At 72.8% G+C, this 57,671-nt stretch carries 53 protein-coding genes (2 of these 53 cut by a window edge); 44 read left to right on the top strand and 9 right to left on the bottom strand.

Annotated elements, in window-relative coordinates; all coding sequences use genetic code 11:
• The 5 genes from VNG13_05435 to VNG13_05415 form a co-directional block, all read left to right on the top strand.
• Window positions 1-301, top strand: partial view of an SAV_6107 family HEPN domain-containing protein gene (locus tag VNG13_05435; protein HVA59963.1) — the 3' portion only. The gene continues 116 nt to the left of window position 1, outside the view; 301 of the gene's 417 nt are visible here — the last part of the coding sequence; the start codon falls outside the window, past its left edge; it ends in the stop codon at window positions 299-301.
• 14 nt (window positions 302-315) lie between these two features.
• Window positions 316-3,957, top strand: coding sequence for a DNA polymerase III subunit alpha (locus VNG13_05430; GenBank protein HVA59962.1), 3,642 nt, complete (start codon window positions 316-318; stop codon window positions 3,955-3,957).
• A gap of 36 nt (window positions 3,958-3,993) precedes the next feature.
• A complete protein-coding gene (locus VNG13_05425) occupies window positions 3,994-4,746 on the top strand; it encodes a methyltransferase (protein ID HVA59961.1) in 753 nt (250 codons plus the stop codon).
• A complete protein-coding gene (dinB, locus tag VNG13_05420) occupies window positions 4,743-5,966 on the top strand; it encodes a DNA polymerase IV (GenBank protein HVA59960.1) in 1,224 nt (407 codons plus the stop codon). The genes VNG13_05425 and dinB overlap by 4 nt, the downstream gene beginning before the upstream one ends.
• A gap of 113 nt (window positions 5,967-6,079) precedes the next feature.
• Window positions 6,080-6,448 carry a DUF3040 domain-containing protein gene (locus tag VNG13_05415; GenBank protein HVA59959.1) on the top strand — a complete coding sequence of 123 codons (369 nt, stop codon included), beginning with the start codon at window positions 6,080-6,082 and terminating at the stop codon, window positions 6,446-6,448.
• Here VNG13_05415 and VNG13_05410 read toward each other — a convergent pair.
• Genes VNG13_05410 through VNG13_05400 form a run of 3 tightly spaced genes read right to left on the bottom strand, consistent with a single transcriptional unit; the run spans window position 6,445 to window position 11,071 of the window.
• Window positions 6,445-8,808 carry a DUF3488 and transglutaminase-like domain-containing protein gene (locus VNG13_05410; GenBank protein ID HVA59958.1) on the bottom strand — a complete coding sequence of 788 codons (2,364 nt, stop codon included), beginning with the start codon at window positions 8,806-8,808 and terminating at the stop codon, window positions 6,445-6,447. The genes VNG13_05415 and VNG13_05410 overlap by 4 nt on opposite strands.
• Entirely contained in the window at window positions 8,805-10,064 is a 1,260-nt protein-coding gene (locus VNG13_05405) for a DUF58 domain-containing protein (GenBank protein ID HVA59957.1), read from the bottom strand. The genes VNG13_05410 and VNG13_05405 overlap by 4 nt, the downstream gene beginning before the upstream one ends.
• The gene (locus VNG13_05400; GenBank protein ID HVA59956.1) at window positions 10,064-11,071 is read right to left on the bottom strand and encodes a MoxR family ATPase; all 1,008 of its coding nucleotides are present in this window, start codon (window positions 11,069-11,071) and stop codon (window positions 10,064-10,066) included. The genes VNG13_05405 and VNG13_05400 overlap by 1 nt, the downstream gene beginning before the upstream one ends.
• Before the next feature lie 113 nt (window positions 11,072-11,184).
• On the opposite strand from VNG13_05400, the gene VNG13_05395 reads away from it, so the two are divergent.
• The 20 genes from VNG13_05395 to VNG13_05300 all read left to right on the top strand — a co-directional run bounded on the left by VNG13_05395 (window position 11,185) and on the right by VNG13_05300 (window position 31,095).
• The gene (locus VNG13_05395; GenBank protein ID HVA59955.1) at window positions 11,185-11,406 is read left to right on the top strand and encodes a hypothetical protein; all 222 of its coding nucleotides are present in this window, start codon (window positions 11,185-11,187) and stop codon (window positions 11,404-11,406) included.
• Between the two features lie 143 nt (window positions 11,407-11,549).
• The gene (gene mraZ / locus VNG13_05390; protein ID HVA59954.1) at window positions 11,550-11,981 is read left to right on the top strand and encodes a division/cell wall cluster transcriptional repressor MraZ; all 432 of its coding nucleotides are present in this window, start codon (window positions 11,550-11,552) and stop codon (window positions 11,979-11,981) included.
• A gap of 177 nt (window positions 11,982-12,158) precedes the next feature.
• Complete coding sequence (gene rsmH / locus VNG13_05385; GenBank protein ID HVA59953.1) at window positions 12,159-13,121, top strand: 16S rRNA (cytosine(1402)-N(4))-methyltransferase RsmH; 963 nt, start codon at window positions 12,159-12,161, stop codon at window positions 13,119-13,121.
• On the top strand, window positions 13,118-13,630 hold the full coding sequence (locus VNG13_05380; GenBank protein HVA59952.1) for a hypothetical protein: 513 nt from the start codon (window positions 13,118-13,120) through the stop codon (window positions 13,628-13,630). The genes rsmH and VNG13_05380 overlap by 4 nt, the downstream gene beginning before the upstream one ends.
• Window positions 13,627-15,432 (top strand): penicillin-binding protein 2, encoded by a 1,806-nt coding sequence (locus VNG13_05375; protein ID HVA59951.1) that lies wholly within the window; start codon window positions 13,627-13,629, stop codon window positions 15,430-15,432. Before VNG13_05380 ends, VNG13_05375 begins: the two co-directional genes overlap by 4 nt.
• A gap of 48 nt (window positions 15,433-15,480) precedes the next feature.
• Window positions 15,481-17,058, top strand: a complete 1,578-nt coding sequence (locus VNG13_05370; GenBank protein ID HVA59950.1) for a UDP-N-acetylmuramoyl-L-alanyl-D-glutamate--2,6-diaminopimelate ligase — start codon at window positions 15,481-15,483, stop codon at window positions 17,056-17,058.
• Window positions 17,055-18,443 (top strand): UDP-N-acetylmuramoyl-tripeptide--D-alanyl-D-alanine ligase, encoded by a 1,389-nt coding sequence (gene murF / locus VNG13_05365; protein ID HVA59949.1) that lies wholly within the window; start codon window positions 17,055-17,057, stop codon window positions 18,441-18,443. The genes VNG13_05370 and murF overlap by 4 nt, the downstream gene beginning before the upstream one ends.
• Complete coding sequence (gene mraY, locus VNG13_05360; protein ID HVA59948.1) at window positions 18,440-19,516, top strand: phospho-N-acetylmuramoyl-pentapeptide-transferase; 1,077 nt, start codon at window positions 18,440-18,442, stop codon at window positions 19,514-19,516. The genes murF and mraY overlap by 4 nt, the downstream gene beginning before the upstream one ends.
• Window positions 19,513-20,895 carry a UDP-N-acetylmuramoyl-L-alanine--D-glutamate ligase gene (gene murD, locus VNG13_05355; GenBank protein ID HVA59947.1) on the top strand — a complete coding sequence of 461 codons (1,383 nt, stop codon included), beginning with the start codon at window positions 19,513-19,515 and terminating at the stop codon, window positions 20,893-20,895. The genes mraY and murD overlap by 4 nt, the downstream gene beginning before the upstream one ends.
• Window positions 20,892-22,082: a putative lipid II flippase FtsW gene (gene ftsW, locus VNG13_05350; protein ID HVA59946.1), complete on the top strand. Its 1,191-nt coding sequence runs from the start codon at window positions 20,892-20,894 to the stop codon at window positions 22,080-22,082. Before murD ends, ftsW begins: the two co-directional genes overlap by 4 nt.
• 29 nt (window positions 22,083-22,111) lie before the next feature.
• Window positions 22,112-23,206, top strand: a complete 1,095-nt coding sequence (gene murG / locus VNG13_05345) for an undecaprenyldiphospho-muramoylpentapeptide beta-N-acetylglucosaminyltransferase (protein HVA59945.1) — start codon at window positions 22,112-22,114, stop codon at window positions 23,204-23,206.
• A complete protein-coding gene (murC, locus tag VNG13_05340; GenBank protein ID HVA59944.1) occupies window positions 23,203-24,606 on the top strand; it encodes a UDP-N-acetylmuramate--L-alanine ligase in 1,404 nt (467 codons plus the stop codon). Before murG ends, murC begins: the two co-directional genes overlap by 4 nt.
• Complete coding sequence (murB, locus tag VNG13_05335) at window positions 24,603-25,571, top strand: UDP-N-acetylmuramate dehydrogenase (GenBank protein HVA59943.1); 969 nt, start codon at window positions 24,603-24,605, stop codon at window positions 25,569-25,571. The genes murC and murB overlap by 4 nt, the downstream gene beginning before the upstream one ends.
• A 314-nt stretch (window positions 25,572-25,885) precedes the next feature.
• On the top strand, window positions 25,886-27,070 hold the full coding sequence (ftsZ, locus tag VNG13_05330) for a cell division protein FtsZ (GenBank protein ID HVA59942.1): 1,185 nt from the start codon (window positions 25,886-25,888) through the stop codon (window positions 27,068-27,070).
• Between the two features lie 5 nt (window positions 27,071-27,075).
• A complete protein-coding gene (pgeF, locus tag VNG13_05325; protein HVA59941.1) occupies window positions 27,076-27,783 on the top strand; it encodes a peptidoglycan editing factor PgeF in 708 nt (235 codons plus the stop codon).
• Window positions 27,780-28,475 carry a YggS family pyridoxal phosphate-dependent enzyme gene (locus VNG13_05320; GenBank protein ID HVA59940.1) on the top strand — a complete coding sequence of 232 codons (696 nt, stop codon included), beginning with the start codon at window positions 27,780-27,782 and terminating at the stop codon, window positions 28,473-28,475. Before pgeF ends, VNG13_05320 begins: the two co-directional genes overlap by 4 nt.
• 57 nt (window positions 28,476-28,532) lie before the next feature.
• A complete protein-coding gene (gene sepF, locus VNG13_05315; protein ID HVA59939.1) occupies window positions 28,533-29,024 on the top strand; it encodes a cell division protein SepF in 492 nt (163 codons plus the stop codon).
• Window positions 29,025-29,057: 33 nt separating this feature from the next.
• Window positions 29,058-29,342, top strand: coding sequence for a YggT family protein (locus VNG13_05310; GenBank protein HVA59938.1), 285 nt, complete (start codon window positions 29,058-29,060; stop codon window positions 29,340-29,342).
• Between the two features lie 37 nt (window positions 29,343-29,379).
• Window positions 29,380-30,183 (top strand): DivIVA domain-containing protein, encoded by an 804-nt coding sequence (locus VNG13_05305; GenBank protein ID HVA59937.1) that lies wholly within the window; start codon window positions 29,380-29,382, stop codon window positions 30,181-30,183.
• A gap of 81 nt (window positions 30,184-30,264) precedes the next feature.
• Entirely contained in the window at window positions 30,265-31,095 is an 831-nt protein-coding gene (locus tag VNG13_05300) for a hypothetical protein (GenBank protein ID HVA59936.1), read from the top strand.
• Window positions 31,096-31,101: 6 nt separating this feature from the next.
• On the opposite strand, the gene VNG13_05295 is transcribed toward VNG13_05300, so the two are convergent.
• Together VNG13_05295 and ileS are read right to left on the bottom strand one after the other, a co-directional pair.
• Window positions 31,102-31,566, bottom strand: a complete 465-nt coding sequence (locus tag VNG13_05295) for a hypothetical protein (GenBank protein HVA59935.1) — start codon at window positions 31,564-31,566, stop codon at window positions 31,102-31,104.
• Window positions 31,567-31,682: 116 nt separating this feature from the next.
• Window positions 31,683-34,850, bottom strand: a complete 3,168-nt coding sequence (gene ileS / locus VNG13_05290) for an isoleucine--tRNA ligase (protein HVA59934.1) — start codon at window positions 34,848-34,850, stop codon at window positions 31,683-31,685.
• A gap of 378 nt (window positions 34,851-35,228) precedes the next feature.
• Here ileS and VNG13_05285 point away from each other — a divergent pair, with 378 nt between their 5' ends.
• The 8 genes from VNG13_05285 to VNG13_05250 all read left to right on the top strand — a co-directional run bounded on the left by VNG13_05285 (window position 35,229) and on the right by VNG13_05250 (window position 44,459).
• Window positions 35,229-35,903, top strand: coding sequence for a TraR/DksA C4-type zinc finger protein (locus VNG13_05285; GenBank protein HVA59933.1), 675 nt, complete (start codon window positions 35,229-35,231; stop codon window positions 35,901-35,903).
• On the top strand, window positions 35,876-36,472 hold the full coding sequence (gene lspA, locus VNG13_05280) for a signal peptidase II (GenBank protein ID HVA59932.1): 597 nt from the start codon (window positions 35,876-35,878) through the stop codon (window positions 36,470-36,472). Before VNG13_05285 ends, lspA begins: the two co-directional genes overlap by 28 nt.
• Before the next feature lie 11 nt (window positions 36,473-36,483).
• Window positions 36,484-37,389, top strand: a complete 906-nt coding sequence (locus VNG13_05275) for an RluA family pseudouridine synthase (protein ID HVA59931.1) — start codon at window positions 36,484-36,486, stop codon at window positions 37,387-37,389.
• Window positions 37,386-38,195 (top strand): hypothetical protein, encoded by an 810-nt coding sequence (locus tag VNG13_05270; protein ID HVA59930.1) that lies wholly within the window; start codon window positions 37,386-37,388, stop codon window positions 38,193-38,195. The genes VNG13_05275 and VNG13_05270 overlap by 4 nt, the downstream gene beginning before the upstream one ends.
• 135 nt (window positions 38,196-38,330) lie before the next feature.
• A complete protein-coding gene (dnaE, locus tag VNG13_05265; protein HVA59929.1) occupies window positions 38,331-41,834 on the top strand; it encodes a DNA polymerase III subunit alpha in 3,504 nt (1,167 codons plus the stop codon).
• Between the two features lie 20 nt (window positions 41,835-41,854).
• Window positions 41,855-42,583, top strand: a complete 729-nt coding sequence (locus VNG13_05260) for a polysaccharide deacetylase family protein (protein ID HVA59928.1) — start codon at window positions 41,855-41,857, stop codon at window positions 42,581-42,583.
• A 110-nt stretch (window positions 42,584-42,693) separates the two neighbouring features.
• Entirely contained in the window at window positions 42,694-43,653 is a 960-nt protein-coding gene (locus VNG13_05255; GenBank protein ID HVA59927.1) for an ABC transporter ATP-binding protein, read from the top strand.
• Entirely contained in the window at window positions 43,650-44,459 is an 810-nt protein-coding gene (locus VNG13_05250; GenBank protein ID HVA59926.1) for an ABC transporter permease, read from the top strand. The genes VNG13_05255 and VNG13_05250 overlap by 4 nt, the downstream gene beginning before the upstream one ends.
• Here VNG13_05250 and VNG13_05245 read toward each other — a convergent pair.
• On the bottom strand, window positions 44,416-44,946 hold the full coding sequence (locus tag VNG13_05245; GenBank protein HVA59925.1) for a hypothetical protein: 531 nt from the start codon (window positions 44,944-44,946) through the stop codon (window positions 44,416-44,418). The genes VNG13_05250 and VNG13_05245 overlap by 44 nt on opposite strands.
• A gap of 80 nt (window positions 44,947-45,026) precedes the next feature.
• Between VNG13_05245 and hisD the strand changes: the two genes are divergently transcribed.
• From hisD to hisF, 6 genes are read left to right on the top strand one after another with little or no spacing between them, the layout of a single operon-like run.
• A complete protein-coding gene (gene hisD, locus VNG13_05240) occupies window positions 45,027-46,334 on the top strand; it encodes a histidinol dehydrogenase (protein HVA59924.1) in 1,308 nt (435 codons plus the stop codon).
• On the top strand, window positions 46,331-47,398 hold the full coding sequence (locus VNG13_05235) for a histidinol-phosphate transaminase (protein ID HVA59923.1): 1,068 nt from the start codon (window positions 46,331-46,333) through the stop codon (window positions 47,396-47,398). Before hisD ends, VNG13_05235 begins: the two co-directional genes overlap by 4 nt.
• A complete protein-coding gene (gene hisB / locus VNG13_05230) occupies window positions 47,395-47,982 on the top strand; it encodes an imidazoleglycerol-phosphate dehydratase HisB (GenBank protein ID HVA59922.1) in 588 nt (195 codons plus the stop codon). Before VNG13_05235 ends, hisB begins: the two co-directional genes overlap by 4 nt.
• A gap of 10 nt (window positions 47,983-47,992) precedes the next feature.
• Window positions 47,993-48,604: an imidazole glycerol phosphate synthase subunit HisH gene (gene hisH / locus VNG13_05225; protein ID HVA59921.1), complete on the top strand. Its 612-nt coding sequence runs from the start codon at window positions 47,993-47,995 to the stop codon at window positions 48,602-48,604.
• Window positions 48,601-49,317, top strand: a complete 717-nt coding sequence (gene priA, locus VNG13_05220; GenBank protein ID HVA59920.1) for a bifunctional 1-(5-phosphoribosyl)-5-((5-phosphoribosylamino)methylideneamino)imidazole-4-carboxamide isomerase/phosphoribosylanthranilate isomerase PriA — start codon at window positions 48,601-48,603, stop codon at window positions 49,315-49,317. Before hisH ends, priA begins: the two co-directional genes overlap by 4 nt.
• Window positions 49,314-50,075, top strand: coding sequence for an imidazole glycerol phosphate synthase subunit HisF (gene hisF, locus VNG13_05215; protein ID HVA59919.1), 762 nt, complete (start codon window positions 49,314-49,316; stop codon window positions 50,073-50,075). The genes priA and hisF overlap by 4 nt, the downstream gene beginning before the upstream one ends.
• A gap of 10 nt (window positions 50,076-50,085) precedes the next feature.
• On the opposite strand, the gene VNG13_05210 is transcribed toward hisF, so the two are convergent.
• A complete protein-coding gene (locus tag VNG13_05210; protein ID HVA59918.1) occupies window positions 50,086-51,714 on the bottom strand; it encodes a hypothetical protein in 1,629 nt (542 codons plus the stop codon).
• An 89-nt stretch (window positions 51,715-51,803) separates the two neighbouring features.
• On the opposite strand from VNG13_05210, the gene hisI reads away from it, so the two are divergent.
• The 5 genes from hisI to VNG13_05185 are packed head-to-tail and all read left to right on the top strand — an operon-like array spanning window position 51,804 to window position 56,367.
• Window positions 51,804-52,193, top strand: coding sequence for a phosphoribosyl-AMP cyclohydrolase (hisI, locus tag VNG13_05205; GenBank protein HVA59917.1), 390 nt, complete (start codon window positions 51,804-51,806; stop codon window positions 52,191-52,193).
• A gap of 8 nt (window positions 52,194-52,201) precedes the next feature.
• Window positions 52,202-53,698, top strand: coding sequence for an anthranilate synthase component I (locus VNG13_05200; protein HVA59916.1), 1,497 nt, complete (start codon window positions 52,202-52,204; stop codon window positions 53,696-53,698).
• Window positions 53,695-54,198, top strand: coding sequence for a Trp biosynthesis-associated membrane protein (locus VNG13_05195; GenBank protein ID HVA59915.1), 504 nt, complete (start codon window positions 53,695-53,697; stop codon window positions 54,196-54,198). Before VNG13_05200 ends, VNG13_05195 begins: the two co-directional genes overlap by 4 nt.
• A 29-nt stretch (window positions 54,199-54,227) precedes the next feature.
• Window positions 54,228-54,947 carry a response regulator transcription factor gene (locus tag VNG13_05190; GenBank protein ID HVA59914.1) on the top strand — a complete coding sequence of 240 codons (720 nt, stop codon included), beginning with the start codon at window positions 54,228-54,230 and terminating at the stop codon, window positions 54,945-54,947.
• A complete protein-coding gene (locus tag VNG13_05185) occupies window positions 54,940-56,367 on the top strand; it encodes a HAMP domain-containing sensor histidine kinase (GenBank protein ID HVA59913.1) in 1,428 nt (475 codons plus the stop codon). Before VNG13_05190 ends, VNG13_05185 begins: the two co-directional genes overlap by 8 nt.
• A 4-nt stretch (window positions 56,368-56,371) precedes the next feature.
• On the opposite strand, the gene trpA is transcribed toward VNG13_05185, so the two are convergent.
• On the bottom strand, window positions 56,372-57,160 hold the full coding sequence (trpA, locus tag VNG13_05180; protein ID HVA59912.1) for a tryptophan synthase subunit alpha: 789 nt from the start codon (window positions 57,158-57,160) through the stop codon (window positions 56,372-56,374).
• Window positions 57,157-57,671, bottom strand: partial view of a tryptophan synthase subunit beta gene (gene trpB / locus VNG13_05175; GenBank protein ID HVA59911.1) — the end only. 694 nt of this gene lie beyond the right edge of the window; only the last 515 of its 1,209 coding nucleotides appear in the window; its start codon lies off the right edge, out of view; it ends in the stop codon at window positions 57,157-57,159. The genes trpA and trpB overlap by 4 nt, the downstream gene beginning before the upstream one ends.

Here is a 57,671-nt window from a genome sequence, read left to right as displayed (position 1 = left end):
GCATCTGGCTGCGCTGCGCGCCGCCGCGGCCGTGCTCGCGGCCCGGGCCCGGCCGGCCGGGACGCATCGCCGACCGACGAGCGCGTGGGTGCTGCTGACCGCGGTCGCCCCCGAACTGGCGGAGTGGGCCGCGTTCTTCGCCGCCGGCGCGGACAAACGATCCGCCGCGGAGGCCGGCCTGTGCGGGGCGGCCACCGGACGGGAGGCCGACGACCTCGTCCGCGACGCGGAGACCTTCCTCGGCGTCGTCGAGGCGAGCCTCGGGCTGGCCGGCGCCGAGCCGTTGTTCCGCGCCGGCTGACGCTCGCTCCGGCCGTGGTCAGCGATCCTTTCGTTCACCTTCACGTGGCCTCCGGCTACTCGATGCGCTACGGGACCACCCATCCGCGCCCGCTGGCGGAACGGGCCGCCGACCACGGCATGGACGCGCTCGCGTTGACCGATCGCGACGGGGTGTACGGCATGGTGCGTTTCGTCACTGCCTGCCGGGAGGTGGGCATCCGGCCGATCCTCGGGGTGGACCTCGCGGTCGAGGCGGAAGCTCACCGGGTGGGCCGTCGGCCGCGGCACCCGGCCCGCGGCGGCGCGTTCGTCGAGGAGCACCTGCCGCGGGTCACCGTCCTGGCCCAGGGCGGGCGGGGCTGGGCGTCGTTATGCCGACTGATCAGTGCGACGCACCTGCGCGGTGAGCGTGGCCGACCGGTGTCGAGCATCGACCTCGTCGCGGCACACGCGGCCGGCCTGTACCTGCTCCTCGGCCCGGAATCCGATGTCGGGCGGGCCCTCGCCGCCGGGCGCCCCGACCTCGCGCGGCACCGGATCGACCGGTGGCGGGGCGCGGTGGACGATCTCGCCCTCGAGGTGGTGCACCACGACGGGTCCGGGGATGCCGGGCGCGCCGCGCGCGTGCTGAGGTTCGCCACCGCCGTCGACCTGCCCGCCGTCCTCACCAATGCGGTCCGGTACGCCGACCGGGCGGACGCGCCGACCGCCGACGTGCTCGACGCCGCCCGCCGGCTCGTCGTCCTCGCCCCCCGCCACGTCGACCGGCGCACCGCCGAGGGGTATCTCAAGAGCGGCAAGGAGATGGCCGAGGTCGCCGAGGCGGTCGCCACCGCGGCGGGCGGGCGCAGCGCCGACGCCCGCGCCCTGCTCACCCGCACCAGGCTCGTCGCGGACCGCTGCGTGCTCGACTCCCGGGCCCTCGGCATCGGGGAGGTCCATTTCCCTGAGCTGGTCGGCGCGGACCCGCTCGCCCTGCTGCGGGCCCGGTGCGCGGCCGGGTTCGATCGTCGAGGGCTGCGCCGCACCCGGGCCGCCGGCGACCGGCTCGACGCCGAGCTGGGCATCATCGCCGGGCTCGGCTATCCGGCGTATTTCCTCACCGTCGCCGATGTCGTCGACCTGATCAAGGCGATGGGCGTTCGCTGCGCCGCCCGAGGCTCCGCGGCCGGCAGCCTGGTCACCTACCTGCTGGGGATCTCCGACGTGGACCCCCTCGCGCACGACCTCGTCATGGAGCGATTCCTCTCCCCGCTGCGAACCCAGCTGCCCGACGTCGACATCGACGTCGAGTCGGCTCGGCGGACCGCGGTCTACCAGGCCATCCTTGATCGGTACGGCGCCGATCGGGTGGCCTGCGTCGCGATGTTCGATACCTATCGGGCCCGACACGCGATCCGGGACGTGGGAGCGGCGCTCGGGCTGCCGCCCACCGAGATCGACGTGGCGGCCAAGGCCTTCCCGCACATCCGGGCCGGTCAGATCCGCGCCGCCCTGCGCGACCTGCCGGAGCTGCGGGCGAGCAACCTCACCGCGGATCCCCGTTTCGGGACGCTCTTCCGGCTCGCCGAACGGCTCGACGGGCTGCCTCGCCACGTTGCGCTGCACCCGTGCGGAGTCCTGCTCTCCGACGCCACCCTGCTCGACCGCACCCCGGTGGAGGCGAGCTGGCTCGGTTTTCCGATGAGTCAGTTCGACAAGGACGACGTCGAGCAGCTCGGGCTGCTCAAGCTCGACGTCCTCGGGGTGCGGATGCAGTCGGCGATCGCGCACGCCCTCGCCGAGGTCCGCCGGGTGGAGGGGCACGCCGTCGACATCGACCACGTTCCCCGCGACGACCCGGCGACGTTCGCGCTCATCCAGAGCACCCACACCCTCGGCTGCTTTCAGATCGAGTCGCCCGGGCAACGTGAGCTGATCGGCAAGTTCGCCCCGGAGACCTTCGAGGACCTCATCATCGACATCTCGCTGTTCCGCCCCGGGCCGGTGAAAAGTGACATGGTCGTGCCCTTCCTCGAGGCCAGGCAGGGTTGGCGGGCCCCGCACTATCTGCACGACGACCTGCGAGGTGCGCTCGAGCAGACCTGCGGCGTCGTCGTCTTCCACGAGCAGGTCATCAAACTGATCGCGATCATGACCGGCTGCGGCCTCGCCCAGGCCGACGAGGTCCGCCGGGCGCTCGGTGACCCGGAAGGTCAGCCGGAGGCCAAGACCTGGTTCCTCCCCACCGCACTCGGTCGTGGTTACCCCCTCGCCGTCGTCGAACAGGCGTGGGAGGTGCTCGCGGCGTTCGCCTCGTTCGGCTTCTGCAAGGCGCACGCTGCCGCGTTCGCGGTGCCCACCTACCAGTCGGCGTGGCTCAAGGCGCACCATCCCGCGGCGTTTCTCGCCGGGGTGCTCACCCACGACCCGGGCATGTATCCGAAGCGGCTCATCCTCGACGACGCACGCCAGTTCGGGATCGCCATCCTGTCCCTCGACGTCAACGAGTCCGCGGCCCACTACCAGGTCGAGCGGATCGCCGAGACCGATGAGCCGCCGCCCGCGATCCTCGGGGGAGCGCCGCGCGGGGTGCCGGAGCAGGGACTGCCGGACGGTCGCCGGTACGGCATCCGGCTCGCCCTCGCCGACGTGCGCGGCATCACCGCGGCGGAGATCGACCGGCTCGTCGCCGGCCGACCGTACGGATCGCTGTCGGACTTCTGGCACCGGACCGCGGTCTCCCGACCGATCGTCGAGCGACTCGTCGTAGCCGGCGGGTTCGACTCGATCTACGGGATCGGCGCGACCTCGCCGGTCCGCCGCCGGGATCGGATCACCCGCCGTGATCTGCTGCTCCAGATCGGGGAACTCGACGCCTGGACCCGCGCCCCCCGCCGGGGACGCCGGGTTCGCTCCGTGCCCCCGGAAGGCGCGAGCGTGCGGGAACGGGCGGCGCGGCAGTCGCAAGCCCCGATCGAGGTAAGTCCCGCGGCCGCCCAGCTCCCACTCTTCCTCTATAACGACACTCCCCCCCTCTCCGGCCTCCCCGACATGACCCGGGCCGAACGGGTCCGCGCGGAGCTCGATGTGCTCGGCCTCGACGCCAGCCAACACGTGCTCGCCGGCTACGAGCCGTTCCTCGCCAGCCTCGACGTCACCCGCTCCTGGGTGCTGCTGGCCGCCCGGAGCCACGCGGACATCCTGGTGGCGGGGGTCAAGGTGGCGACCCAGACGCCGCCGATCCGGTCCGGGCGCCGGGTGGTCTTCCTCACCCTCGATGACGCGACCGGACCGGTGGACGTCACGTTCTTCGAAGATGCCCAGGCCGGCTATGCCGCGACGGTGTTCCATTCCTGGCTGCTCGTCGTCCGCGGGGTGGTGCGCCGCACCGGCCCGCGCGGGGTGTCCGTGCGGGGAACCGGGGCGTGGGAGCTGCCGGAGCTGCACGCGGCATGGCTGGCCGGTGGCCGGCCCGCGGTACGGGCCGTCATGCGCCGGACCGGTCGGATCACCGAAGCGGCGGTCCGCGGCGCGGCGGCAAGCCGCTCGACCCGGCCGGTCATGGCTCCGCCGCAGAGCTATGCCAGCGGGTTCGAGCTGTCTCCGTACGCCGATGTCCGGCCGGCCGGGGGCAGCCCGAAGGAGGCACCGCGGAAGCTCTGGCATTCCAGCCCGGGCAGTTCGGGTGGCTAGCCCGGTTCCGGCGCCCGGGTCAATAGGCTGGCCGCCATGTCGGACCGGCTGGCCCCGCGCGCGTCGGTGCGGACCGCGGTCGTGTGGCAGGTCCTGCGGGCGCTCCTCGACGAGCGGGCCGGCGGCGGCCAGCTCGCGGTGCTCGACGCGGGCGGTGGGACCGGGGGCTTCGCCGTCCCGCTGGCCGGCCTCGGCCACGCGGTCACCGTCGTGGACCCGAGCCCGGACTCGCTGGCCGCACTGGAACGGCGGGCCGCCGAGGCGGGGGTCTCCGACCGGATCACCGCCCGGCAGGGCGATGCCGCGGGGCTGCTCGACCTCGTCGGGCCGGGCGGCCAGGACGTGGTGCTCTGCCACAGCGTCCTCGAGGTCGTCGACGACCCGGCCGCGGCGATGGCCGCGGTCGCCGCGGTGCTGCGCCCCGGCGGCGTGGTCAGCGTGCTCGCCGCGACCCGGAGCGCCGCGGTGCTTGCCCGGGTGCTCGCCGGCCGGCTCGCCGACGCCATGGCGATGCTCGCCGACCCGGGCGGTCGGGGCGGGCCGGCCGACCCGCTGGCTCGCCGCTTCGACCTCGACGGCCTGCGCTCGCTGGTCACCGGTGCCGGTCTCGTGCCCGGCCCGGTGCACGCCATCCAGGTGTTCTCCGACCTTGTTCCGAGCGGGTTGCTGGATGCCGAGCCGGAGGCGCTCGTCGCGCTCGAGGAGCGGGTGGGCGGCGATCCGGCGTTCCAGCCGTTGGCCAGCCAGCTCCACCTGGTCGCCGAACGGGTCGACCGACCGGCGCCGTGAGCCGTAACCAGCTGCGCCGCGGCGCGGTCCGGGTCGGGGACGGGGACGACACCGGATGCCCGGTCCTGCACGTGGACATGGACGCGTTCTACGCCAGCGTGGAGCTGCGCCGGCGCCCCGACCTGGCCGGCCAGCCGGTCATCGTCGGCGGTCTCGGTAGCCGTGCGGTCGTGCTCTCCGCCAGCTACCCGGCCCGCGAGTACGGCGTGCACAGCGCCATGCCGATGCTGCGGGCCCGACGGCTGTGCCCGCAGGCCGTAGTGCTCGAGCCGGATCACGCGGCCTACGCCGAGGCGTCGGCGGGGGTGCTCGCGGTGTTCCGCACCCTCACCCCGCTGGTCGAGCCGATCGCCCTGGACGAGGCGTTCCTGGACGTGGCCGGGGCGGAGCGCCGACTGGGCCGACCGGCCCGGATCGGCGAGCTGATCCGGGCCCGGGTCTACGACGAGCAGGGCATCACCTGCTCGGTCGGGGTGGCGGCGACGAAGTTCGTCGCGAAGCTCGCCTCGGCGCACGCCAAGCCGGATGGCCTGCTCGTCGTCCCCCGCGATCAGGTCGTGAACTACCTGCATCCGCTCCCGGTGTCGGCCCTTTGGGGGGTGGGGGACAAGACCGAGGAGGCGCTCGTCCGGCTCGGCTTGCGGACCATCGGCGACCTGGCCCACGTGCCGGTCGCCACCCTGAAACGCGCCCTCGGTGTCGCCGCCGGGACCCACCTGGCGGAGCTCGCCTGGGGCCGCGATCCGCGCCGCGTGGTCGCCGAGGAACCGGACAGGAGCATCGGCGCGGAGGAGACGTTCCCGTCCGACGTCGACGACCCGCGGCTGCTGCATCGCGAGCTGCTCCGGCTGTCCGAGCGCACCGCGGCCCGGCTCCGGGCGGCCGGCCAGGTCGGTCGGACCGTGAGCATCAAGGTTCGTTTCGCCGACTTCACCACCCTGACCAGGTCGCGGACGTTACCCGACCCCACCGACGTCGCCCAGGAGATCTACCGGATCGCCCGGATCCTGTTCGACGGACTCGGGCTCCAGCGGGCTCGGATCCGGTTGGTCGGTGTCCGGGTCGAGGGGCTGGCCGGGGCGGCCGGTGCCTTCCGGCAACTCGCCCTCGCCGAGCGGGCGGCCGGCTGGCGGGAGGCGGAACGGGCCGTAGACGCGGCAACCCGGCGCTTCGGTGCCGGCGCGGTCCGGCCGGCGGCCCTGGTCGACCCGGACCCGTGACTGCCCGGCCGGCTCGGGATCGATCGAAGTTCGGCCTTTCGGCCGGGGCCTGCGACTCGTATCCTCAAAGGGGGCGCCCTGCGCCGGTGCCGCCATGGCCCTAGGAGGAGCGCGTGCCGCTCTCGGAGCACGAGCAGCGACTGCTCGAGCAGATCGAGCAGGCCCTCTACGCCGAGGACCCGAAATTCGCCAGCTCCTACCGCAACACCGATCTGAAGAGCCACTACCACCGGCGGGTGGTCCGCTGCGCGCTGCTCCTCGTCGCCGGCCTGGTCCTGCTGCTCGCCGGGGTCATCACCAAGCTCACCCCGCTCGGGGTCGCCGGGTTCGTCGTGATGCTCGTCGCGATCATGCTCGGCATCTGGTCGTGGCAGCGATACCTCGGCCACCGGGCTCCCCGCCCGGCCCGCCCCAGTCGGCCGTCGCTGCGGAACCGGCTCGAGGAACGCTGGCAACGCCGCTGGGAGGACCGGGGCCGCTAGCCCCGGGCCGGCCGGGGCCGGGGCCGGAGCCGGTGCCGGAGCCGGTGCCGGAGCCTGAGCGAACCGATCGCGGCGTCGATCGGTCGCGCCAGCTGGCCGGCCAGCCGGCCGAACGCCTCCCGGACCAGCGCAACCCCGCTCGGCGGCAGCAGCCGGGCGCGCCACCGCCGGCGCGGGCCTACCGCCGCGGACAGCGAGCGGCAGGTCTCCCGGAGATCCACCGAGAGCGCGCCGAGCCTGGTCGGGTCCACCGTGGTCGCGTATCGCGAGCGTTCCACGACGTCGACGAGGGCGGCCAGCCGGAGGCTGGCCGCGGCGTCGAGCTTCGCGGCGGCGGCCAGCCGGGCGCCGGCCCGGCGCAGCGAGTCGCTGGGCCGGCTGCCGAACCCGAGGTCGGCTGCGGTGTCCGTCAGCTCCGCCCAGGCGGCCTCGGCCTGTCCGGCGGGGGCCGCGTGCCGTCGACCCCGCCGGATCCGGGCGCGACCCGCGACCGGGGCGGCCGCCAGGGCGGCGAGCAGCACGGCCGCCAGCAGCAGCAGCCAGTCCAGCGGCCGGCGGCCCCGGTGCGGTCGAGCCCCGGCCCCGCCGGGGCTCGGAACGAGGTCGAACCGGAACCGGGGATTGGGCAGCGCCAGCGACGGCCGCGGCGCCGGGGACAGCTTCGGACTGGCCGACGGGCCGACCGCAGCGCCGCTGGCCGGGTTGGTGTAGGCGGGCGCCACCGCGTGCCCCGCGGCCGCCGGGGTCGGTTCGAACCGGAGCCAGCCGGCGCCGGCGAAGTAGAGCTCCGGCCAGGCGTGCGCGTCGTGGCTGGTGACCAGCCAGCTGCCGTCCGGCTGCCTGGTGCCGGCGGTGAAGCCGACCGCAACGCGGGACGGGATGCCGGCCAGCCTGGCCATTACCGCCATGGCGGCCGCGTACTGGACGCAGAACCCGGTGTGGGTGACGGTGAGGAACTGCTCGAGCGCATCGGTGTTGTCGCTGTCGTCCGGGGTGGTGCTGTAGTGGAAGATCGGCTGCTGGAAATAGGCCTGAAGGGCCACCGCCTTGGCGAATTCCGTCGTCTTTCCGGCGATGACCTCCTGGGTGATCCGGGCGATCACCCCGGGCAGTCCCTGCGGGAGTGCGAGATCGTCCAGCCCCGGCTGTGGGGGACCGGCGGCAAGCAGCATCGCCGCGGTGGGTTGCTCGTGCAGCCAGCTGGCCCGGTAGGTGCCCACCGATGTCGTCGACACGGCCGAGGAGAACACCGTGGCGAACCCCGCGTCGTAGCGCCAGTCCCCGCTGACGCTGACCTGGGTCACCGGGAACGGCACCGGTAGCCACCGCACGTCGAGCTGTCCGGGGCCGCGGAGCACGGTGATCCGGTCGCTGCGCTCCGGGGCGGGGACGGTGATCCCCTCGACCGGCGGCAGCCCTTTGGACACCTGCGCCTGCGGGCCGGCGGTGACGTTGCGACTGGCCAGCCAGGTGTCCGCGGTGTAGGTGTCGAGGGTGGTCATCTGGAGGTAGTCCGGCGCCGGGTCCTCGCTCACGACGCGGAGCAACGGGACCGGCTTGGCACTGTCCAGATCCTCGCGCAGGTGGAGCAGCGGGTTGTAGGTGGAGACGAACAGCCCCTGACCGTTCCCGCCGCCACCGCCTCCTCCGCCGGGTCGGGCCGGATGCAGCCCGGGAAGCAGCAGCGGGAGCAGGGCCGAAATGGCCAGTGCGCCGGCCCCGATCCGTCCCCCGATCGCCGGCCGGGCCGGCGCGTCGGCCCGACGGGCGCCGACCACCCGGCCCCAGCGGGCCAACCGGTCCCGCCCCTCGGCGGCCAGCAGCGTGAGGTAGCCGATCGTGCCGGCGGCGAAAGCGAGCAGCCCGATGCCGTGCGGGGCGACCGCGGTCGCCACCGCGTAGAGGCCGAGCAGCGGCAGTCCGGCGAGCGGCGGCTGTTTCAGCGTGACCGCCATCAGATAGCTGATCAGGGCCACGAGCGCGACCCCGACGACGGTGAGCAGGATCATGCCGTGCGTCGCCGGAACCGGGGGCTGGTAGTTCCGGATGTCCGCGAAGCCGGAGCGGGCGGCCGCCGCCAGCTCGGCGAAGGACCGGCGGGAGGGGACGAAACCGAGCCACGCGCCGGGGCGGCCGTCCCGCCAGGTGACCCAGCCGAGCACGAGGGCGCCGGACAGGAGCGGCCCGAGCGCCGCCGCCCAGCGCAGCACCCGGACGATCTCCCCACCGGCCAGCACGAGCAGCACCCCGACGACGGTCGGGATGACCCAGTCACCGGAGGTGAAGATCGGGTGCAGGGCGCTGAGCGCGAGCAGGATCGCGAGGGCGCACGCGAGCGGGACGCGGAAGCGGCCGGTCACGACCAGCCCCCGACGCCCGCCCGGATCGCCCCGACCTGCGCCCAGGCCTCGGCGACCGACCCGCCCTGGCCGAGCCGGATGACCCGCCAGCCCGCCCCGGCGAGCAGGGTCTCGTGGTCGGCGTTCCGGGCCAGTTCAGCCGCCCGCGCCGCGGCCGGCAGGCCGGCCCAGGTCGGCGTGTCGAGCAGAACGACCACACCGGACTTGACGAGATACCGGAGCCGGGCGAGCCCGTCGGCGTCGTCCGCGGTCAATCGCCCGACGACGGCGACCACGAGGCCCTCCCCGCCGCCGTGCCGGAGCGCTCCCAGGCCCGGCCCGAGGGTCGGCGCCCGGGACGTCCCCACGACCGCGAGCTGGTCGAGCAGGTCCTCCGGCCCGTCCGGTCCGCCGAGCGGCGCCGCGGTGTCGGTGACCACGCGCAGCGAGTAGCCGCGGCCGAGCAGGTCCACAGCGACGGAGGCGGCGACGCCGATCGCGGATTCGAACGACGAGGCCGGACCTTCGCCGCTGTGCGCCGCGCGCCGGGTGTCGAGCAACAGCGCGGCGCGGGCCCGCCACGGCTGCTCTTCCCGGCGCACCATGATCTCCCCGACCCGAGCGGTGGAGCGCCAGTGCACCCGGCGCAGATCGTCACCGTCCCGGTACTCCCGGACCGTGACGTCGTCCTCCCCCTGGGTCGCGATCGAGCGGGCCCGGCTCTCGCCCGCCCCGGCCCAGTCCGCGCCGAGCGAAACGCGTGGCAGGTCGACCACCGCGGGGGTGACGACCAGCGTGTCGGTCTGGGCGAAGCCGCGGGTCAGCTCGCACAGGCCGAACGGGTCGCGGAGTCGCACGCTCAGCGGCCCGACGGTGTACCGGCCGCGTAGCTCGGAGCGGGCGGTGTAGGTGACCGTGGTCGACGTCCTCGGTGCCAGTCGATCGACGACGAAGCGCGGCCGCCCGCCGAGCAGGTAGGGCAGTGAGTCCTCGAACAGCAGGACGCCGGTGGGTACCGCGCCGAGGTTCTCGACGGTGACCAGGACCGTGGTGGGGCTGCCGACCGATGCCCTGGGCGGGTCGACGCGCCGGGTGCAACCGAGCCGGAACCGGGCCCGCCCGACGATCAGCAGTGCCAGCAGCGGCAAGGCGATCAGCAGGATCCCGATCCGCAGAAGGTCGCGCTCGCCGAACGCCAGCCCCGTGGATACGCAGGCCGCACCCGCGGCGAGGAACGAGCGTCCGCGCGTGGTCAGACCGGCGAGCGCGCGGCGCATCAGCCGCTCGCACCCCGGGTGCGCCGTGGCGCGGTGCGGGGGACCGGGACCTGCGCCAGCAGGTCGTTGACGACATCGCTGGTGGATCGGCGCGCGACCTGGGTCTCGGCCGCGGGGAGCAGCCGGTGCGCGAGCACCGGCACCGCGAGCTCCTGGAGATCGTCCGGCAGGACGAAGTCGCGGCCGGCGAGCGCCGCCTTCGCCCGGGCGGTCCGCATCAGGTGCAGGGTGGCTCGCGGCGAGGCGCCCAACCGGAGCTCCGGGGTGCTGCGGGTCGCGGTGACCAGGTCGACCGCGTAGCGGCGGACGTCGTCGGAGATATGGACGGTGCGGACCGCGTCGATCAGCTTCGCCACGTAGAGCCCGTCGGTCACCGGCTCGAGATCGTCGAGCGGGCTGTCCCCGCTGTGGTTGTCGAGCATCGCGAGTTCCGCCGCGGGGCTGGGGTAGCCCATCGCCAGCCGAGCTGTGAACCGGTCGCGTTGCGCTTCCGGCAGCGGGTAGGTGCCCTCCATGTCGACCGGGTTCTGGGTCGCGATGACCATGAACGGAGCCTCGAGCAGGTAGGTGACGCTGTCGACGGTGACCTGCCGCTCCTCCATGCACTCGAGCAGGGCGGACTGAGTCTTCGGCGAGGCACGGTTGATCTCGTCCCCGACCACGATGTTCGCGAAGATGGCGCCCGGTTTGAACTCGAAGTCCCGGGTCTCCTGGTTGTAGACGCAGACGCCGGTGACATCGCTGGGCAGCAGGTCGGGGGTGAACTGGATCCGGTGCACCGTGGAGTCGATGGCCCGCGCGAACGCCTTGGCCAGCATGGTCTTTCCGACCCCGGGGACGTCTTCGATGAGCAGGTGGCCCTCGGCGAGCAGAACGGTGACGGCGAGTCGGACCGGCTCGGTCTTGCCTTCGATCACGGTCTCGATGGCGGCCACGATCCGCGCCGCCTCGTTCGCCACCTCGTCGAGGTCGACCGCGGCCAGCGGATGGTCGGTGCGACGCGGCACGGGTTCCTCCTCCGGACCCGGCCGTCGAGCAGCCGTGTCGCTGATCAGTGTGCCAGGGTCGGCCGACCCGGAGGAGTGCTCCGGGCTTCGTCGGTTTGGCACACTTCGCCACCATGGACGAGCGGTCCCCCTCGCCGGGTTCCCGGGCGGCCCGTGGCGACCTCACCCGGGCTCGCTTGCTCGAGGCGGCCCGGGCGGGCCTCGACGTGGCGGTGGTGGCCCAGGCGCTCGCCGCCATCGTGGACACCACCGTGTCCCGGCTGCTCGACACGGTCGAGCGGGGCCGTCTGGTCGACGGGCTCACCGACGTCTGGGTCCACGCCGTCTACCGCTGAGCCAGGCCTTGTTCCGACCGCTCTCGACATCTCCGTGGGTCGACCCGGCCCGGCTTCGGCGGTTTTTCGTTGACCGTGGAGTGAAGTGGAGTACAGTGGCGCTCCGTGGGGGATGTGGGAGTAGCTGACGGGAGGCGGTGCCGGTGTTTCTCGGCACCTACGCTCCGCATCTCGACGAGAAGGGTCGGCTGTTCCTGCCGGCCAAGTTCCGCGACGAGCTCGCCGAGGGCCTGGTGATCACCAAGGGTCAGGAGCACTGCCTCTACGTGTTCTCCCTCGAGGAGTTCCAGCGGGTCACCGAACGGCTGCGCGGAGCGCCGCTGGCCGCCAAGGGGGCCCGCGACTACAGCCGGGTGTTCTTCGCCAGCGCATCGGACGAGGTGCCGGACCGGCAGGGGCGGATCACGATCCCCACCGGGCTGCGGGACTACGCCGGGCTCGAGCGCGACTGCGCGGTCATCGGGGCCAACACCCGGGTCGAGGTCTGGGATGCCGCCGCCTGGGCGAGCTACCTGGCCGCTCAGGAGGACGCCTTCGCGGACCTGTCCGAGGAGGTGCTGCCCGGAATCTTCTAGGGCCGGCCGGACCGCGGTCGCGTGGTGAGGTCTCCCCCCGCCTTTGCCCCTGGCGCACCTTCCCCGGTGCCAGGTTCGGATGCGGGTGGGGACCTGACTCCGCGGCGCGGCCGGCCGGGAGGACGCACCCCGGTGCGCGAGCCGGGGTCCCAGAGCAGCCGCCGGAGAGGGTAGGGGATGGACAGCAACGAGTCGCCGGGTCACGTTCCCGTGCTGCTCGACCGGGTCGTCGCGCTGCTCGAGCCGGCCGTCGCCGACCGCCCGGCGATCCTGGTCGACGCGACGATCGGCCTCGGCGGGCACGCCGAGGCGCTGCTCGATCGGCATCCCGGTTTACGCCTCGTCGGTCTGGATCGCGATCCGGCGGCGATCCAGGCGAGCTCGCGCCGGCTGGCCCCCCACGCCGCCCGGCTGACGCTGGTCCACGCCGTTTACGACGAGCTACCCGAGGTCCTCGACCGGATGGACATTGCGCGCGTCGACGGCGTGCTGTTCGACCTCGGGGTCTCCTCCCTCCAGCTCGATGATGCGGACCGGGGTTTCTCCTACGCACGGGACGCGGCTCTCGACATGCGGATGGATCCGACCCGTGGCCCGAGCGCGGCGGACGTGCTGGCCACGTATTCGGCCGACGACCTGGCTCGGGTGCTCCGGGTCTACGGCGAGGAGCGCTACGCCCGACGGATCGCGAGCCTGGTCGTTCGCGAGCGCGAACGCGAGCCGTTGCGCTCCTCGGCCCGGCTGGTGGAACTGGTTCGGCAGGCGGTTCCGGCGCCGGCCCGCCGGACCGGCGGGAACCCGGCGAAGCGGACCTTCCAGGCGCTGCGGATCGAGGTGAACTCCGAGCTCGCGGCGCTCGAGCGGGCCCTTCCGGCGGCGGTCGACGCGCTTCGGGTCGGCGGCCGGATCGTCGTGCTGGCCTACCACTCGCTGGAAGACCGCATGGTCAAGCGCACGTTCGTCGCGGGGGCCTCGGTCACCGCGCCACCCGACCTGCCGGTGCTCCGCGAGGAGGACCACCCCCGGCTGCGGCTGCTCACCCGCGGCGCCGAGCGGGCCTCCGCCGACGAGGTCGCCGCCAACCCGAGGTCGAGTTCGGTGCGGCTCCGGGCCGCCGAGCGGATCCGGGCAGCGGCATGACCACCGCCGTCCGCAACCCGAAGCTTGCCTCCGTCCCCCGGCCTCGACCGCCGCTGCGCCTGGTACCCACGGCTCCCACCCCGCAGGCCGGGCAGCGGCCCGGCCGGCTGGCGTTCGTCCTGCTCGTCGTCGGGCTGCTCGGCGCCGGGCTGGTCGGGCTGCTCCTGCTGAACACCCTCTCCGCCCAGGACGCCTTCCGGATTCAGGACCTCCAGCTCCGCGCCGGCCAACTCGCCGACGCGGAGCAGGCGCTGGCCGGCCAGGTCGACACCGCCTCCGCTCCGGACGCGCTGGCCGCGGCGGCCCAACGGCTCGGTATGGACCCGGGGGGTGCGCCGATCTGGGTCCGGTTGCGGGACGGCCAGATGCTCGGCGAGATCGTCGCCGCCCCCGCCCCGCCGGCGGTGATCAAGTCGGCGCCGGCGAAGGCGGCGCCCGTGACCAAGGCCCCGCGGGCAGCGGCGAAACCGGCGGTGCGCAAGGCACCGCGAAAGAGCGCCCACCGATGAGCCGGCAGCTGACGCGTCGCGTGCCGACGCGTCGCGTGCCGGCGCCCCGCCGTCCCGCTCCGGGCAGCCGGGCGCCCCGCCGGCTGCCGGATCGGCGGTTGCGGGTCGCCACCGGCGTGCTGATGCTCGTGGTGGGCCTGCTGGCCGCCCGGTTGGTCCAGGTGCAGGGGATCGAGGGACCGCACTTCGCCCGGCTGGCTCAGGAGCAGCGGCTCCGCCAGATCACCCTCACCGCCCTGCGGGCCCCCATCTTCGACCGCTCCGGGCACCTGCTCGCCCAGAGCGTCGACGCCCGCGACGTATACGCCGACCCGAACACGGTGCGCGCGGCCGGCTCGACGATCCAGGTGCCGGCGATGGCCGCCGAGCTCGCCCCGCTGCTCGGCGTCTCGGCTGCCATCCTCGCCCAGCGACTCGACGAGCTCGGACACTTCGTCTACCTGGCCCGGGGTGTCACACCCGCGGCCGGCCGGGCGGTCACGGCGTTGAACCTGCCGGGCATCGGGGTGCTGGACTCGAGCCGGCGGATCTATCCGGACGGGCCGATTGCGGCGTCCGTGCTCGGTTTCGTCGGGGTCGACGGCGTCGGCCTGGCCGGACTCGAGTACCTGGACGACCGCCTGCTCCGCGGGCACGACGGTAGCCAGCTGGTAGAGACCGGCGCCGATGGTCGGATCATCCCGGCCGGGGAGGACGTGCTGGTCCCGGCACAGCCGGGGACGTCGCTCGAGCTGACCATCGACCGGGACATCCAGTGGGAGGCCCAGCGGGCCATCGCGGCTCAGGTCAAGCGGATCGGTGCGTCCAGCGGGTCGGTCATCGTCATGGATCCGCGCACCGGTCAGATCCTGGCTCTGGCCACCGCCCCCGGGTTCGATCCGAACGCCCCGACCGCGGTGCCCGGGGCCGACCTCGGTGACCCGGCGGTCAGTGAGGTGTACGAGCCGGGCAGCGTGAACAAAGTGATCACGATGTCGGCGGCGCTCGAGCAGGGCGTCGCGACGCCGCTCAGCCCGGTGATCGTGCCGCCGACGATCACGGTGGCCGGACAGGTGTTCCACGACGCCGAGCCGCACGGGGTGGAGCACCTCACCCTCACCGGGGTTCTCGCCGAGTCCAGCAACATCGGCACCATCGAGACGGCGCAGAAACTCGGGCCGGCGACGCTCTACCGCTACCTGCGGGCCTACGGATACGGCAGCCCGACCGGCGTTGGGCTCCCCGGGGAGAGCGGGGGCCTCCTGCCGGCGCTGGACGCCTGGTCGGGGACGACGCTGCCGACGGTCGCCTTCGGCCAGGGCGTCTCGGTGACCGCGATGCAGGTCGCGTCCGTGTACGCGACCGTGGCGAACGGCGGGGTGCGCGTGACCCCGACCATCCTCAAGGGCACCGTCAGCGCGACCGGGCAGTTCGTGCCGGCGCCGCCCCCCACCCGGGTCCGGGTGATCAGCGCGGCCGTCGCGCGCGAGATGTCGGACATGCTGGAGGCGGTCACCACCGAGCAGGGCACGGCGCCGGAGGCACAGATCCCCGGCTACCGGGTGGCCGGCAAGACCGGTACCGCGGACCGGGCGAACGGCCACGGCGGCTACTCCGGTTACACCGCTTCCTTCGTCGGATTCGCGCCGGCGAACGATCCGCAGCTGGTCGTCGAGGTCGTCCTCCAGCAGCCGATAAACGGCCACTTCGGCGGTACCGTGGCCGCCCCGATCTTCCACGACATCATGAGCTTCGCCCTCGAGTCGCTGCGCATCCCGCCGACCGGCACCACGCGCCCGGTCGTCCGGCTCACCTTTCCGTGATCCACGGTGCGCCGGTGCGGTGCGCACTCCCGGTAATCTGACCCCATCGTGCGCCCCGAGGAGTCCGGAGCCCCGCCGCCCCGACCGTCGGCGGTCGGTCGTCACCCGCTCGGCGAGATCCTTCCGCTGCTCGGGGGCGCCCGGGTCACCGGCGCTGCCCTCGACGACGTCACGGTCGGTGGCGCCACCCACGATTCCCGGCGGGTCCGCCCCGGCGACCTGTACGCCGCACTCCCCGGAGCTCGCCTGCACGGTGCGGCCTTCGCGGCGGCGGCGGCCGCGGCCGGTGCGGTTGCGGTTCTCACCGACCCGGCCGGCGAACCGGACGCGCTCGCGACCGGCCTCCCGGTGCTCGTCGTCGCCGACCCGCGCGCCCAGCTCGGACCGGTCGCGCGCTGGGCCTACGGGGCGCCGGCCGACGACCTGCTCCTGATCGGGGTCACCGGGACCAACGGCAAGACCACGACCGCCCACCTCGTCGAGGCGGGGCTGCGCGCCGCCGGACACCGGACCGGTCTGATCGGGACCGTCGAGACCCGGATCGCCGACGAGGTGACCCCCAGCGTGCGGACGACCCCCGAAGCCACCGACCTCCAGGCCACTTTCGCGGTCATGCGCGGGCAGCGGGTCGACGCCGCGGTCATGGAAGTGTCGAGCCACGCGCTGGCGCTGCGCCGGGTCGACGGCACCCGGTTCGCGGCGGCGGTGTTCACCAATCTGTCGCAGGACCACCTGGACTTCCACCGGTCGATGGACGACTACTTCGCGGCGAAGGCCCGGCTGTTCACGCCCGGATTCACCAGCGCCGCGGTCGTCGGCGTCGACGATCCGGCCGGCGCGCGCCTCGCGGGATCCCTGCGAGCCGAAGGCGAACTGCGGGTGGCCACGGTGTCCGCTGACGGCCGCGGCGACGCCGACTGGCAGGCCACCGAAGTCGAGCTCGCCCGGACCGGGAGCAGCTTCCGGCTCACCGGCCCCGGCCCGGCACCCGGACCCGGCGTCGACCTTCGGGTCCGCACTTGGTTGGCCGGCGGCTTCAACGTCACCAACGCCACCCTGGCCCTCGCCGCCCTGGCCACGGTCGGGGTCCCGATCGAACGCGCCCGGGCCGGGATAGCCGCGATGTCAGGCGTTCCCGGCCGGATGGAGCGGATCGACGAGGGCCAGGCGTTCCTGGCCCTCGTCGACTACGCGCATACCCCCGTGGCGGTGGCCCGGCTGCTCGCCGCGGTCCGGGATGTCATCGACGGTCGGATCGTCGTCGTCCTCGGTTGCGGCGGTGACCGGGACCGGGGGAAACGCCCGTTGATGGGGGCCGCCGCCGTCGCCGGGGCCGACCTCGCGGTGTTCACCTCCGACAACCCCCGCTCGGAGGACCCGGGCGCGATCATCGACGCCATGCTGGTCGGCGCGGCGGATCGCGGCCGGGTGCATGTCGAACCGGACCGCCGGGCCGCGATCGGATTCGCGGTGGCGGCCGCCGGGCCCGGCGACGCGGTGGTCGTCGCGGGCAAGGGCCATGAGACCGGTCAGGAGTTCGCTGACCGGACCGACGGCTTCGACGACCGGGCGGTTCTGCGGGCCGCGCTGGCGAGCCGCTGCCCCACCGCGGGGCGTGCCGGGTGATCCGGCTCACCCTCGCCGAGGTCGCGCATGCCGTCGGCGGTCGGCTCGACGGCGGCGCGGACCCCGCGTCGGCGGTCACCGCGGCACCGGTCGTCGACTCCCGCCGGGCCGGACCAGGCACGCTGTTCGTGGCGGTCCGCGGGGACCGCGTGGACGGACACGACTTCGCCCCGGCGGCGCTCGCCGCGGGTGCCGTCGCCGTGCTCGCGGCTGCCCCGCTCGGCCGGCCGGCCGTCGTCGTCGACGACGTCGTCGAGGGGCTCGGTCGGCTGGCCGCGGAGGTTCTGCGCCGGTTGCCCGGGCTGCACGTCGTCGGCGTGACCGGCTCGAGTGGGAAGACGACCACCAAGGATCTGCTGGCCGCGGTCCTCGCCGCCGACGGTCCGACGGTGGCCGCCAGCGACTCGTTCAACAACGAGATCGGGCTGCCGCTCACGGCGTGCGCGGCGGACGGGGACACCCGCTACCTCGTGCTGGAGTACAGCGCTCGCGGCCGGGGCCACATCAGCTACCTCACCGGGATCGCCCGCCCGGATGTGGCCGTGGTCCTCAACGTCGGTGATGCCCACGTCGGCGAGTTCGGCAGCCGGGACGCGATCGCGACCGCGAAGGCGGAGCTTGTCGAGGGCCTCGCCGCAGACGGGACCGCCGTTCTCAACGCCGACGACCCGCTGGTGTCCGCGATGGCCGCCCGCGCCCCCGGGCGCGTCGTCACCTTCGGGCTGGGCGCCGGCGCCCTGGTGCGGGCGGGGAAGGTGACCCTCGACGAGTGCGGCCGACCGGGCTTCGGGTTGCGCTCCGGCGACGGGTCGCCGGTCCCCGTGCGACTCGGCTACGTCGGCGCTCACCAGGTGCCCAACGCGCTCGCCGCGGCAGCCGCGGCCGGCGTCCTCGGCCTTCCGCTCCTCGCGATCGCCGCCGCGCTGTCCGACGCCCGTCCGGTCAGCCGTTGGCGGATGGAGCTCCGTGAGTTGCCACGACGGATTCTTCTGCTCAACGATGCCTACAACGCCAACCCCGACTCGGTTCGAGCGGCGTTGACGACGCTGACGCATTTGCGTGGCCAGGGCGCCGGGCAGCGACGCGGATGGGCGGTGCTCGGCGAGATGCTCGAACTCGGCCCGTACGGCGCGCAGGCCCATGCGGACGTCGGCCGGCTGGCCGTGGCGCTCGGCGTAGACCGGATCGTCGCGGTGGGGGACGGAGCCGCCGGAATCGACACCGCGGCGCGCGCCGCCGGTGGCCGGAGCATCCGGGTGGCCGACGCCGACGAGGCGGCCACCCTGCTCGCGGCCGAGCTGGGTCCCGGCGACGTCGTCCTGGTCAAGGCCTCCCGGCGGGTCGGGTTGGAACGGGTCGCCGCCGCGCTGGAGAACCTGTCGTGAGGGACATCCTGGTCGCGGCCATGGGTTCGCTCATCGTCTCGCTGGTGGGTACGCCGCTGGCGATTCGGCTCTTCCGCTCGCGCGGCTACGGCCAGCTGATCCGCGAGGACGGCCCGACCAGCCACCACACGAAGCGCGGCACCCCCACGATGGGCGGCACGGTCATCATCGCCGCCACGATCTCCGGTTACACCGTCGCCCATCTCGTCCTGCTCAGTGGACCGACCGCGTCGGCGGTGCTCGTCCTGTTCCTCATGACCGGCCTCGGGCTGGTCGGCTTTCTCGACGACTACATCAAGATTCGCAAGCAGCGCAGCCTCGGGCTCAACAAGACGACGAAGCTCGTCGGTCAGGCCGTCGTCGCCGTCGTCTTCGGCGTGCTCGCGCTGCATTTTCCCGGTGGGGGACTGGTTCACCTGACCCCGGTGTCGAGCCACCTGTCCTTCGTCCGCGACTACCCGGGGCTGGTACTCGGCACCGTCGGGTTCGTCATCTGGGCGTACCTCATGGTCTCGGCGACATCGAACGGCGTGAACCTCACCGACGGGCTCGACGGGCTGGCGTCGGGAGCGGCGGTCATGGTGTTCGCGGCCTACGTGGTCATCTCGTTCTGGGAGTTCAAGAACGGCTGCGGGAGCGCGCCGGGCCCCGGCTGTTACCACGTGCGGGACCCGCTCGACCTGGCGACGGTCGCGTCCGCGGCGATGGGGGCGTGCTTCGGCTTCCTGTGGTGGAACGCGTCGCCGGCCCGCGTGTTCATGGGGGACACCGGGTCGCTTGCGCTCGGCGGGACGCTGGCCGGCCTGGCGATGACCACCCGCACTGAGTTGCTGCTCGTCATCCTCGGCGGCCTGTTCGTCGTGGAGACGCTGTCCGTGATCATCCAGGTGGTGGCATTCCGCGGCTTCCGGCGGCGGGTGTTCAACATGGCCCCGGTGCACCACCATTTCGAGCTCGGCGGCTGGAACGAGAACACGGTCATCGTCCGGTTCTGGATCATCGCCGGCCTCGCCGTCGCCTTCGGGCTGGGCGTCTTCTACGCCGAGTTCCTTTCCCGCGGCCCGTTGCGGTGAGATTCGACCCGGCGGGGCGGCTGGTCGCCGTCGGCGGGGTCGGCGTCTCCGGACGGGCCGCGGCGCTCGCCTTGGCCCGGCTCGGCGCGGACGTCATCGCGGTGGACGCCCGCGACGGTGCCGAGCAGCGGGCCACGGCGGCGGAGCTGTCCGCGGCCGGTGTGCGGGTCCGACTCGGCGATGCGACGGTGCTGCCGGACCGGGTCGACCTCGTCGTCACGTCACCCGGCTGGCGCCCGGATCAGCCGTTGCTCACCGCCGCCCTCCGGTCCGGCGTCGAGGTGATCGGTGAGGTCGAGCTGGCCTGGCGGTTGCGCCCGCCGGGGGCGGCGCCCTGGCTCGCCATCACCGGAACCAACGGCAAGACGACCACTACCCGGATGGCCGCCGCGATGCTGGGCGCCGCCGGGCGGCGGGTGGTCGCCGCCGGCAACGTCGGAACCCCGCTCGTGGACGCGGTGCTCACCGAGCCGGCGCCCGAGGTCGTCGTCGCCGAGCTGTCGAGCTTCCAGCTGCACTGGTCGGTGTCGTTGGCCTGCGCGGCCGGGGCCCTGCTCAACCTCGCCCAGGACCACCTCGATTGGCACGGCAGCTTCGCCGCGTACACCGCGGACAAGCTCAAGATCTGGGCAGGGGGGCTCGCGCTGGGCAACCGGGACGACCCGGAGGTGGCTGCGCGTTTGGCCGACGTGGCCGGGCGGACGGTGGCGGTGACGCTCGGTCGTCCGCGGGAGGGGGAGCTTGGCGTTGAAGATGGGTATCTCGTCGACCGGGCGTTCGCCGAAGCTGCGCTGCTCGCCCGGGTCGAGGACGTCCGGCCGTCCGGCCCGCATCATCTGGCGAACGCCCTGGCCGCGGCCGGCCTGGCGCGCAGCCGGGGTGTCGAGGCGGACGCCGTCGCCCGGGGGCTGGCCGGGCTGCGCCTCGAGCCGCATCGCGGTGACGTTGTCGCGACCGTCGACGGGGTCGCCTACGTCGACGACTCGAAGGCGACCAACCCGCATGCCGCGACGGCGAGTATCACCGCCCATACCCGCGTGGTCTGGATCGTCGGTGGGCTGCTCAAGGGGGCGGACCTGACGCCGGCCGTGCGAGCCGCCGCCGACCGGCTGGCGGGTGCCGTCGTCGTCGGCGTCGACCGCGGCGCGGTGCTCGAGGCACTCACGCGACACGCGCCGCAGGTGCCGGTCGTCGAGGTCGCGAGGACCGACACTGGGGCCATGGACGAGGCCGTGACATCGGCTGCCCGGTTGGCCACTCCGGGTACCACGGTGCTGTTGGCGCCGGCCGCCGCGAGCATGGACATGTTCCGCGACTACGCCGAGCGGGGCGAGGCGTTCGTGGCTGCCGTGGTCGCACTGGCGGCTCGTCGCCGGTGAGCGCCGCTGCCGTCGCCGGGCCCGGCCGCCGGACCCGGACCCTCGCCTGGCTGGACCGCCCGCTTGCCGACTATCACCTGGTGCTAGGTAGCTGTGCCCTGCTCGTGATCCTCGGGCTCGTCATGGTCCTGTCCGCATCGAGCGTCACCTCGTTCGCGACGTCCGGTTCGTCGTTCGCGGTCGTGAAGAAGCAGGCGCTCTGGGTCGTGATCGGGATCCCGGCCCTGCTGGTCGCGATGCGGCTGCCGGTCAAGGCCTACCGATGGCTCGGATACCCGATGCTCGCCCTGTCCGTCGTGCTGCTCGTCGCGGTCCTCGTCCCCGGGGTGGGGGCCAGCGTGAACGGGGCCCGGCGCTGGATCACGCTGCCCGGCGGCTTCCAGCTCCAGCCGAGCGAACCCACGAAGCTCGCGCTGCTGCTGTGGGGGGCGGACCTGCTGGCCCGCAAGGACAGGTTGCTCGGCCAGTGGCGGCACCTGCTGGTCCCGTTGCTGCCCATCACGCTGCTCCTCGCCGGGCTGGTCATGGTCGAACCGGACATGGGGACGACGATCGTTCTCGTCACCGTCACCTGTGCCCTGCTCTGGGTGGCCGGAGCTCCGCTCGCGCTGTTCGGCGGCACCGGGTTGGCGCTCGGCGGCGGGCTCGGCGTGCTCGCCGCCGCGGCGCCATACCGGCTGGCCCGGCTGACCAGTTTCACCGACCCGTTCCGCGACCCGCAGGGCAGCGGCTATCAGGCGGTGCAGGGTCTCTACGCGTTGTCCTCGGGCGGATGGTGGGGCCTCGGGCTGGGCGCCAGCCGGGAGAAATGGTTCTACCTGCCCAACCAGTACACCGACTACATCTACGCGGTCATCGGCGAGGAGCTCGGCCTGATCGGCGCCTGCTCGGTCCTCGCCCTGTTCGCGATGCTCGGCTACGCCGGGCTGCGGATCGCGTTGCGCAACACCGACCCGTTCACCCGGCTGGCCGCCGCCGGGATCACCGCCTGGCTGGTCTCCCAGGCCCTGGTGAACATCGGCTTCGTCACCGGGCTGCTCCCGGTCACCGGCATCCCCCTGCCGATGGTGAGCTTCGGCGGATCCTCGCTCGTGCCCACCATGTTCGCGGTCGGCATGCTCGCCTCGTTCGCCCGCCGCGAGCCGGACGCCGTGGCCCTGCTCGCCGCCCGCCGCCGCGGCCGGTGAGCCCCGGGTCGCCCGGTGGCGTCCCGGCGATGCGGGTGGTCATCGCCGGCGGTGGCACGGCCGGACACATCGAGCCCGCGCTGGCGACCGCGGACGCGTTGCGCCGACGGCGCCCTGACGTCTCGATCGTCGTGATCGGCACCGAGCGTGGATTGGAGAGCCGGCTGGTGCCGGCCCGCGGATACCCGCTGGAGCTCATCCCGCCGGTCCCGCTGCCCCGCCGGCTCACCCCCGCCCTGGCGACGGTGCCGGCGCGACTGGTCCGAGCCGTCCGCGCGGCCGGGCGGGTGCTCGACCGCCCGCGAGCCGACGTGGTGGTCGGCTTCGGGGGTTACGCCGCGCTGCCCGCCTACCTGGCCGCACGGCGGCGGCGGGTCCCGATCGTCGTGCACGAGGCGAACGTCCGCCCCGGGTTGGCCAACCGGGTCGGAGCCCGGCTGACCCGGCACGTCGCGACCGCGGCGGCGGGGGCCCGGCTTCCGCACGCCACCTTCGTCGGCATGCCGCTGCGCCGGCCGATCGCGACCCTCGACCGTTCGACCGGTCGCGACGCCGCCCGGCTGACCCTGGGTCTCGCGCTGGGCGCCCCGGTGCTGCTCGTGTTCGGCGGCTCGCAGGGCGCCAGACGGGTCAACGAAGCCGTGGTGGGGGCCGCCGCGGGGCTCGCCGGGGCCGGGGTCCAGGTGCTGCACCTCACCGGCGCGGCGCACGCGGCCTCGACGGAGGCGGCGATCGCCGGCCGGCCGCCCATCCCGCGCTACGTCGTGTTGCCCTACCTCGACCGGATGGAGCTCGCCTACGCCGCAGCCGACCTCGCGCTGTGCCGGGGCGGCGCCATGACCTGCGCCGAGCTGGCGGCGGTGGGTCTGCCCGCCGCGTACGTTCCGCTTCCGATCGGAAACGGCGAGCAGCGCCGCAACGCCGAACCCGTGGTGGCCGCCGGGGGTGGCCTGCTCGTCGACGACGCCCGGCTGGACGCCACGTGGATCACCGAGACCCTGCTGCCGCTGCTGACCGACCCGGGACGGCTGGCCGGCATGAGCTCGGCGGCGGCCCGGTTCGGTCGCCGCGACGGCGACGAGGCGCTGGCGGATCTCGTGCTCAGCGCCGGGACGCACCAGTGAGCGCGCCGTCCGGTCCGGCGCCGCTCGGTCGGGTGCACTTCATCGGGATCGGCGGCGCCGGGATGAGCGGCATCGCCCGGATCCTGCTGGCCCGTGGCGCCCAGGTTTCCGGCAGCGACGCCAAGGATTCCCGCGGGTTGGCCGCGCTGCGGGCGCTCGGGGCACAGGTCCACGTCGGGCACGACCCGGACTGGGTCGACACGGCGGACACGGTCGTCGTCTCGAGTGCGATCCGGGCGGACAACCCGGAGCTGATCGAGGCTCGCCGCCGCGAGCTGCTGGTGCTGCCCCGGGCCGCGGCGCTGGCCGCGGTGATGGCCGGCCGGCGGGGGATCGCGATCGCCGGCACCGCGGGGAAGACGACGACAACGTCGATGCTGACCGTCGGGTTGCAACATTGCGGGCTCGATCCCTCGTTCGCCATCGGCGGAGACCTCAACGAACCAGGCTCCAACGCCCACCACGGCGGTGGTGACCTGTTCGTGGCCGAAGCCGACGAGAGTGACGGCTCGTTCCTCCTGCTCTCCCCGTTCGCCGCCGTCGTCACCAACGTCGAGGCCGACCACCTCGACCACTACGGCACGGCGGCCGCGGTCGAAGAGGCGTTCGCCGAGTTCGTTGCCCGGGTCTCGACGGACGGCTTCGTCGTGACCTGCGCCGACGACGTCGGGGCGCGGCGGGTCGCTGCCGCGGCGACGGCCGCCGGCCGTCGGGTGGTGAGCTACGGCTGGGCGGATGACGCCGCGGTGCGGGTCGACGGGTTGCGCCTGGAGGGCGAGCGAGCCAGGTTCGAGGTCATCGCCATCGGGCGCCGGCTCGGGACCGTGCAGCTCGTCGTCCCGGGTCGGCACAACGCGAGCAACGCCGTCGCGGCGCTGACCGCCGGGCTCGAGCTCGGCGCGCCGTTCGCCGAGCTGGCCGCCGGGCTGGCCGGGTTCACCGGCGCCCGGCGCAGGTTCGAGACGAAGGGATGGGTTGGTGGGATCCGGGTCGTCGACGACTACGCCCACCATCCGACGAAGATCCGGGCGGTGCTGACCGCGGCCCGCCAGGTCGTCGGGGGGGACGGTCGAGTCGTCGCCGTCTTCCAGCCGCACCGCTATACCCGGACCGCCGGGTTCGCGACCGCGCTGGGGGCCGCCCTGGCGCTCGCCGACGTCGTTGTCGTTATGGAGGTCTACGCGGCCGGTGAGGACCCGATCCCCGGGGTGACCGGGGCGCTGGTCGCCGGCGCCGTCCCGCTCGCCGCCGATGCGGTTCACTACGAGCCGTCCTGGTCGGCGGTGCCGGGCCGGGTCGCCGGGCTGGTCCGGCCCGGCGATCTCGTTCTCACCCTCGGTGCCGGGGACGTCACCATGATCGGCCCGGAGATCCTCGACGTGCTGCGTCCCGCGCCGTGAGCTTCGTCTGGTCGCCGCCGGCCGACCCGGCGGCGGTCGCAGACCTGGCCGCCCGCCTCACCGCCGCCGGGCTGGCGGTGCAGACCGCCCGCCCGCTCGGGCCGCTCACCACGTTCGGGGTCGGCGGGGCGGCCGCCGTGTTCGTCGAGCCGGTCGACCAGGCCGCGCTGACCCGGATCCTGGAGCTGCTCGCCCCCAGCCCGGAGTCGGCGGTCCCGATGCTCGTCCTCGGCAAGGGGTCGAACCTGCTGGTCGCCGACGCCGGGTTCCCAGGATTGGCGTTGCGGCTCGGCCGCGGCTTCACCCGCCGCCACCGCGAGGGCGACCGGATCGAGGTCGGCGCGGGGGTGGCGATGCCGCAACTGGCCGCCTGGACCGCCCGGTCGGGGCTGACCGGCCTCGAGTTCGCCGCCGCGATTCCCGCGAGCGTCGGCGGATCGGTTCGGATGAACGCCGGTGCGCACTCCGGTGAGGTCGCCGACGTGCTCGCCGGGGCCGACCTGGCCAGCCCCGAGCAGCCCCACCCGCGCCGGGTCGCTGCCGCCGAGCTGGGCCTCGGGTACCGACGGTCGGCGCTGCCGCCCCGGACCGTCGTCACCGCCGCCGAGTTCCGGCTCCGGCCGGACGACCCGGTGGCCATCGGGCAGCGGCTGGCCGATCACCGAGCCTGGCGCCGCCACACACAGCCATTGCGGGCGCGTTCGTGCGGCTCGACCTTCACCAATCCGCCGGGGGACTCGGCCGGGCGCCTCATCGAGGCGGCCGGGCTCAAGGGGCTGCGGGTCGGGGGCGCCCAGATCTCCGACAGGCACGCGAACTTCATCGTCGTCGATCCCGGAACCCGGGCCGCCGACGTGCTGGGCCTGCTGGTCCGGGTTCAGCGGGCGGTCCGCGAGGCCGGGGGGCCCGAGTTGCGCCCCGAGGTGCGGGCGGTCGGGGATTTCGGGGGCCTCGCCGGCCCCTGAAGCTCAGCTCGACCCTGCGACAGCTGGAGACTAAGCGTCCGAATTCTGCCGACACGCAGGGAATTCACCCGGGACGGCCTTGACCCGGCTGGCCAGATCCCCCTATGGTCCGCCCCAGCCCTCACGTTGACATAACTATAAGTATCTACCTGAGGGTGAGGGTCGGAAGGGTCGAAATCGGCCGGTCCGACACCCTCTCGCCGAAGTCGGTGGCGCCTTCCCCGCGCCACCGGCCCCGGCGAGAAGTCCCCCGCACCGTTCGGCCGGTGGCGCGCGCCCGGCACCGGCCCGAGGCATCCGAGAGGTCTGCATCCGTGGCAGCACCGCAGAACTATCTGGCCGTGATCAAGGTCGTCGGCATCGGGGGCGGTGGCGTCAACGCCGTCAATCGCATGATCGAGGTCGGCCTCAAGGGGGTCGAGTTCATCGCGATCAACACCGACGCCCAGGCATTGCTGATGAGTGACGCCGACGTCAAGCTCGACATCGGCCGGGAGCTCACCCGCGGGCTCGGCGCCGGGTCCGACCCCGAGGTGGGCCGGCAGGCCTCCGAGGACCACCGAGAGGAGATCGAGGAGGTCCTCAAGGGCGCCGACATGGTCTTCGTCACCGCGGGGGAGGGCGGCGGGACCGGTACCGGGGGCGCCCCGGTCGTGGCCAACATCGCCAAGTCCATCGGCGCCCTGACCATCGGCGTCGTCACCCGGCCATTCCAGTTCGAGGGCAAGCGCCGGGCCAGCCAGGCCGAGCGCGGCATAACCGACCTGCGGGACGAGGTCGACACGCTCATCGTCATCCCGAACGAACGGCTGCTCTCGATCAGCGACCGGCAGGTCAGCGTGCTCGAGGCCTTCCGGTCCGCCGACCAGGTCCTGCTCTCCGGCGTGCAGGGGATCACCGATCTGATCACCACCCCAGGCCTGATCAACCTCGACTTCGCCGACGTCAAGTCGGTCATGTCCGGCGCCGGGTCCGCGCTGATGGGGATCGGCTCGGCCCGGGGCGACGACCGGGCTGCGTCGGCCGCCGAGATGGCGATCGCCAGCCCGTTGCTCGAGGCCAGCGTCGACGGTGCCCACGGTGTGCTGATGAACATCTCCGGAGGCTCGGACCTCGGCTTGTTCGAGATCAACGAGGCCGCGCAGCTGATCGCCGACTCGGCGCACCCGGACGCGAACATCATCTTCGGCGCGGTCATCGACGACGCGCTCGGCGACGAGGTCCGGGTCACGGTGATCGCGGCCGGTTTCGATGCCGGGACCACCCAGCAGCGCCGGGAGCCGATCCGCCGGATCGCCCCGCCGCCGCCGCCCGAGCTCGATCAGGAGCTCGACCTCACCCGGGTGGAGCCGCCGGTCGGCCGCCCCGCGGCACCCCCGCCGGCCGCCACGCCCCAGCCGGCCGCCGCCCGCCCGGCCGGCGGAACCCGGTCGGCCCCCCGCCGGACGATCGTCTTCGACGACAGCGACGACCTCGACGTCCCGGACTTCCTGAAATAGTCCGCTTGGGCGAGGTCCAGCTCGAGTTCACCGACCGCCGCGGCGGCGTCAGCGTCGAGCCCTACGCCGAACTCAACCTCGGTGACGGCGTCGGCGACGGACCGGCCGCGGTCGCGGAGAATCGTCGGCGGCTGGCGGTGCGCCAGGCCAGCCCGATCTCGACGTTCGCCTGGATGGGCCAGCGCCACGGTGCCGACGTCGCGGTCCTCGACCGTCCGGTGGCCGGGCCGGTTCCCGGGGTCGACGCGTTGGTCACCGCCACGCCCGGGCTGTGGCTGACCGTCCTCGTCGCCGACTGTGCCCCGGTCCTGCTGGCCGACCGGACGGCCGGAACCGTCGCCGCCGTCCACGCGGGTCGGCGCGGGCTGGTGGCGGGCGTGGTGCCGGCCGCGGTCGCGGCCATGGTCGGCCGCGGTGCGACGCCGGATCGGATCGAGGCGCTGATCGGGCCGGCGATCGGAGGCTGCTGCTACGAAGTGTCGGCGGATCTCGCCGCCGTGGTGGCACTGCTGGTGCCGGCCGCGGCGGCCCGCACCCGGCAGGGCCGGCCGGCCGTCGACCTGCGGGCCGGGCTGCACGCCCAGCTGGTGGGTGCCGGCGTCGACACGGTGCGGCACGACCGGCGCTGCACGGTCGAATGTGCGGAGCTGTATTCCTACCGTCGGGACGGTGTCACCGGCCGGTTCGCCGGACTCGTCCGGCTGGCGCCTTGACCCGGCGGCCCGAGCTCGCCGCCCGGCTCGCGGCCCTGCGGGCGCGGATCGATGCGGCGTGCGCGGCGGCCGGTCGCCCGGGCGCGGAGGTCACGCTGGTGGCGGTGACCAAGGGGTTCCCGTCGAGCGACCTGCGGCTGCTGGCTGAACTCGGCGTCGGTGACGTCGGGGAGAACCGCGACCGGGAAGCTCGCGCGAAGTGGGCCGAGCTCGGGGGGCTCGGCCTGCGCTGGCACTTCGTCGGCCGGCTCCAGACCAACAAGTGCCGATCCGTCGCGGGCTACAGCGACGTCGTCCACTCGATCGACCGGGAGTCGTTGGTCGGGTTCCTGGCGGCGGGCGCCCGCGCATGCGGCCGGAACGTCACCGGGCTGGTCCAGGTGGCCCTCGACGACACCCCGGGTCGGGGTGGGATCTCGCCGGATGGGGTTTCGGCGCTCGCCGACGCGGTCGCCGCCGCGGACGGTCTCGAGCTGGGCGGCGTGATGGCGGTGGCTCCGCTCGGCGCCGACCCGGCGGCCGCCTTCGCCCGGCTTGCGGAACTCGCCGCCCGGGTGCGCGTGGATCATCCGGCGGCGCGGATGATCTCGGCGGGGATGAGCAGCGACCTCGAGTCGGCGGTTGCCGCGGGCGCGACACATCTGCGGATCGGCACGGCGTTGCTCGGCGTTCGCACGCCGAAGGTCGGGTAGCCTCCGCTACGAGGAAAGCGGTCGCCGCACCGACCGCGGCGAAGCAGGAGGGCGGCAATGGCCGGCGCGATGCGCAAGATGGCGGTGTATCTGGGACTCGTCGAGGACGAGGACCCGGACGAGTACGCCGACGCCGACGATTACCAGGAGGCGCCGGTGGCCCCGCGCCGCCCGCGGGCGGACGAGACGGCGCGTTCCGGCGTTCGTCGGCTCGAGGAGCCCGCGACGACTACCCGGTACAGCCCACCCGGGGCGGCCGATCCGCGGGAGCTGTACCGGATCACGACCCTGCACCCACGCACCTACAACGAGGCCCGCACGATCGGGGAGCACTACCGTGAGGGCACCCCTGTGATCATGAACCTGACCGAGATGGACGACGGTGACGCCAAGCGGCTCGTCGACTTCGCTGCCGGGCTCATCTTCGGGCTCCGGGGAAGCATCGAGCGGATCACCAACAAGGTGTTTCTGCTCAGCCCGGCAAACGTCGAGGTGACCGCCGAGGACAAGGCCCGGATCGCCGAAGGCGGTTTCTTCAATCAGAGTTGACGGCCCGGCGGTCCGGGTCGTGGAGGTCCAGCTGTGATCGCCATCGACGTCGTCCTCGGCGTGCTCTACCTTTTCCTGCTGCTCCTCATCGCCCGATTCGTCGCGGACTGGACCCAGACTCTGGCCCGGGACTGGCGCCCGCACGGGGCGACCGCCGCCGGGCTCGAGCTCGTCTACTCGGCGACGGACCCTCCCTTGCGCGCGTTGCGCCGGGTGCTCCCGCCGCTGCGGATCGGTTCGATCGCCCTGGACCTCGCTTTCCTTGTCGTGTTTGCCGTGATCGTTATCGTCATCCAGGTGCTCGGCGGGCCATTGTGAGGCCGAGCGTTCCTTCGTTCGAACCGAGGTGTGAGCCATGCCGTTGACGGCTGAGGACGTTCAGAACAAGCGCTTCTCCGAGACCCGGTTCGCCAAGGGTTACGACGAGGACGAAGTCGACGCGTTCCTCGACGAGGTCGAAGCCGAGTTGCGGCGCCTCACCACCGAGAACTCCGATCTGCGGGCCAGACTCGCGGCCGGTCCCCAGCCCGCCGGCCCTCCGGCCGCCGGGCCGCCCCCTCCGGCGCCCCCGCCCCCGCCGGTGGTTACGCCGCCCCCCGCCGCCACCGCCGACCAAACGGGGCAGGAGGCCGCCCTGCGCACCCTGCTGCTGGCCCAGCGCACCGCCGACGAGGCGGTCGCGCAGGCGCGGGCGGAGGCCGAGCAGATCATTGGCCAGGCGCGCGCTGGGGCCGCGACTGTGGAGCGGGAGGCCCGGGACCGGTCGGCCGCTGAGCTGGCTGGGCTGTCCCGCCAGCGCGCGGAGCTCGCTGCCCAGGTCGAGGGGCTGCGCAACTTCGAGCGCGAGTACCGCACCCGGCTGCGTGCCTATCTCGAGTCCCAGCTCCGCGACCTGGAGACTCGGGTGGTCGAGCCGTCGCCGCCGGCCGGGGGACCGCCCGGGCCGTTCGGTGCGCAGCCACCGGCCGCCCCACCGGCCACGTTACCGACGACCGCCCCGCCAGCCCCGGCCGCCGCGCCACCGACGCCGGCTCCGCTCCCGCCCGCGCGGGGCCCGTTCACTGCCCCGCCGCAGGCCGGGCCGCCGCGGGAAGCCGGGCCGTCCACCACGGACACGACGGACATCGATGAGCGCCACGAGGACCCGCCGCTGCGCTGACGTCCGCCGCACGCCCGGCTGTCCGTCCGGTGGTCTGAATAGGATGCCCGCGGTGTCCGTCCGCCCCCCTTGGGAGTCGAATTGATCGTCATCAGCGGCGCGCTCTGCCTGGTCGCGCTGGTGCTTCTTGTCTTGGGGCTCATCCTCAGCGGCGGGCTGGCGCTGATCTACGCCTCGATCGGGGTCAGCCTGGTGTCGTTCCTGTTCCTGTTCCTCGGTGTCCGCCAGCGCCGGGTAGGCGGCCTGTTCTTCGGTGTCCGCCAGCGCCGGGCAGGCGGCCTCGCCACTGCCCCGGTGACCCCGGTGCAGCCCGCCACGGTGAGTACCTTCACGCCGGTCGAGGAGATCACCCGGGTAATCCCGGCGGTGCCGAGCGAGGGCGAGGTGTTCGTAATCCCGGGCCGGCCCCGGTACCACGCGGCGGGCTGCCGATTCCTTTCCGGCCGACCGAGCGAGTCGACTACCGTCGAGGCAGCGCGCGCCGAGGGCTACCAGTCGTGTGGGATCTGTCGTCCGGACTCCGACGACGAGGTCGACGAACCGGTTGCCGTCGCACCGGCGGTCCCGTCGAGGGGCCGGGTTCCCGGGAAAGCTCGGGTCAAGGCACCTGCGAAGTCCGTGTCGAAGGCACCCGCGAAGGCACCTGCGAAGTCCGTGTCGAAGGCACCCGCGAAGGCACCCGCAAAAGCACCGGCAAAGCCACCAGCAACGGCACCGGCCCGGGCACCGGCCAAGAAGGCGCCCGCGGCGGCGCCCGCCCGCCGGGTGGCGACGGTGGTGGTGATCCCGGACCGCGGCAAGTTCCACCAGGCCGACTGCCGGTACGTACGGGGTGCGGTCGACGCGGTCGAACTCACGAAGGCGGTCGCCCGACGCCAGGGTTACGAGCCGTGCGGGGTCTGCCAGGCGTAGTCGGGGTCAGTCGCTGGGCCGACGGAACGGGTCCCGGGGCGGGGGCACAGCCAGCTGGAGTCGGTCGCCTTCGACCGATAGACCGGTGAGCGCGAGCACTCGGCCGAGGATCGACGCGGTCGTTTCCCCCCGGTCGATCCCCTCCTGGGTCACCATGCAGCGGTAGATCGTGGCGTAGTGCCGGACCGGCGTGTCATAGCTCCAGTCGACGGAGCCGAGGTGCATTGCCGCGCCTTTGGTGCCGCCGATGCCGTTGAATGGGCCGCTCCAGACCTGGATCCCGGCCGGCCCGGCCGCGAACACCCCGCCGACGCCGACGTCTTCGCGAGCTGCCGCATCGAGCAGCGCCCGGGTCTGCCGCTCCGGTAGGACCAGAGCCGGCCGGATCTGGCTGGCCAGCGCGGGGATGGCCACGACGTTGGCGGCCAGCTTGAGGTTGGCCGGTGGCTTGCTGAGCAAAGACAGGGTCACGTGGTCCTCCCGTGGCTTCCACTGCTCCGCTCGGAGCAGCCAACTGCCGCCACCGGAAGCATCGGCACCGGCGAATGCCGAACTTGACTCCGCCAAACGGGTGGTTCCTGCCCGGGTCAGACCGAACGGAGCCAGAACCGCACCCCGAGCTCGGCCGCGTCGTGCATCGAGAGTGGGGCGGTCGGCGGCCCTTCGGTGACCGACACCGCCAGCACCTCCAGGGCGATGGTCGATGCGCCGTGTCGGAGCGCCTCCGCGGCGTCCGGCTCGGGATCGGCCGCCCACCACAGCTCGATCCGGTCCGAGACATCGAGCCCGCTGGCCTTGCGTGCTTCCTGCACCAGCCGGACGAATTTGCGAACCGTTCCGGCCCGGATGAGCTCGGGGGTGAGGGCGAGGTCGAGGGCGATCGTTTCTCCGGCCGCGGAGGCGACGGCCCAGCCGGCCCGGGGCGCCTCGGTGATGACGACGTCGTCGGGTTCGACGTGAACCGAAGCTCCCTCCACGTCGATCGTGGCCGACCCGGTGTCGCGCAGCCGCGTCGCCAGGCTCCCCGGGTCCTCGGCGGCGACCGCGGCCGCCACCGCGGGCGTGCGGGGGCCGAACCGGCGCCCGAGTGAGCGGAAGTTCGGCTTGATGGTGCGGCTGACGAGTTCGCCTTCCCCGGCGAGGGAGGTGACCTCGACGACGTTGAGCTCCTCGGCGAGCAGTGCCTGCAGGTCGGGGGCCAGATCGGCCCAGCCACCGGCCGCGACCAGGGCCCGGGCAAGCGGTTGCCGAATTCCCTGCCCCGAATCGGCCCGTGCCGCCCGGCCGAGCTCGACCAGGCGCCTGACCAGTGCCATTTGCTCGGTCAACCCGGCATCCGCGAGTGCCGCGTCGGGGACCGGCCACTTGGCCAGGTGCACCGAGTCGGGCCCGTCCGGGACGGCGAGGACGTCCCAGAGATAGTCGGTGAGGAACGGGATGAACGGGGCGAGCAGGCGGCTCAGGGTCTCGAGGCAGGTGTGCAGGGTTGCGAAGGCGGCCGCGCCGTCCGCCGTGCCTGGGCCGTCCCAGAACCGGCGGCGCGCCCGCCGTACGTACCAGTTCGAGAGGTCGTCGATGAACTGTGCCAGCCGGCGTCCGGCCCGCGCGGTGTCGAACTGCTCGAGCGCGGCGTCCACCTCGGCCACGGTGGCCTGGAGCTCCGCGAGCGCCCACCGATCGAGCAGCGGGCGGTCGGCTGGCCGCGGAGCGCCGGCCGAGTCGGACGGGCTCCAGGCCCGAGCCTCCGGCCGGGTCGGGTCCTGACCGGCCGCCGACGCGTATAGCGCGAGGAAGGCCACGGTGTTCCAGTACGTGAGCAGGACCTTGCGGACCACCTCCTCGAGGGTGTGGTCGCCGATCCGCCGGGCCGACCACGGTGAGCCGCCGCAGAGCATGTACCAGCGGACCGCGTCCGCCCCATGCCGCTCGAACAGCGCGAACGGGTCGAGGATGTTGCCGAGGTGCTTGCTCATCCTCCGGCCGTCCTCCGCGAGGATGATGCCGAGGCAGAGCACGGTCTCGTAGGACGATCGGTCGAAGACCAAGGTCCCGATGGCCATCAGGGTGTAGAACCAGCCGCGGGTCTGGTCGAGCGCCTCGGCGATGAACTGAGCCGGATAGCTCCCCGCGAACTCCGCCTGCCCCCGGTGCGGGTAGCCGAACTGGGCGAACGGCATCGATCCCGAGTCGTACCAACAGTCGATGACCCCGGCGACCCGGACCGCTGTCTCGCCGCAGTCGGGGCACGGAAGGGTCACCTCGTCGACGTAGGGCCGGTGCGGATCGAGGTCGGCGAGATCGCGCCCGGCGAGTTCACCCAGTTCCGCCAGCGATCCGACGCATCGCAGGTGACCATCCGGGCAACGCCAGATCGGGAGCGGGGTTCCCCAGTAGCGGTCCCGGGATAGGGCCCAATCCACGTTGTTCTCGAGCCAGTCGCCGTACCGCCCGTGCTTGATCGTCTCCGGGTACCAATTGGTGCGCTCATTCTCGGCGAGCAGCCGCTCCTTGATCTCCGTGGTGCGGATGTACCAGGAGGGGAGCGCGTAGTACAGCAGCCGCGTGTCACAGCGCCAGCAGTGGGGATAGCTGTGCTCGTAGCTCTCCTCGCGGAACAGTCGGCCCCGCGCCGAAAGATCCGCGAGGAGCGTCGGATCGGCGGCCTTGAAGAACATCCCGCCGACCAGCTGAAGTTCTGGCTCGAAATGTCCGTCTGACCTGATCGGGTTCACGACCGGCAGTCCGTACCGGCGGGCGACCGCGAGGTCCTCGGCGCCGAAGGCCGGCGCCTGGTGGACGAGACCGGTGCCGTCCTCGACGGTGACGTAGTCCGCGAGCCCGACGTAGTGCGCCCCCGGGATGTCCAGGATCGTGAACGGCGGGTCATACCTAGTGTGCTCGAGCTCGGAACCGGATACCCGGTCGAGCACCTCCACGGGTCCCAGCACTCGTTCGGCGAGCGGCTCGGCGACGACCAGGACCTCATGCCCGCGTCGGGCAACCAGGTAGGTGACCTCGGGATGGACCGCGACCGCAGTGTTGCTCACCAGCGTCCATGGCGTCGTCGTCCACACCAGCAGGTTGGCCCCGATCTCCGCAAGGGGTCCGCTCGTCACCGGGAAACGGACGTAGACCGACGGATCGACGACCGTGAGGTAGCCCTGGGCGACCTCATGGTCGGACAGGCCGGTGCCGCACCTTGGGCAGTACGGCGTCACCCGGTGGTCCTGCACGAGCAGCCCCGCGTCGAAAATGCGCTGGAGGGACCACCAGACGCTCTCCACGTAGGACGAGTGCATCGTCCAATACGCGTCGCCGAAGTCCACCCAGTAACCCATTCGACGGGTCATCCGGGCGAATTCGTCGACGTGGCGTTGCACCGACTCCCGGCAGCGGGCGTTGAACTCGCCGACCCCGTAGGCCTCGATGTCCTGTTTCCCGGAGAAGCCCAGCTCCTTCTCGACCTCGAGCTCCACGGGCAGCCCGTGGCAATCCCACCCGGCCCGACGTGGGACGTGCCAGCCCTTCATCGTCTTGAACCGGGGGAACAGGTCCTTGAACACCCGGGCCTCGACGTGATGTGTGCCCGGCTTCCCGTTCGCGGTGGGGGGTCCCTCGTAGAACGACCAGAGCGGTCCGTCCCTGGTCTGGTCGAGCGACCGGGAGAAGACCTCCCGGTCCTGCCACCGCTGGAGGACGTCACGCTCCAAGGCGGGCAGGTCGACCTGCGCCGGCAGCGGTCGCAACCCGGTCATCTCGTCCTCCGTCGTCAGCTCGTGCTCAGCCGGCGAAGGGACGAGCCCGGGGGCCCGCGGTACCACCCTTCTTAGGTCACCGAGGCGACCCCGCTTCATTGCCTGCTGCCGGGTCTAGTAGGGCCGGGGCCCGTTCTTCCGACGGCTCGGGGGTGATGTTCCCGCCGCGCATGCCCCCGGGCTCGCACCGTCCCCGGGTCGCTGTTGGCCGCATTCGGCGGTACTCGTCCCCGTCAGCGCCTGTACCGGCCCAGCCTAGCGGGCCCGAGGCCAAAGGTGCGGGATCGAGCGGCGAGCCGCGTTGCCGCAGCCGGATTGGAGTCCTATCCTGCGACCCTCAAGATCGCGAGCTGGTCCGGTCGCAGAGGAGCGAGGACGATGGCCGCACAACGGGGTATCAGCGGGCGGATCCGTCAGCTGGTCGCTCCGCGGCGCGAGCAAACGGCCGCTCGGGCGCCGGCGAAGAAGGCGGCCCCGGTCAAGAAGGCGGCCCCCGCGAAGAAGGTAGCCCCGGTCAAGAAGGTAGCCCCCGCGAAGAAGGCGGCCCCGGTCAAGAAGGCGGCCCCGGTCAAGAAGGTAGCCCCGGTCAAGAAGGTAGCCCCGGTCAAGAAGGCGCCGCCCCCACGGCCGAGCGCCAAACCCTCGAACGCCCGGGCGGGCGTAGCCCCCGCCGTCCTGCCGACCGAGAAGGCCTGGACTGCGAAGGAGCTCTCCCAGATCCGCGCTGAGCTCGACCAGCAGGCGGCGGTGCTGCGCGGGGAGATCTCCGACGCGGAGTCGTCCTGGGCCACCCTGCAGCGCGACACCGGCGAAGGGGCGGGTGACGATCAGGCCGACGCTGGCACGAAGACCTTCGAGCGGGAGCATGAACTCTCGCTCGCCAACAACAGTAGGGACCTGCTCGCGCAGGTCGAGCGGGCGTTGCAGATGCTCGACAATGGCACCTACGGTGTGTGCGAGAACTGTGGTAACCCGATCGGCAAGGCGCGCCTGCAGGCGTTTCCCCGTGCGACGCTATGCGTGACATGCAAGCAACGCGAGGAACGCCGCTGACCGGTCCCGTCGTCGACGGAGACCAGTCAGCTGACGGCGCCGGTCGGGGGCGGCACCGACGGGTGTGGCTGCTTTCGGCCGTCGCTGCGAGCGTGCTCGCCGCCGATGTCGTGAGCAAGTCCCTGGTGGTCGCCGCCCTGTCCAACAGGCCTCCGATCCGGTTGCTCGATGGATTCCTCACGCTCACCGAGACGAGAAACGCCGGCGCGGCGTTCAGCATCGGGACTGGCGCCACCCTGCTTTTCTCGGTGATCGCCGTCGCGGTGATCGTTGCCATTCTGCGCACCGCCCGGCGGCTCCGGTCGGTTCCCTGGGCGGTGGTCCTGGGGTTGCTCCTCGGTGGGGCTACGGGCAATCTGGGCGATCGGCTGTTCCGGGCTCCCGGTCCGCTTCGAGGACACGTCGTCGACTGGATCCAGTTGCCGCACTGGCCGGTCTTCAATCTCGCGGATAGCGCAATCGTGGTCGGCGGCGCGCTCGCCGTGCTGCTGGCCATGCGCGGCGTCGGCCTCGACGGCACCCGGACCGTCCCCTCCAGACGGGCGCAACCGGGGGGGCCCGAGCGGTGAGCCGGCGCAGCCTGCCGGTTCCCGACGGGCTCGACGGGGTTCGGCTCGACGCGGCCCTCGCCCGGATGTTCGGCCTGTCGAGAACGACCGCCGCCGGCCTCGTGGCGGCCGGGGACGTGTGGGTCGACGGGGCGGCGCGGGCGAAGTCGGACCCGGTGCTGGGCGGGTCCTGGCTCGAGATCGATCTTCCCGACGCCGTGGCGCCGCGGGCAGCGGAGCCGGTGGCCGGGCTCGTGGTGGTCTATGACGACGCGGACCTGGTTGTCGTGGACAAGCCGGTGGGCGTGGCTGCGCACGCCAGTCCGGGCTGGACGGGTCCGGCCGTCACCTCGGGCCTGGCCGCCGCCGGGTACCTATTGGCGACGTCGGGCCCGGCCGAGCGGCAGGGCGTCGTGCACCGGCTCGATGTGGGCACGACGGGCCTCATGGTGGTGGCGAAGAGCGAGCTCGCCTACCGCGAGCTGAAAACGGCGTTTCGCGAGCGGACCGTCGACAAGCGTTACGGCGCCCTCGTCCAGGGTCACCCGGATCCGTTGTCCGGGACGATCGATGCCCCGATCGATCGGCACCCCAACCATGATTACAAGTTCGCCGTCGTTGCGGGTGGCAGGCCAAGCGTCACCCACTACGAGACGGTGGAGGCGTTCCGGGCGGCATCGCTGCTCGACGTTCGGCTCGAGACGGGACGGACCCACCAGATCCGGGTGCATCTGGCCGCGGTGCGCCATCCGTGCGTGGGGGATGCCACGTACGGGGCGGATCCCAAGCTGGCCGCTCGACTCGGCCTCACCCGGCAGTGGCTGCACGCCTCGCGGCTCCGTTTCGCGCACCCGCGGGACCGACGCCCGCTCGAGTTCACCAGCCCCTGGCCGACCGATCTCGCGGCGGCGCTGGCGAAGGTCCGGGCTGAGTCGTGACCGGGCGTCTGGCGGCGCTCGACGAGCGGGTCGTCCCCTGGGTCGCGTTCCGGTTGCGGCGGGTGCTCGGCGTTCGCTGGCCCAGCCGTCGATGGCTCGTGGGCGGCTCGGCGATCGCGGTGCTGGCGGCTTTCGGGGCGGTCACGGCGAGTCGCGCGTCTCCCCCGGCCGTGCCGAGGACCGAACTGGTGAACGCCTTCGTGGGACCGGTCACCGGAGAGTCCGTGGGGAACTACGCGCAGGCCGCCTCGGGTCGGCTCCGCGCGCTGTTGGCCAGCGCTCCGGCCGCCTCGACGTACGCTCTGATCGATCTCAGCAGCTACGAGTCGCCCTCATGGCTGCTCGCTCAGACTCGCGGATTGCGGGTCCAGCTGATCTACGTCCGGGTGCATGTGCCCGGCCTGCCCACCGAGGTGCATCCGATCCAGGTGAACTCGCTGAGCGAGTTGCCGATCGATCTCGAGGGGATCTCGGCCCGGGCCGCTGCCCTGGCGCGCTACACGGCGGCGGAGATCAACGCGCCGGGGAGCACGGAACCGTCCCGTGCGGCGCTGCGGCTCAGCGTGCGGGCACTGCTCGCGGAGGCCCACGGGATCGGCCCCGCCTGCACCTGCATCTATGCCCTTGCGGCGTTCGGGCCGGTGGGGCGGCTTGCGGAGCTGGCCGGTGGGGCCGGCGTGCGGGTCGTCGATCCAGCCCCCCCGTCCGCCACCTTCGCCGACATCGGCTTCCAGCCGATCCTGCCGGAGATCAACGGGGCCTTCCCGGCGGACGGGGTGACCCCGGACGTGCGCACCGTGCCGTAGGTCGCCGGCGACACGCCGGGTCACCGCGGACTCGGCGACACGCCGGAGACTGTCCCCGGCGCGTGTTAGAACGTGCGGACGGCCTCCACATCCGGCCGAGCCCGCCCGCCGACGCTTCGAGGAGCCCCCGCCCGCATGAGTGACTCGTTCGTGCATCTGCACGTGCATACCGAGTACTCGATGCTGGATGGGGCGGCCCGCGTCAAGGAGTTGTGCGCCGCCGCCGCGGAAGCCGGGATGCCGGCGCTCGCGATGACCGACCACGGAAACCTCTACGGGGCCTACGACTTCTACTCGGCGGCTCGCGCCGCCGGGGTGAAACCGATTCTGGGGATCGAGGCGTACCTCGCTCCTGGAAGTCGTTTCGACCGTTCCGCGACCGGACGCGGCGGCGCCTTCGACACCCGCGGCGACAAGTACACGCACATGACCATCCTCGCCGTCACCGACCAGGGTTGGCGCAACCTGGTCAAGCTGGCCAGCCTGGCGAGCCTCGAGGGGCACTACTACAAGCCGCGGATGGACCGCGAGCTCCTCGCCAGTTACCGGGAGGGTCTCGTCGCGACATCCGGTTGCCCGAGCAGCGAGGTGAACCGGCTGTTTCAGCAAGGCAATCCGGTGGCGGCCAGGCAGGCGCTAGCGGACTACGCGGACATCTTCGGTGCCGGGAACTTCTTCGTCGAACTGATGGACCACGGCCTCGCAATCGAGCGGCAGACCCAGCGTCAACTGATCGAGCTGGCCGGCGAGCTCGGGCTGCCACTGGTGGCGACCAACGACCTGCACTACACCCGGCAGGCCGACTCGGTCGCCCATGAGGTGCTGCTCTGCGTGCAGACCGGCGCAACCCTTGCCGACCCGGCGCGCTTCCGGTTCGAGGCGGACAGCTTCTACCTCAAGTCGCCAGCGGAGATGCGGTCACTGTGGGCCGAGCTGCCGGAGGCCTGTGAGAACACGTTGCGGATCGCCGAGCGGGCCGACGTCACCCTGCCCGACGGGGGTCGTCTGCTTCCTCGGTTCCCGTTGCCCGACGGCGAAACCGAAGAGTCCTGGTTCCGAGCCGAAGTGGCCCGCGGCCTCGACCGGCGGACCAACGGACGCCCGAGCGACGAGCAGCGCCGCCAGGTTGCCTTCGAGACCGGTGTCATCCTCGAGATGGGCTTCCCGGCCTATTTCCTCATCGTCGCCGACCTCGTCCGCTATGCCCGGGTGAACGGTATCCGGGTCGGCCCCGGGCGCGGGTCCGCGGCCGGCTGCATGGTTGCGTGGTGCCTCGGCATCACCGAGCTAGACCCGATGCGGCACGGACTGATCTTCGAACGGTTCCTAAATCCCGAGCGGGTCTCCATGCCGGACATCGACATGGACTTCGACGACCGGCGCCGTGGGGACATGATCCGCTACGCGACCGAAACCTACGGCGAAGACCGGGTCGCGCAGATCGTCACCTTCGGCACGATCAAGGGTCGCCAGGCGATTCGCGACTCCGCCCGGGTCCTCGGCTTTCCCTACGCCGCCGGCGACCGGCTGTCGAAACTGTTGCCGTCGCCGGTCATGGGCCGGGAGATGTCGTTGGCCGACTGCTTCACCGAGCGGGCTGAGCGCTTCAAAGAGGCCGCGGCGCTGCGGACGGCATTCGAGTCCGAGCCGGACGCGCGCAAGATCCTCGACACGGCCCGCGGACTCGAGGGCCTGAAACGGCAGGCGGGCGTGCACGCCGCGGGTGTCGTGATCTGCCGAGACCCGCTCACCGACCACGTCCCGGTCTGGCGTCGCGAAGCGGACGGCGCGGTGATCACCCAGTTCGACATGGGGACGTGCGAGAAGCTCGGGCTGCTCAAGATGGACTTCCTCGGGCTGAGCACCCTCACCGTGCTCGACGACTGCCTGCGCTTCATCGAGGCGAACCGTGGCGAGCAGATCTTGCTCGAGGAGCTGCCGCTCGACAACCCGGAGGCGTACGGCCTGCTCTGCCGAGGTGAGTCGATCGGCGTGTTCCAGTTGGAGGGCGGCCCGATGCGGTCGCTGATGCGCTCGATGCAGCCATCCAACTTCGACGACATCTCCGCGCTCATCGCCTTGTACCGGCCAGGCCCGATGGGCGTGGGCGCGCACATCGACTACGTGGAGCGCAAGCACGGCCGTCGACCCCAGGCGCCGATCCACCCGGAGCTGGCGCAGCCCCTGGCGGATGTGCTCGGCGAAACGTACGGGGTCATCGTGTACCAGGAGCAGGTCATGGCGGCGGCACAGAAGGTGGCCGGATACAGCCTCGGCCAGGCCGACCTGCTCCGGCGGGCCATGAGCAAGAAGAAGAAGTCGATCCTCGACAAGGAGTACCAGCCGTTCGCGGCCGGGATGCACGCGAACGGTTTCAGTGACGGGGCGATCGCGAAGCTGTGGGAGGTGCTCGTCCCGTTCGCCGACTATGCCTTCAACAAGGCGCATTCCGCCGGCTACGGGCTCCTCTCCTACTGGACGGCCTATCTCAAGGCGCGCTACCCGGCTGAGTTCATGGCGGCCCTGCTCACCAGCGTCGAGGACGACAAGGACCGGAGCGCGGTCTACCTGCACGAGTGCCGTCGGATGGGCATCAAGGTGCTTCCCCCGGACGTCAACGAGTCCGACGCGGACTTCACCCCTCGAGGCGGCGACATCCGCTTCGGCCTCTCCGCGATCCGCAACGTCGGCCAGAACGTCGTCGGCTCGCTCATCGGAACCCGCAGAGGGAAGGGCCGTTTCGCCGACTTCGCCGACTTCCTTCGCAAGGTCGAGCCCATCGCCTGCAATAAGAAGGTCGTCGAGTCATTGATCAAGGCCGGAGCCTTCGACAGCCTCGGGCACACGCGACGTGGGTTGCTCCAGATCCATGCCGACGCGCTGGACGCGTGTCTGGAAACGAAGCGGGCGGAGGCAATCGGCCAGTACGACCTGTTCGGTACGGACCCGGCGGAGGGGCCGGCCGGTGGGCTGGCCCCGGACATCGCCATCCCCCTCGGCGAGTGGGACAAGCCGGTCCTGCTCGCCTATGAACGGGAGATGCTCGGCCTGTATGTGTCCGACCATCCGCTGCTGGGTGTCGAGCATCTGCTCGCCGAGGCCGTCGACTGCTCGGTGGCTTCGCTGAGCGCGGAGGGGGCGACCGACGGGCAGATCGTCACCGTCGGCGGGATCATCTCGGCCTTGCAGCGCAAGGTCACGAAGGCTGGTGCCCCCTGGGCGTTGGCGACCCTCGAGGATCTCGAGGGCGCGATCGAGGTCATGTTCTTCCCGGCGTGCTACCAGCAGCTGGGTCACCAGCTGGCCGAGGACACCGTCCTGCTCGTTCGGGGTCGGGTCGATCGTCGGGAGGACGTGCCGAAACTCATCGCGATGGACGTCAGCGTCCCCGACCTGACCCAGGCTCCGCGCGGTCCGGTCGTGATCACCCTGCCGGCCACGCGCTGCACTCCTCCGCTCGTCGATCGGCTCAAGGAGGTGCTCGCCACCCACCCGGGCACGACGGAGGTCAGGCTCCAGCTTCAGGCCGGAGAGAAGGCCACCGTCCTCCGGCTCGACGACCGGCTGCGGGTGAGCCCGACGTCGGCCCTGTTTGGAGATCTGAAGGCGCTCCTCGGCCCGGCTGCGCTCGGCGGGTAGCGTCCCTCGCGGAGGTGCCCGTGTCCGCGCGTCGACTCGCTGTTCTGGCGGGCTCGGTGGCGATCGGCCAGGTCGGGCCGGCCGTCACCTGGCTGGCGCCGGTGCGGCTCGCCGTCTGGCCGCGGCTCGCCGGAATCGGACGGCCCGGACATCTGGCGCTGACCTTCGACGACGGCCCGGACCCCATAGCGACCCCGTTGTTTCTCGCAGAGCTCGATGAGCTCGGTTGGAAGGCAACGTTCTTCGTGCTCGGCGAGCAGGTCCGGCGCTCTCCTCGTTTGCTGGACGAGATCGCCGCGGCCGGTCATGAGATCGGGGTGCACGGCGACGAGCACCGCTACCTCATCGCCCGCACCCCCCGGGCCGCCGCCGACGATCTGCGTCGGGCGCGGGACACGGTGGGGGATCGGTTCGGGCACCCCCCGGTCTGGTTCCGGCCGCCGTACGGCGTGCTGTCCGGGCCGGCTCTCGTCGCAGCTCGCAGGCTCGGTCTGCGCCCTGTGCTCTGGACCGCCTGGGGTCGGGATTGGACGCGCTCGGCTACCCCGCAGTCGGTGCTGGACGAGCTCGGTCGAGGAATCCTGTCCGGCGGCACGGCGGTGCTGCACGACTCCGATTTTCACTCGGCGCCTGGCGCGTGGCGGTCCGCGCTCGGGGCGCTGCGCCCGCTGGCCGAGGAAATGTCGATGCGGCACGTCACCGTCGGCCCGATCGCCGAGCACGGGATCGGCGGTCGGCGCGAGAGATGACGATCTGACGCAACCGGTCGACCGGGCGGGGCGCCGCCGGCAACCGATTCGCCCCGAGCGCAGGGTCGTACCCTGAGTCCGGCCGGCCCCCGGCCGGGGCGAAGGGATGCATGGACGCGAGCTATGAGGTCCGCGGGGTGACCCGCAGTTACCGGGCCCGTGGTCGCGACGCGGTCCTGGCCGTGGACCGGGTGGATCTCGACATCGGGCCGGGTGAGGTTTTCGGGCTTCTGGGCCCCAACGGTGCGGGCAAGACGACGCTGGTTCGGATGCTCATGGGCCTCGCCCCGCCGGACACCGGGTCGATCAAGCTGTTCGGAACGGACATCGCCGGCCGGCCGCAACTCGCGAGCGGCTGGGCCGCTTACCTCGCGCAGGACGAGCTCGCCCTCGACGAGCTCACCGTCGGGCGTGCGGTCGAGACCACCGGCCGGTTGCGCGGCCTGTCCCGGCGGGCTGCGCTCACCGAGACCGCAGAACTGCTCGACGAGCTCGGGCTCACGGATCTCGCCGGTCGGACCCTGCGCCGGCTCTCCGGCGGGCAGCGCCGACTCGCCGGGGTCGCCACGGCCCTCGCGGCGCGCCGGCCCGTCCTCGTGCTCGACGAGCCGACGACCGGCCTCGACCCCACCGGCCGCCGCGCCGTCTGGCTCGCGCTGGAACGTCGGCGGGCCGAGTCGGGCACGACGGTCGTGCTGGTCACGCACAACGTGCTGGAGGCCGAGACGGTTCTCGATCGCGTCGCCGTCTTGGACCGGGGCCGGGTGATCGCTTGCGATTCGCCGGGTCGGCTCAAGGCCGCGCTGAGCAGCGAGGTTCGGCTCGACCTGATCTGGCGGCATGACCCCCCGAGGGAGGACGCCACCGTGCTGCAACTCGCGGCCGGGGCGGTGATCGCCGGCCGGCGATGGAGCACCCGGTTGGCGCAGTCGGAGGCGGGCGCGGCGCTGGCCGCTCTGCTTGCCGGGCCGGCCTTCGAGGCACTCGACGATTTCACTCTGGCGACGCCGAGCCTCGAGGACGTCTACCTGTCGCTCGGCGGTCGTGACGACGACCTGGAGCGGGTGTGAGTAGCACCCGCGTCGCGGGGCTGGCCACGGCGCCCCGGACGGGTAGCCCGCCCCGGGCCGGCGGCCCGGGGCTGATCGCGGGAACCGCGGCGGTCTATGCCGGGCAGCTGTCCCGGGCGCGGGCCGCCCGCGCACCGCTGCTGTTCGTGGCGACCCTTCAGTCCTTGGGCATCCTGGTGCTGGTCCGCGGCTTCGTCGACCGGTCGAATGAGTTGACGAGGCAGGGCATCGTCGCCGGGGCCACGGTCCTGGTGGTCGCTTTCGTTGCCCTCAACCTGCTCGCTCAGCGCTTCGGCGCACTGCGGGCCGGCCGCGGCTTCGACTACTACGCCGCCCTGCCCGTCCCGCCAGCCGCCGTCGTGCTCGGCACGGCGGCCAGCTATGCCACCTTCACGGTGCCAGGGGCGGCCGTGACCGCGGTTGCCGGTGCGCTGCTCTACGGTCTGCCGCTTGGTCATCTGTGGTTCGTGTTCCCTGCGGTGGTGTTCGCCGGGGCCGCCCTGGCCGGTTTGGGTGCCTTCCTGGGCCTGGTGTTGCCCCGTCCCGAACTGGCGACCCTGGCCGGTCAGCTCGGCATGACGATCGTGCTCTTCCTGGGCATCTACCCGGCGCACCGGCTGCCCGGAGCACTGCAGGCGGTCCGGGCGGCCGTCCCGTCGACGTACGCCGTGGACGCGCTCGCCGGGTCCTTTCTGCGCAGTCCGGATTGGGTGGGCATCGGCGGGCACCTCGCCGGCTGCGCTGCGGTCGCGGTGGTGGCTCTCACCGCGGCGACCTGGGCGTTCCGGCGGGCCACGTTGCGCTGACGGTCGCGCCAGGCAGCGGCCCGGCCCCGGACCAGAACCCGACGAGGATTCCGTAGGTGAGAACCGCCGCGAACGCCCACCCGACGTAGACCGGCTCGGCGGTCACCCCGACGTAGTGGTGCAGCCCGTACCCGACGATCTTGATGCTGGTCGAGACCGGCCGAGCGTCTTCGAGGGTGCTCAGCCGGACCCGGGCTCCCACCCGATCGGCGATCAGCGCGGCGAGGATGCCCCCGCCGGCGAGACCGGCGGCGACCCCGGGCCCGCGATAGCGGGTGAACGAGTAGGCGACGACGCCGCACGAGATGCCGACCAGGAGGCTGGCGAGCAGGAAGTAGCCGTCGGCCGCGAAGAAGGCGTTGTTCTCCCCGAACCCGTCGAGGACCTTGGGGGAGATCGCCGCCCAGAACAGCCCGAGCGGGGCACCGAGCAGCACGAGGACGGCCACGGTGACCGCGCCGGCGGCGACTTCGAGACGGAGCTGCACGGTGCCATCCAACCAGTCGGCCCCGGATGAGCTGCCTCGCTTAGGCTGGTGGCTCGCCGGCGCAGAACAGGGGAGGGTCCGTGCTGTCCCGGATCGATCTGCGCCGCGGTGCTGCTGCCGCGGACCGTGCGGCCCTCCGGCACCTGTTGCCGCGGGCCGTGATCGACGTCGCGGGCGCGGTCGACGAGGTGCGCCCGGTGCTTGCCGCGGTGCGTGACCGGGGGGCCGCCGCGGTGCGCGAGTTCACCCTCCGCTTCGACGGGGTCGACGTCTGCGATCCTCGGGTGCCTCCCCAAGCCCTGGCGGCCGCGCTAGCCGGCCTGGCTCCGGCGGTCCGTTCGGCGCTGGTCGAGGCCGCCGACCGGGCCCGCCGGGTGCACCTGGCCCAGGTCCCGGCCGACCTGACCGTGGAGGTGGCCGAAGGCGGCCTGGTGAGCGAACGTTGGCTGGCGGTCGGCCGGGTCGGGCTCTACGTCCCCGGCGGCCTCGTCGCGTACCCGTCGTCGGTCGCGATGAACGTCGTGCCCGCGCAAGTCGCCGGGGTTGGCTCGCTGGCGGTCGCGTCGCCACCGCAGGCGGCCCACGGCGGCCTGCCGCACCCCACGGTGCTGGCGGCCTGCGCGTTGCTCGGGGTGGAGGAGGTCTACGCGGTCGGCGGCGCGCAGGCGATCGCGATGTTCGCCTACGGCCTCCCCGACTTGGGGGTGCCGGCGGTCGACGTGGTCACCGGTCCGGGGAATGTCTTCGTGGCGGCGGCCAAGCGGGTGGTCCGCGGGATGGTCGGGATCGACTCCGAGGCCGGGCCTACCGAGATCGCGATCCTGGCCGATGACTCGGCGCCCGCCCCGATCGTGGCCGCTGACCTGGTCGCCCAGGCCGAGCACGATCCGCTCGCCGCTTGCCTACTCGTGACGCCCTCTGCTGCGCTCGTTGAAGCCGTAGAGATCGAACTCACCCGTCAGGTCGCCGCTACCCGGCACCGGGAACGGGTCGAGGCCGCGTTGGCCGGCCAGTCCGCCGCCGTTCTCGTCGGCGACCTGGATGCCGGCTTGGCGGTGGTGGACGCCTGGGCGCCGGAGCACCTGGAGATCCTCACCCGCGACCCGGCAACGGTGGCCGCCAGGGTGCGCAACGCCGGGGCGATCTTCGTCGGTCCGTACACGCCGGTGTCGCTCGGCGACTACCTCGCGGGGTCCAACCACGTCCTGCCGACCGGTGGGACCGCTCGCTACGCCTCAGGATTGTCGGTGCACACCTTCCTGCGCTGTGTGCATGTCGTCGACTACACCCGCGATGCCCTGGCCGCGGCCGCCCCCCACATCCGGGCCCTCGGCGGTGCGGAGGAGCTCGCCGCGCACGTCGAAGCCGTGGAGGTGCGTCTGCGGTGAGCGATCTCGAGGATCTTCCGGTCCGGGCCGACCTGCGAGCCCGCACTCCCTACGGGGCGCCGCAGCTGGACGTTCCGGTGCGGCTCAACACGAACGAGAACCCGTACCCACCGCCGCCCGGCCTGGTCGAGGACCTCCAGCGGGCGGTGCTCGCCGCTGCCGTCGGACTCAACCGCTACCCCGATCGCGAGGCGGTGGCGCTACGGACCGGCCTCGCCGGCTACCTCGGCCCGCAATTCCGGCTCGAGCAGGTGTGGGCGGCGAACGGATCGAACGAGATCCTCCAGCAGCTGCTCCAAGCCTTCGGCGGCCCGGGCCGCACCGTGCTCGGCTTCGAACCGTCCTACGAGATGCACCGCCGGATCGCCGAAACCACCGGAACTGCCTGGCTGGCGGTACCGAGAGCGGCCGACTTCACGATCGACGTCGACACCGCGGTGCGGGCGCTCCGCGAGCACGATCCCGACGTCGTCTTCGTCTGCTCACCGAACAACCCGACCGGAGCGGCCGTCGACCCGTCCGTCATCGAGGCCATCTACGCCTCGACCCGCGGGGTGCTGGTCGTGGACGAGGCCTATGCCGAATTCTCCGCGCGTCCTTCCGCTCTCGGGTTGCTCCCCGGCCGCCCCCGGCTGGTCGTCACCCGCACGATGTCGAAGGCCTTCGCATTCGCCGGGGCCCGGCTGGGCTACCTGGCGGCCGACCCGGCGGTAATCGAGGCGATTCGGCTGGTCCGGCTGCCCTACCACCTGTCCGCCCTCACCCAGGCGGCGGCGCTCGCCGCGCTGCGCCACGCGGACGCCACCTTGGCGACCGTGGCGCAGGTCCGGCACAATCGAGACCGGATGATCGCCGGCCTTGTCGCAGCCGGCTACGAGGTTGCGCCCTCGGACGCGAACTTCATCCTGGTCGGCAGATTCGCCGATACGGCGGCGAGCTGGCAGGCTCTGCTCGATCGCGGGATCCTCGTCCGTGACTTCGGGCTGCCCGGCTGGTTGCGGATCACCGCCGGTCTGCCGCGGGAGATCGATGCGGTGCTCGCCGCCCTCGAGGAGCGCAGATGACCCGTCATGCCGCAGTGGAGCGGTCGACCGCCGAGTCGACCGTGCGCGTCGAGCTCGACCTGGACGGCGCCGGCCGGGTGGAGGTCGCGACCGGGGTCCCGTTCTTCGACCACATGCTGTCTCAGCTGGGCCGCCATGGCGGCTTCGACCTGGTGGTTCGCTCCGCCGGTGACCTGCACGTCGACGCTCACCACACCGTGGAGGACACGAGCCTCGCCCTCGGCCAGGCCCTGCGTGAGGCGCTCGGCGACAAGGCCGGGATCCGTCGGTTCGGAGACGCGTTGGTCCCGCTCGACGAGACCCTCGTCCAGGTTGCCGTGGACCTGTCCGGCCGGCCCTACTGCGTCCACGAGGAACCCGAGCTCGTGGAGCTCATCGGCACCTACGACACCACGCTCACCCGGCACGTGTGGGAGTCCCTCGCCGGCTCCGCCCAGATCTGCCTGCACGTCCGTGTCCTCGCCGGGCGCAACGCACACCACGTCGCCGAAGCGCAGTTCAAGGCGGTCGCCCGGGCCCTGCGGAGCGCGGTAGCTGTCGACCCTCGGGTGGTCGGTGTGCCGAGCACCAAGGGCGTCCTGTGACCAGGCCGTCGTGAGCCGACCGACGGTGGTCGTGCTCGACTACGGCTCGGGCAACCTGCGTTCCGCCGAGCGGGCGCTCGACCGGGTCGGCGCGGACGTCACGGTGACGGCGGATCAGGACGCGGTCGCCGCCGCCGACGGTCTCGTCGTCCCCGGTGTCGGCGCGTTCGCGGCATGCATGGACGGGATCGAGCGGACCGGAAGCGACCGGGCGATCCGGTCCCGGCTGGACGCGGGCCGGCCGGTATTCGGGATTTGCGTCGGGCTCCAGATCCTGTTCGGGCTGGGGGTGGAGCACGGGGCGCGCCGCCCCGGCCTCGGGGTGTTCGACGGTACGGTGCGCCAGCTGCTCGCCCCGATCCTTCCGCACATGGGCTGGAACACCGTCGAACCACCGGTGGGCTCAGCCCTGTTCGCAGGCGTCGAATCCGAACGCTTCTACTTCGTCCACTCCTTCGCGGCCCTGGAGGCCCTCGGCGCGCAGGTGACCTGGTCCACCCACGGCGAGCGTTTCGTCGCCGCGGTCGAAGCCGGGCCGGTCACCGGAACCCAGTTCCATCCCGAGAAGTCGGCCGACGCCGGGGCCGGCGTGCTAGCCAATTGGGTGGGCAGTCTGTCGTGAGCTTCGAGCTGTTGCCGGCCGTCGACGTCGCCGGCGGCCGGGCCGTGCGGCTCGTCCAGGGCGCCGCCGGCAGTGCGACCGAGTACGGGGATCCGCTCGAGGCCGCTCTGGCGTGGCAGCGCGACGGCGCTCGATGGATTCACCTGGTCGACCTGGACGCGGCGTTCGGTCGGGGATCGAACGCCACCCTGCTCGCGGACATCGTGGCGCAGGTCGAGGTGGCGGTCGAGCTGTCCGGCGGTATCCGCGACGACGCCTCGCTGGCTTCGGCCCTGGCCACCGGCGCGGCTCGGGTCAACGTCGGCACGGCGGCTCTCGAGGACCCGGATTGGCTACGGGCGGCGATCGCCCGAGTGGGGGATCGGGTCGCCGTCGGATTGGATGTGCGCGGGACGACGCTTTCCGGCCGCGGGTGGACGCGCCCGGGCGGGGAGCTCTTCGAGGTCCTCGAGCGGCTCGACCGCGACGGTTGCGCCCGCTACGTCGTCACCGACGTCCGCCGGGACGGGACGCTGACCGGCCCGAACCTCGAATTGCTGCGCAGCGTCTGCGCCGCGACCGACCGGCCGATCGTCGCCAGCGGCGGGATCGCGAGCCTCGACGACCTGCGGGCGGTTCGATCGATCCGCGGGATCGAAGGGGTGATCGTCGGCAAGGCGCTCTACGCGGGCGCGTTCACACTTGCGCAGGCGCTCGCGGCGGTCGCGTCGTGAGCCTCGCCGTCCGGGTGATCCCATGCCTCGACGTCGATGGCGGCCGGGTCGTCAAGGGCGTGAACTTCGTGGACCTCGTCGACGCGGGGGACCCGGTGGAGATGGCCCGGGTCTACAACCGCGAGGGCGCCGACGAACTGGTGTTTCTCGACATCACCGCCTCCAGCGTCGGGCGCGATCCCATCTTTAACGCCGTGGCCCGCACTGCGGAAGCCGTATTCATCCCCCTCACCGTCGGTGGGGGCGTGCGCAGCGTGGCCGACGCCGATCGGTTGCTGCGGGCCGGCGCGGACAAGGTCGGGGTCAACACGGCGGCGGTCGAGCGGGCGGCCCTCCTCTCCGAGTTGGCCGAACGCTTCGGAGCGCAATGCGTCGTGCTTTCCGTCGACGCCCGCCGGGGCCCGACGGCGAGCGGGTTCGAGGTGACGACGCACGGCGGGCGCCGCGGAACGGGCCTCGACGCGGTCGCCTGGGCCGCGCAGGGCGCGGCGCTGGGGGCCGGCGAGATCTTGCTCAACTCGATGGACGCCGACGGCACCCGGGCCGGTTTCGACCTCGAGTTGATCTCCGCGGTCCGGGGTGTCGTGCACGTGCCGCTCATCGCCAGCGGTGGCGCGGGCACCGCCGAGGACTTCCCGGCTGCGGTCCGGGCCGGCGCCGACGCGGTGCTTGCCGCGAGCGTGTTCCACTTCGGTGTTCTGCGGATCGCGCAGGTCAAGAGCGCACTCGCGGCTGCGGGGCTGCCGGTTCGCCGCTGAGCTCGTGGCGTCAGCCCAGGGCGGATCCGAGCTGGCTACAGGCGGGTGCCGGCTGCTGCCAGGAAGGGTTGAGGCTCAGCGGCAGGGTCGGGACCTGCCACGGCGAGGCGGCCGCTCGGATCACCTGCTCGACTTCCGACCTCCAGCGGAAGCCCGGCACGGTGCCGTCCCGGAGGAAGGCGGCGGTGAGCTTGGCCACCGCCGGCTCGGCGAACAGGGTGCCGTGGAAGGCGACGACCACGGCGGACGGGATGGCGAGGTCCGGTCCGTACGGGGCCCCGACGGCGTCGGCGAGCGGGATGAGCGCCAGCTGGCGGACCCCGGGGATCTGGCAGGAGACCAAACCGCGGACGAGTGGCCCCTGGTCCTCGATCGAGCGGATGAGTGGCCCGTCGGCGGTGAGGTTCAGCGGTGTCGTCACGTCGAGGCCCTTCAGCAGCGCCCTGGCGCCGGCGCCGCCGACCAGCCCCCAACCGGGCGTGTTCGGTGGCGGGAAGTAGACCCGGGCCGGGTCGATGAGCGGGCTGAGCAGGACGAGCGCGCGCACCGGGGCGCCCGGGTCGCTGGCTAGGTAGGCCTTGGCGGCGAGGGCCCCCTCGCTTTCGGCGACGATGCTGACTTTCTGGCCGGAGTGGCCGGCGAGGGCGTCGACCTGTGCGGACAGCAGCCGGACGAGCTGGGGCAGCGTGCGCTGGGTGTCGCCCGAGGTGTAGGGCAACGGCCGCTGGTCCGGGCCGAGCCCGCGGTATGAGAACCGCCGGACCTCGAAGCCCGGCCCGAGGTCGAACCGGGCCTTGCCGTCCCACTTCGTCGCGAAGCCGGCCATGACGAGGACCAGCCGCCCGGGGGCCCGGCTGGATACCGCGGGCCCGAGGGTGCCACCCGGCCGGCCGCGTCGGCTGTGCCCGTTGTGCACCATCACCGTGACCACGCCGACGACCAGGGCGAGGGATGCCGCCAGGGCGACCGGGGCCACCGGGGCGAATCGCACCCGGCGCCGGCCGGTGACCACGGCGGGCACGAGGCGGAGCCACGCGAACCCGTTGAATGCTCCACCGGCTGCGACCCACAGGACCGCCGCCGGCGAGCTGGCCGCGACCGCGAGACCTCCGGTCACGGTCATGACGAGCAGGCTCGCTCCGGCCCATCCGACTGCGGCCAGCGCCGGAGCCCGGCGCCACCACGAGGTGGCACTCCCATGCGCCGTCACGAGACAGATCGCGATCACCGCCGGGAACGCGCCGAGGAAGAACCACGACACCGAGACGACGGCCATCCCGAACAGCAGGCTGGCGAACGGGAAGAGCAGCACACCGGTGACCAACGTGATCGACAGCGATCGGAGCAGCAGGGAGCGCCAGGAGGGAGCCGCCCGCCCGGCCGGCCAGGCCAGCCGGACGCAGGCCGCGGTGAACACCGTGCGCACGACGAGCAGGGCCCCCAGCTCGAATCCGAACGTCGTCCACGAGTCGGTGAACACGAGCAGCCAGCGCAGGTCGTGGAACACGCCGATCGGTGCAAGTCCACTCACCTGGGGGGCCAGGGCGATCGCCGCCGCGGGCCCGAGCAGGACGACGAGCAACGCCTCGACGACGGCCGCGGCGACGCACAGCGCGATCAGCGCCTGCCCCCGGCTCACCCGCGTTCGCGGTTCGGACCGCCCTCGGGTCGGCGTCAGTTGTCCCCTCCCCGGCTCGGGTGGTGGCGCTCCCGGGACACAATGGTGCGGTGTCCGTTGAATCTTCGGTTCCCCCCGCCCGCCCGTCGAACCTCGATCCGGAGATCGCCGTTCGGCTCAAGCGGGACCGTGATGGCCTCTTTCCCGCGGTCGCCCAGCAGTACGACACCGGCGAAGTGCTCATGGTCGGTTGGATGGATGACGAAGCCCTGCACCGCACCCTCACGACCGGTCGAGCGACCTACTGGTCTCGTAGTCGCCGAGCGTACTGGGTCAAGGGGGAGACCTCCGGGCACCAGCAGTGGGTAAAGGCCGTGGCGCTCGACTGCGATGCCGACACCGTGCTGGTCCGGGTGGATCAGGTCGGCGCCGCCTGTCACACCGGGGACCGGACGTGCTTCGACCGGCAGGTGCTCGAAGCCACCGTCGGCGCCCCGTGACATCAGGCGTGATCAGCCCGACCCGGGAGCAGTTCCGGGCCGCCTGGGCCACCGCACCGGTCGTGCCCGTCACGCGCGCACTGCTCGCCGACGGCGAGACCCCGGTCGGGGTCTATCGCAAACTGTCGGCGAGCCGCCCGGGCACCTTCCTCCTGGAATCGGCGGAGCACGGCGGTGTCTGGTCCCGCTATTCCTTCATCGGGGTCCGCTCGCCGGCGACGCTCACCGTCCAGGACGGCCGGGCATGCTGGCTGGGCACCCCCCCGGCCGGCGTCCCCCTCGACGGCGACCCGTTGGAGGTGCTTCGCCGGACCGTGACCGCGTTGCGGTCCCCCAGGTCGCCCGGCCTCCCCCCGCTCACCGGTGGGCTGGTCGGCTTCCTCGGCTACGACGTCGTGCGCCGGCTCGAGCGGCTGCCGGAGCACGCCGAAGCGGACCTGCCGATCCCGGAGATCATGTTGTTGCTGGCGGCGGACCTGGCGGTGCTCGACCACACCGACGGCTCGCTGATGCTCATCGCCAACGTCGTGCCTGGGGCACCATCCGCCGACGCGGGCTACGACGACGCCGTCGAGCGACTGGAACGGATGACGGCCGATCTTCGCCAGCCGTCCCCGTCCACGGTGGCCGCCCTGAGTCCGAGCGGCCTGCCGGAGCACTCGACGAACATGTCGAGACAGCAGTTCCTCGACGCCGTCCGGACCGCGAAGGAGCACATTTTCGCGGGCGACATCTTCCAGGTGGTCCTGAGCCAGCGTTTCGCGGCGCCCACGGCGGCCGACGCGTTCGACATCTACCGGGTCCTGCGTGCGTCGAACCCGAGTCCCTACATGTATCTGTTGCGCTTCGGGGACCTCGACGTGGTCGGCTCCTCACCGGAGGCGCTGGTCAAGGTGACCGCGGGTCGGGCGCTGCTCCACCCGATCGCCGGCACCCGGCCGCGCGGCGCCACCCCCGAGGCGGACGCCCTCCTGGCCACCGAGCTGCTGGCCGACCCCAAGGAACGCAGCGAGCACGTCATGCTCGTGGACCTCGGCCGCAACGACCTGGGGCGGGTCTGTCGTCCGGGCAGTGTCGACGTCGTCGACTTCATGAGCGTCGAGCGGTACTCGCATGTGATGCACCTGGTGTCGACCGTCGTCGGCGAGGTCCGCCCCGACCTCACCTCGCTCGACGTCCTGGAGGCCTGCTTTCCGGCGGGAACGCTCTCCGGCGCCCCGAAGGTCCGGGCGATGGAGATCATCGAGGAGCTCGAACCGACCCGGCGCGGCGTGTACGGCGGCGCGATCGGCTACTTCGACGTCGGCGGCGATCTGGATACCGCGATCGCGATCCGGACAGCGGTGCTGCGCGAAGGGGTCGCCTACGTCCAGGCCGGCGCGGGGATCGTCGCCGACTCGGATCCGGATTCCGAGGACGACGAGTCGCGGCGGAAGGCGGCGGCGGTGTTGGCGGCGGTGAGTGCGGCCGAGGCCCTGACCGGCGCGCCAGCGCCGCGGGCGTGAGCGCCCGGCGGGGCCAGGCCGTCGCGGTCGTCGGCGCGCTGTTCGGGGCTGCGCTGCTCGTCATCTCCGCCGGCCGGCCCTGGGGCGGCACGGCGGCCCATGCCGGCCTGTCGGTGTCCAGCCCGACCGGGCACGATCGCAGTGCCGTGCCCGACGTGTGCGGTCTGATCGCCCTGCCGGCGGCCGCGTTGCTTCTCGCGCTGCGCCGGGTCGGACGGATCCTCGTCGGCGCGGTGCTGGTCATGGCCGGTGCCGGTGCCCTCGCCGCCGTTGTCCACGTCCTTGGTTACCCGCGGCCGAATGCCTGGCCGGCCGTCGCCATCGCCGGAGGCTTGTTCGTCGCCGGAGCGGGGCTCACCGCGGTCGCGTTCGGTCGGCGCTGGCACGGCCTGTCCGAACGCTACGCTGCCGCCGGCGCCCGATCGGGGCCGGCCGGCCGGGATCCCGAGCTGTCCGCTTGGGATGCCCTCGACCGGGGAGAAGACCCGACGCTGACCTGATCCGAACATCGACTTCACCGGCTTCTGCCGTGGGCTGGACGAAGATGACTTCAGCGGCGGGCCGAGGGGGCGACGTGGTCGAAGGCAAGGGACTCGTCCTGGTCATCGAGGACGAGCGGGCGATCGCGGACCTCGAGCGGCTCTATCTGACCCGGGAGGGTTTCGGGGTTCATGTGGAGGCCGACGGCCGGGCCGGGCTGGCTGCCGCGCGCAAGCTGCACCCGGTCGCGATCGTTCTCGACGTCGGGCTGCCGGAACTCGACGGCACCGAGGTGTGCCGGCGGCTGCGGGCCGACGGCGACTGGACGCCCATCCTGTTCGTCACCGCCCGGGACGACGAGGTGGACCGGGTACTCGGTCTCGAGCTGGGCGCGGACGACTACATAACCAAGCCGTTCAGCCCGAGGGAGCTCGTGGCCCGGGTCAAGACCGTGCTTCGACGGGGCACCGGCACGGATGAGCGCGTGCTGACGGTCGGCGCGGTCAGTCTCGAGCCGTCCCGCCGCCGGGTCGTGGCGGCCGGCGCCGAGGTCGTGCTGACCAGCACCGAGTTCGACCTGTTGGCTTTCCTGCTCCGCCGTCCCGGCCGGGTGTACTCGCGCGAGCAACTGCTCTCCGAGGTCTGGGGGTACGAGGCGGCGGCTGGCACCCGCACCGTCGACGTCCACGTGGCCCAGTTGCGGGCCAAGCTCGGGGAGGCCAGTCCGATCCGAACGTTGCGTGGGGTGGGCTACGCCGCGGGTGACTGAGCCCTCGCCGCGCCGGTCCGGACTCGCCGTCCGGATCGCCGTCGTGACCACGGCCGTCGCGCTCGTCACCGTGGTCATCAGCGGCCTCGTTTCGAACCGCCTGGTGCACAGCGCCGCCGAAACCCAGGAGCTCAAGACGCTGTCCCGGCTGGCTTCGGTGGCCGCCGCGGCCGCCGAGGCGGCTCCCGGCACGGCCGGCTCCGCCCTCGATCGGGTGCTCGCCAACACCCGGGTGGAGAGCGGCCTCGGAATCCACTTCCTGCGGGTCGACGCGCTCGGGCTGACCCCGACCCGGCTCAACCCGAGACATGTCACGGCGCTGCCGGCCGCCCTGCTTGCCCAGGCCGCCGCCGGCCAGACGTTCGAGACGACCACCCAGTTCCGGGGCGCGCTCTTCCTGGTGGCGGGCTACCCGGTCGCGAGTGCCTCCGGTGGTGACTACCTGGTCCTCGAACCGGCGAGCGCGGTTTCCCAGGTGAGCCAGCCGGTCGGCCGGCGGCTGCTCGTCGCCTTGGCGATCGGGCTCGCCGTCGCTGCCGCCGCCGGCGTGCTGCTGGCCCGTCGGCTGGCCCGGCCGCTCCAGCATGCGGCCGGCGCGGCGCATCGGCTGGCGGCCGGCGACCGGGACATCCGGCTGGTCGCGGAGGGCCCGGCCGAGGTCGCCGAGGTCTCCGACGCCCTGAACTCCCTGGCCGGCGCGCTCGCGACGAGCGAGGCCCGGCAGCGGGAGTTCCTCCTCTCGGTGTCGCATGAGCTGCGGACCCCGCTGACGTCGATCAAGGGCTACGCCGAGGCGCTGGCCGACGGGGTCGTCCCCGCGCCGGAGCTCGCGGCGACCGGCGCCACCGTGCTGGCCGAATCGGCCCGGCTCGAGCGGCTGGTCTCCGACCTGCTGGACCTGGCCCGGCTCGGGGCCGACGACTTCCGGATCGACCTGGCGCAGGTGGACCTAGGCGAGGTCCTGCACCAGGCCGAGGCGGTGTGGGTCCGGCGATGCGCGAAGGAGCAGGTCGAGTTGCGCACCGAGTTCCCCGCCGGGCCGCTGCTGGCGACGACCGACGCCACCCGGGTCCGGCAGATCCTCGACGGGCTCGCCGAGAACGCGCTGCGGGTCGCCCCGCGCGGCGCACCGATCGTGCTCGCGCTTCGGCCGGAACGTCAGCAGGCGGTGCTCGAGGTGCGCGACGGGGGCCCCGGCCTCACCGACGACGACCTCGCGGTCGCCTTCGAGCGCTCGGCGCTCTACGACCGCTACCGCGGGGTGCGCCGGGTGGGGACCGGGGTCGGGCTGGCCCTCGTCGCGGGGCTGGCCGCCCGGCTGGGCGGCACCGTCGAGGCAGGGCACGCCGCCGAGGGCGGCGCACGGTTCACCGTCCGACTGCCGCTGGCCACGGTCGACGGAACCCCCGCTCGGCGGTAGGTCCCTACACCCGCCGCCGGACGCCGGACGCCAACGCCTCGGCCAACCCGTGGACGCCGTCCACCCCTGCCTCGTCCAGGCAGCGGACGAAGGCCGAGCCGACGATCACCCCGTCCGCGTAGCCGGCCACCTCGGCCGCCTGCTCGGCGTTGCTCACCCCGAGCCCGACGGCCACCGGAAGGCTGACGAGCGCCTTGGCCCGCGCGACGAGTTCCGGGGCCCGCGCGCTCACCCGCTCCCGCGCCCCGGTCACGCCCATCGTGGAGGCGGCGTAGATGAAGCCCCGGCCGGTCGCCCCGACCCGGCGGATCCGGTCGTCGCTCGACGAGGGGGCGACGAGGAACACCGGATCGAGCCCGTGTTTCTCGGCCGCGGCCAGCCACGGGCCGGCCTCCTCGGGGGTGAGGTCCGGGGTGATCATGCCCGACCCGCCGGCCGCCGCGAGCGCCGCCGCGAACCGCTCGACCCCGTATCGCTCGATCGGATTCCAGTAGGTCATGACGAGGACCGGCGCGCCGGCCGACGCGACGGCCTCGACGGTGGCCAGCACGTCGCTCACGCGGGTGCCACCGGCGAGGGCCCGGTCGACCGCGGCCTGGATCACCGGCCCGTCTATCAGCGGGTCGGAGTAGGGCAGCCCCACCTCGACCACGTCGACGCCCCCCTCGACCATCGCCCGCATCGCGGCGACCGCGGTGTCGACCGCCGGGAACCCGGCCGGGAGGTATCCGACGAGAACCGCCCGGCCGTCCCGGGCCGCGTTCGCGAATACCTCGGCGACGCGCCCGGTCACTCCTCCGCCAACCCGAACCAGGCGGCCGCGGTGTCGACATCCTTGTCACCGCGGCCGGAGCAGCTGACGAGGACCGCGGACCCCGGACCGAGTTCGCGTGCGACGCCGCACGCCCCGGCGACGGCGTGCGCGGTTTCGATCGCGGCCAGGATGCCCTCGGTCCGGGCCAGCCGGCTGAAGGCGTCCATCGCGGCGGCGTCGTCGATCGCGATGTAGCGGGCCCGACCGGTGTCCCGGAGCCACGCGTGCTCCGGGCCGACCCCCGGATAGTCGAGGCCGGCCGAGACCGAGTGGGTCGGGCTGGTCTGCCCGTCCCCGTCCTGGAGCAGGTAGGACCGGGCCCCGTGCAGCACGCCCGGGGAACCGGCCACGAGGGTGGCCGCGTGCTGCCCGGAACGCACCCCGGCGCCGCCGGCTTCGCAGCCGACCAGCGCCACGCCCTCGTCAGCGAGGAAGGGATGGAAGATGCCGATCGAGTTCGAGCCGCCGCCGACGCAGGCGACCACCGCGT

This window comes from Mycobacteriales bacterium, assembly GCA_035533475.1.
Taxonomy (GTDB): Bacteria; Actinomycetota; Actinomycetes; order DATLTS01; family DATLTS01; genus DATLTS01.
Note: the sequence above shows the minus strand (reverse complement) of the source record. Positions and strands in the feature narration are given on the sequence as shown.

Bases quoted from the DNA above. Each gene is read 5' to 3' on its own strand.
- VNG13_05425 (HVA59961.1), top strand. From the start codon at position 3,994: ATGTCGGACCGGCTGGCCCCGCGCGCGTCGGTGCGGACCGCGGTCGTG.
- VNG13_05405 (HVA59957.1), bottom strand. From the start codon at position 10,064: ATGCGCCGCGCGCTCGCCGGTCTGACCACGCGCGGACGCTCGTTCCTC.
- VNG13_05395 (HVA59955.1), top strand. From the start codon at position 11,185: ATGGACGAGCGGTCCCCCTCGCCGGGTTCCCGGGCGGCCCGTGGCGAC.
- rsmH (HVA59953.1), top strand. From the start codon at position 12,159: ATGGACAGCAACGAGTCGCCGGGTCACGTTCCCGTGCTGCTCGACCGG.
- VNG13_05380 (HVA59952.1), top strand. From the start codon at position 13,118: ATGACCACCGCCGTCCGCAACCCGAAGCTTGCCTCCGTCCCCCGGCCT.
- VNG13_05375 (HVA59951.1), top strand. From the start codon at position 13,627: ATGAGCCGGCAGCTGACGCGTCGCGTGCCGACGCGTCGCGTGCCGGCG.
- murG (HVA59945.1), top strand. From the start codon at position 22,112: ATGCGGGTGGTCATCGCCGGCGGTGGCACGGCCGGACACATCGAGCCC.
- sepF (HVA59939.1), top strand. From the start codon at position 28,533: ATGGCCGGCGCGATGCGCAAGATGGCGGTGTATCTGGGACTCGTCGAG.
- VNG13_05305 (HVA59937.1), top strand. From the start codon at position 29,380: ATGCCGTTGACGGCTGAGGACGTTCAGAACAAGCGCTTCTCCGAGACC.
- ileS (HVA59934.1), bottom strand. From the start codon at position 34,850: ATGACCGGGTTGCGACCGCTGCCGGCGCAGGTCGACCTGCCCGCCTTG.
- VNG13_05285 (HVA59933.1), top strand. From the start codon at position 35,229: ATGGCCGCACAACGGGGTATCAGCGGGCGGATCCGTCAGCTGGTCGCT.
- lspA (HVA59932.1), top strand. From the start codon at position 35,876: ATGCAAGCAACGCGAGGAACGCCGCTGACCGGTCCCGTCGTCGACGGA.
- dnaE (HVA59929.1), top strand. From the start codon at position 38,331: ATGAGTGACTCGTTCGTGCATCTGCACGTGCATACCGAGTACTCGATG.
- VNG13_05255 (HVA59927.1), top strand. From the start codon at position 42,694: ATGGACGCGAGCTATGAGGTCCGCGGGGTGACCCGCAGTTACCGGGCC.
- hisB (HVA59922.1), top strand. From the start codon at position 47,395: ATGACCCGTCATGCCGCAGTGGAGCGGTCGACCGCCGAGTCGACCGTG.